We start from the raw sequence: 56673 nt of genomic DNA, 5'->3' as shown, positions 1-56673 counted from the left end.
TTTGGTGACCAACCTGATGGCGTCGATGACCAGTGGCCCCGCCGGGGCGCCGGACCTCCTGGGCGCTGTCACGTCCGGGGAATCGCCACTCCCTTGATCCGGCTCGCCGGCAGTACGGCCGCCAGCACCGCAAGCGCGAAGCAGAGGGCGATCACCCCGGTGACCGGCTGCCAGGGCACGTCGATGTCGGCGGACCCACCCAGTTGCACCAGCGCGGCATATAGCCCGAGTAGCCCGAGCGCGGTGGCGACGGCGGCCAGGACCGCACCCACAGCCACCACCAGCAGCGCCTCGGCCATGACGTATCGCAGGATCTGGGGCGTGGTGGCGCCGAGCAGGCGCAGGGCGCCGCGTTCGGGCGCCCTGTCGGAGGCCGCCATCAGCAGCGTGTTGACCAGCGCGATCACGGTATAGCTGAGCATGATGCCGAGCACGGCCAGCAGGCCGAGGCGGCTGGCGGACGCGCTACGGTCAGTGGCGCCGGCAGCCCAGGCGTCCCTGGTCACCGCGCGCGCGTTGTGCCCCTCAGTGGCCCGTTCCAACGCCTTCTGGACCTCGGTGACGGAGGCGCCGGGGCGCAGCTTCACGTACGCGGCCGAGGGCAGGGCGGAGAAGGCGTGCGCCTGGGTGACGTAGGAGTCCGCGGCGGAGTCGGCGGCGAGGAGCGCGACGACCTTGAAGGTGGCCTGGCTGCCGTCGGCCCGCCAGAGCTTCACTCGCTGTCCAAGGTCGAGCTCCCATGTGGTGGAGACCGCGATTGTGTCATCGCGCAGCTGCGTGAGCGTTCCCGCGGTCACGGGCACCGACAGGGCGGTCGTGAGCGTGGCCGGGTTCACGGCCTCGGCGGGCCGTTCGATGAGTTGGGTGCCCGCGCCTTCGAGCGTGTAGAGGTTGGTCGAGGTCGTGGTGGTGACGTCGGCGGCGGGGATGGAGCGCAGGCGTTCCACGAGTTGTCGGTCCAGCCCTGCGGTGCCGGTGGGCAGCACGAGGTAGTCGGCGCGTACGGGTGTGGTCTGCATCGCGGACTTGGTGGCGTCGGTCATCGCGGTGGCGCCGAGCAGGGTCGCGGCCAGGGCCACGGTGACCAGGACCGGCGCCGCCGTGGCGGCGGTACGCCTGGTTGAGGCGATGGCTCCGGCGGGGACCACGAGGCCGCCCGCGCCGCGCAGCCGTCCGAGCGGGGCGGCGAGCAGGTTCGTGACCGGCCGGACGAAGACGGGGGCGAGCAGCCCGACGCCGGCGATGAGCAGCATGACGATGGGCATGAACGTCTTGTTGTTGGTGGCGCCGACTGGGTCGGTGGCGGCGTTGACCGCCATGCTGATGACCGCGGTGGCGAGCAGGCCGCCTCCGGCGAGCGAGCGCCCGATCGTCATGGCCTTCGGCTCCAGTGCCGCCTCGCGCAGCGCCTCCGCCGGCCGCACCCGGCCCGCCCGCCGGGCGGCGACGACCACGCCGAGTACGGCCACCAGCACTCCCGTGCCGAAAGCCACGTAGGAGGGCGCCGAGGACGTGGAGGGCACCAGCCAGGTGGGCGCCATCCCGAGCGCGCTCAGCCGGCCCAGGATCGGCCGGGTGGCCAGCGGACCGATCAGCGCGCCGAGCGCGGAGGCGGTGATCGCGACCAGGAGCGCCTCGCCGTACACCATGCGGCTGACCTGGCCTGCGGTCGCGCCGATGGTACGGAGCAGGGCGAACTCGCGCTGTCGCTGCCCGACCGCGAAGGCGAACGTGGAGGAGACGACGAAGACGGCGATGAACGCTGCGAACGCGGCGGCGATGCCGGCGATCGTGTTGGCGTTGTTGCGTGCCTGCTCGTCGGCCTCGCGGGACGGGTCGAGCAGCGCCCGGTCCTGGCCGGTCAGCACCTTGACCTTGCTCGAGACCGCGGGGGTTCGTCCGGCGGTCTCGGACGCGGTGGCCGTGCCCAGGGCGGCGCGGACCTCGGCGGCAGGGCGCGCCAGGGCCAGCGCGTCGATCCGCGGCGACAGCTCGGCGGCCCGCGGGTCGGTGAAGAACACGCAGTGCTGCGGCACCGCCGAGGCAAGCCCCACCACCCGGTACGTCTGGGCTCCCGTCGCGGTCACCACCTGGACGCGCTGGCCGACCTGGGCACCGCCGGTGACCACGATCTCGTCGTCGGCAGCGGGTGCCCTTCCCGAGGACAACCGCTGCGGCGCCGTACGGGCGGCGGACCAGGGTCGGCCGACGGCCGGCGGGCCGCCGGCGAGCTGCGCGGGGAAGACCCGGTCCACCACGGCCCCGGGCAGGCGGTCGGCCAGCTCGGGCGCGAGCCCCTGTGGCTCGGCCATCGGAGCGCTGCTCTCCCCCAGCCGGTTCTTCACGCTGAGGCGCTCGTCGGGCGCGACCACGACGGGCGCGGCAGCGTACCGCTGCGGAGCCTGGCCGGGTGAGGAGATGCTGGAGGCCAGCACCTGACCGAGCGCGGCCATCAGGGCCGCGCCGAGCGCCAGGGCGACGAAGGTGCCGGCGAAAGACAGCCATCGGGTGCGCAGCGTGGACCAGGCGATCCTCAGCACGACGCCTCCAACTGCAACATCCGGGTGGCGACCAGCTCGGCGCTGGGGTCGTGCAGTTCCCCGTACACCCGGCCGTCGGCCAGGAAGACCACGCGGTCGGCGTAGGCGGCTGCCACCGGGTCGTGGGTGACCATGATGATCGTCTGCGCCTGCCTGTCGACCAGGTCGCGCATCAGGCGCAGCACGTCGCGGCTGGTGTTCGCGTCCAGGGCACCGGTGGGCTCGTCGGCGAACAGCACGGCCGGTCGGGTGACCAGGGCGCGGGCGATGGCGACGCGCTGTTGCTGGCCGCCGGACATTTCAGCGGGCCGGTGATTCATGCGCTCGGCCAGGCCCACCGCCGCCAGCCCTCGGCGCACCGCCTGGGGGTCGGGCCGGCGGCCGGCCAGGCGCAGCGGCAGGGCGACGTTGTGAGCGGCCGTGAGTGACGGCAGCAGGTTGAAGGACTGGAACACGAACCCGATCCGGTCGCGCCGCAGCAGCGTCAACTTCCTGTCGCTGAGCGTCGCCAGATCCCGGCCGTCCACGAGCACCTGCCCCGAGCTCGGCCGATCGAGCCCGGCGGCGCACTGCAGCATCGTCGACTTGCCCGATCCTGATGGCCCCATCACGGCGGTGAACGTGCCGGCGCCGAAGCCGATCGACACGTCATCGAGCGCCGTGACGCCGTGAACGTAGTGTTTGGTGACCGAGATCAGGTCGACCGCTGGTGTGGGAGTCATGGCAGACGACGCTATGGAGGTCGGCCGCTGGGCGGTATCGGACGAGTGACTAGGATTCGTCGCGTGCTTCGGGGGCGGCAATCTGATCAGCGGGCCGTAGACGTGCTGCTCGACCAGGCGCGGGCAGGACGTTCCGGCGTCCTGGTCGTCAAGGGCGAGCCGGGCATCGGCAAGACGGCGCTCCTCGCCTACGCCGACGAGCGCGCTCCGGACATGGGTGTGCTGCACGGTCTGGGCATCGAGAGCGAGGCCGACATCCCGTTCGCCTCGCTCCATCTGCTCCTGCACCACGTACTCGAGCGCGTCGGCGCTCTCCCCGAGCCGCAGGCCGCGGCGTTGGCGGGCGCTTTGGGCCTGGCTCCCACCAGGACCGACGATCAGTTCCATGTCGGCGTGGCCGTGCTGTCGTTGCTGGCGGAGCTGGCCGCCGACCGGCCGCTGCTGTGCCTGGTCGACGACGCGCACTGGCTGGATCAGGCCTCGGCGCGCGCCTTGCGCTTCGCCGCGCACCGGCTCCACGCGGAAGGCGTCGTGATGCTCTTCGGCGCGCGCGAGGGCTTCGACCCGGCGGCTCTGCCGGAGCTGCGACTGGCCGGTCTGGATGATCAGAGTGCCGCTCAGGTGCTCGCCGACGCCGCCCCCACCCTTACCGGCCCGGTGCGCCTGCGGATCATCAAGGAGAGCGCGGGCAATCCGCTCGCCCTGCTCGAACTGCCCCGCACCGCTGAACTGCCGACCTACGACCAGAGCCCGTTGCCGCTGCCGGAGCGACTGCGGCTGGCCTACGCCGCCCGCATCGGGCGGCTGCCCCAGGACGCTCAGACGGCGCTGATGGTCGCAGCGCTGGTGGATGACGGCGATCTGAACGTGATCACGGCGGCCTGTGCCGAACTCGTTGTCGAACCCGCTGCTCTGGGGGCGGCCGAGCGTTCCGGGCTGGTCAGGATCGCCGGACAGCATCTGAGGTTCGCCCATCCGCTCACGCGCGCGGCGACCTTCCAACTCAGCACGTACGACCTGCGGCTCGCGGTGCACCGGATCCTGGCCGGCCTTCTGACGGACCAGCCCGACCGGCAGGCCTGGCACCTGGCCGCCGCCGCGACGGGCCCGGATGAGACGGCCGCGCGAGCTCTGGAGGATATGGCCGAGCGGGCCAGGAGCCGCGGGGCGAACGTCAGCGCCTGCGCCGCGTTCGAGAGGGCGGCGGAACTGAGCGAGGATCGTGAGCTGAAGGGACGCAGGCTGCTCTCGGCCGCCGTGGAGGCCACCGAGGGCGGAGAGTTGCAACGCGCCCAGCAGCTCATCGACGCCGCCACCGGCCTCGTGCCGGACGAGTCGGCCCGCACGACGTTCCCCACGCTGCGGGCCAGGATCGCCTTCGCTCAAGGCGCCCCGCACATAGCCCACGACCTGTTACTCAAGGGGGCGGCGGACGTGGTGGGCGACGACCGCGCCGCCGCCGGTCTGATGCTGGTCGAAGCGGCACGCAATGCCAGTGGTCTCGGAAACGCCGGAGGGCTCATCGAGGCTGCGACCCGCCTGCGCGCGCTGGACCTGCGCCCGGAGGACGATGTCGACCTTGCCAGGCAGGCCGCCTTGGGAACGGCGCTGCTGCTGATCGAAGGCCCCGCGGCCGCTCTGCCGATCATGCGCGAGCTGGTGACCAGGGGCAGCCAGATCACCTCAGAAATGCACTCACGCCGGATCAACGCCTCCTACTTCGCCCTCCAGACCGGCGACTTCCAGGCCGCGTGGGAGATCGCGCGCGCCGCCGCCGACGAATGCCGGGCAGAGGGCGAGATCAGCAAGCTCGCGGTACTCCACATCACGCTCGCCACCAGCGAGATCTTCCTCGGCAGGTTCACGGACGCCACGGCCACTGCGAGTGAGGGTCTGCAGCTGACCGCCGAGACCGGCAGGCCGAGCCGGGCCGGTTGCATGCAGGGCATGCTCGCCTGGATCGCCGCCGTCCGAGGCGACGGGGATCGGTGCGCTGAGTTGGCCGCGGCCTCACATGAGCACTACGGCGCCAATGGGATCGTCAACGGTCTGGCCTGGGCGCAGTGGGCCCAGGCGCTGCTCGATCTGGGCCAGGGCCGTTTCGCCGAGGCGCTGGACCGGCTGGAGTCCGCCATGGCGGGGCCGGCGCGCCACCAGTTCCAGGCTGTTCACTTCGCTCCCGACCTGATCGAAGCAGCGGCCCGGCTGGGCCGGCCCGCGGACGGGCCGCTACGCCGCTACGAGGCGTGGTCCGCGGCTGCCGGGCTGGGCTGGGCCGAAGCCGTCACATACCGCTGCCGGGCCCTTCTCGAACCCGATGGAGATCGCGCACACGAGTATTTCCGCACGGCCGTACGGCTGCACGCGAGCAGCGAGCGCCCGTGGGAGGCGGCGCGCACTGCGCTGATCTACGGTGTGCGCCTGCGCAGGGAACGGCAGAAGAGCGCCGCCCGCGTCCACTTGCGTGCTGCGCTCGAAACCTTCCAGCGCCTGGATGCCCGGCCGTGGGCGGAACGCGCCAGGAACGAACTGCGGGCGGCCGGCGACGCCGATCTGCCCGCGGCCGGGGCCGATGCCTTTTCCACTCTCTCCCCGCAGGAGCTGCAGATTGTTCGCCTGGCCGCGGCCGGTCGCACCAACAAGGAGATCGGCGCCCAGCTCTTCCTCAGCGCCAAGACCGTCAGCTACCACCTCTACCGCGCCTTCCCCAAGCTCAACGTGACCAGTCGAGCCCAGCTCGCCGGGCTCGACTGGCTTCGAGGATGACGCGGCCGCCTCCTGCTTGGGGCTGAATCAGGGTTGTCGCACCCAGCGATGATCGCCGCGGGTCCACGTCGGCCCTTCACATGGAACCGGTCTCACCTACATGGTGCTTTTCCCTCACTGAGCAGGGCCGGGTGACCGGCGGCTGTCAACCGTGTCAGGCGCTATAGGTCTCTTGACCTGCTCTTTGCCTGGCTGATACTAATCGCCAACCTTGTCCTCGCCCTCGTGATCCGAACGGCGGGGAAGCCATGCGGACTTTCTGTGTCCGCCAGTACCAGGAGGTTCTCCGTGAGGAGTTCGCTCAATCACCCCCCACTCCTCAGACGACTTGCCGTAGCCGGTGGCTTGGCGGTGGCGCTGGCCTTCGGGACCGTGTCCGCCGCCGTCGGCGGAGCCCAGGCGCAAGGGTCGCCCAGCGCGGATCTGCCGGCCGACGTGGCCACTGCGACGATCGCACCGTTGAAGGACTATGACCGCGAGATCGTCGACCAGTTCGACTCGGCCAACTCCGTCAACCACATCCGGCACCTCGCCGTGGACATCGGCCCCCGGCTGAACGGCACCCCGCAGGAGAGGGAGGGCGCCGAGTACATCGGCGGCATCCTGAAGTCCTACGGCTTCGATGTGACCATCCAGTCATGGGGCCCGGTCTCGACCAAGAACGTCGCGAAGGTCACGTCCCCCAACGCCGACCTGCCGGGGGGACCGAACTGGCAGATGGCCGCCTCCACCAGCGCGAAGTTCACCGGCAACGACGCTGTCGTCGAGGGCCAGGTCGTCTACGCCAAGACCGGCCAGTCCACCGCGGACTTCCCCGACGACGTCGCGGGCAAGATCGTGCTGATGGACTACAACGCCACCGCCTCGGTCCGCAACACCGCCGTGGTCAACGCGGTGAGCCGGGGTGCGGTCGCGGTCATCCTGGCCTACCCGACCGGGAACTCCGCGCCGCCGTCGTTCACCCTCACCACGGCCCAGCCGAATATCCCGGTGATGGGCGGCGGCAGCGCGCACTACACCTGGATCATGGATCTTCTGGCCAAGGGCCCGCTAACGCTGCGGATCACGACCAACCAGTACGTGAGCCCGATGGGCACCAACGTCATCGGCATCCGGCACGCGGTCGGGGACCCGACCGGCACCACCGCGCCGATCGTCATGGTCGGGGCGCACATCGACTCGGTGCTGGGCGCGCCCGGCGCCCACGACGACGCCTCGGGCAACGGCGTCTCGCTGGAGATCGCCCGGGTCCTCAGCCAGTACCCGCTGGACAAGGAGCTGCGGATCGGCGGCTTCGGTGGTGAGGAGGGCGGCCTCCTCGGCGCGAAGGCGTACGTCAACACGCTGACCGCGGCGGAGAAGGCTCGGTTCGTCGGCGAGTGGCAGATGGACATGGTCGGCACGCCGTACGAGCCGGCCCGGCTGTGGGCGCTGACCCCGAACGGCCAGTCGAACTTCGTGGTCCAGGAGGCGTACAACGCGGCCGCACGCGTCGGGTTCGACGGACTGCGCAACTGCAGGCTCGGGCAGAGCGACCACCAGGCGTTCTACGACGTGGGCATCCCGTCCTCGCTGTTCATCTGGCTCGACTACCGGCCGCCGACCCCTCCGGCTGTCTGTGGGCCGACCGGCGGGACGTACGTCACGGAACCGCAGTACCACAGGCCGACGGACACGATGGACAACATCAGCCCCGAGCGGCTGCAGATCACCCTTGATGTCGTGGGCGGTGCGGTGGTGCACAACGCGCTGAACGCGGTGACGGTATCCGCGGTCTCGGACGCCGGTCAGCCGCTGGCCGGGACGCCGGTGCGGGCCGACTGCGGCAACGGCCTGCGCGACCTGGGCATGACCGGGGCTGATGGCGGGCTGCAGGTGGTGCTCCCGCACGCCACCTGCGACTTCACCACCACCGTCGAGGGTCGGGTGGCGACCGAGCGCGGCGTGTCGATCGCCGGTGACCGAGCGGTGAAGATGACGGTCGATTTCACCAAGCCGACGATCTCTCTCACCACGCCGACCGATGGCGCGGTCTTCACGCTCGGGACGGCCGCGACGGCGGCGTACCGGTGCGATGACAACCTGTCCGGGGTGGTGACCTGCACCGGCACCGTGCCCGATGGCAGCCCGCTCGACACCTCCACCGTCGGCTTCCACGAGTTCACGGTGAAGGCCGCCGACAATGCCGGCAACGCCGCCGACCAGAAGGCGACCTACCAGGTCGTCTACCCCTGGCAGGCCTCCTTCCCCGAGATGATGGACGGCAAGGCCGGCAGCGCCGTACCGATCAAGTTCAGCCTCGGCGGTGACCACGGCACCGGTGTGATCGCTTCTGGCTACCCGGTCTCCCAGCCGGTGACCTGCGACAGCGGGAAGCCGACCGGCTCGGCCGAGTCGACCAGCGGCCCCGGGAAGTCGAAGCTCGGCTACGAAGACGGCCAGTACAACTACGTGTGGAAGACCGACCGCGGCTGGTCGAACACCTGCCGCCAGTTCGAGCTGAAACTCGATGACGGCAGCAGCCATTTCACGACCATCAGGTTGAAGTAACGCGATACCCCAGGTGGGGGGCGGAGTGATCGACACTCCGTTCCCCCACCGGGCGGCCTTGATCCTTCGCGTGAGCTTGTCTGACCCTCGAGAAGCGACCCCGTTCCCTTCGCCGCCGGCGCACTTCCAGATCAGCCCGACATTCTTGTGATGTGCTGTGGTGGGCCATCGCCGTTCGGACAACGGAGCTGGACATTACTGTGATCAAGTCGCGGTTCGATGTGGGCGAGACAGTGGTGCGCCGTGATGTCTTCCGGGAGAAGGTCTGGACGGCCTCGCCTCATCGGGTGCTGGCGGATGACGGCGATCGGATCACCCTTGCGTACTGGCCGGGGATCGTGAGCCTGGCGCCATGCGCGTGGATCGCCTCGCTGGAGACCGGGAACCCCGCCGAGCGGGACCGGATGACCGTTGACCTGGCATCTGGCCAGTGGCGTCTCGGCAGGTGGACCTGGCGCGACACGCTCTGGGTGAGCGGCCAGCGGGTCGGCGACTACTGCCCCTATCGGCGTACCGAGTGGGGAATCGACACCTTCGATCTGCTGCTGGATCTCATCGTGGAATCGGATCTGTCCGGCTACCGGTGGAAAGACGAGGACGAATACCGGCAGGGGCGCCGTCTGGGCGTCATCAGCGACATGGAGCATCGCGCGGTTCAGGAGGCCCGCGATCAGGTGATCGCGCTGATCGAGCAGCGGCGGGGGCCGTTCGCGGAGTCCTGGACGATCAATCTGACATGGCCGCTGCCGATGTTGCCGCTTGATCTGCCGGGAGCCTAGATGTCCGCCGAACCGATCATTTGCTCTCAGGGGCCGGTGGCGTCGGCCGATCGAGATGACCGTGTGTCACAGCTCGCTGATGCGTTGGAGCAGGGTCTGCTTGGCCGCGCTGAACTCCTCGTCCGTGAGGACGCCTGCCCGGTGCAGTTCGCCCAGCTCGCTCAGGCGGCGGATGAGCACGTCGGGGCCGGGCGGCGCCGATGCGGACGGCGAAGCGGGCGCGGGAGGCAAGGCGGGCGCGGGCGTCTCTTTCGTGCGCCCGGACAGCCGGGCGTGCACGGCGGCCGCGACGAGCGCGGTCGTTCCGCCGTAGCGCTGGATGCCCCAGGCCAGGCAGCGCGGATCCTCTTCCGAGGATCGGGTGGGACCCTCGCCGCGGACCCGGAATCGGAGGCTTCCGTACCCCACGCCCGACTGGGGTTTCCACTCCACGCCCGTGATCGCGGAGAGCGGGAACTCCTGCGGGCCCGCCGCCTGTTTCGCTGACTTCGCGAACAGCGTCCACTCGATGTGGACACGCGCACCGTCGAAGCTCACCGTGCCGTCCCCGGCCGTCGCCGTCACCGGAAGGTCGGGGCCGGGAAGCAGGAAACCGTCGAGGGGGCCACTCGGTGGTGAGATCGCCAGCAGGTCGCGAATCTCGGCGGCGATGTACTCGGCCACCCCGGTGCGGTCCTTGGGGATCACCAGCCGGTACGGGTCGGCGGGCGCGCCGAGCGCCCCGGCGGCGATGTCGGTCAGCGGGTCCGCACCCGATCGCAGCCGAAGCCGCAGACAGCCGCCCTTGCGAGCGGGCTCGAACGCCGCGCCGGCTATCGCGTGGATCGGCACCTCCAGCGCTCCGAGGGTCTTGCGGAGCTCGTGGACGTCCCGTCCGCTGCCCGGGATGATCCGTACGGTGTCCGTGTCCACCGCCCACGACCCGTCGTCGACGAAGATGTCGGCCATGCGATCAGCCTAGGTCATCGCGCGGTAAAGCCGGCGGCGCCGGCTTCCGAACGTCAGGACACGTGCGCCGTTCAGTAGGGAAGGAAGATCTGGCGCTCGGTCGCGCTGTCGTCGAAGGCCTCCAGCTGGGCCTGACCTTCGGTGCCGAGGGTGTCCAGCATGGTGTGCAGCAGCGCGGTGCACAGAACCGTGGGGCCGGCGTGGGAGTCGAACGCGAAATCGGAGCTCACCGGCGCGAGCAGGACCTCGTCCGCGAGCTCGATGAGCCGGCCCACCGGTTGGTCGGTGATGAGAGCGATCTTCAGCCCGGCACTCCGCGCCCAGACGAGGCCGTCGGCCAGTTCGCGCGGGTACCGCGGCAGCCCGATGGCGAGCACCCATTCGGCTCCGGCTTCGGCCGCTCGGCTCAGCCGGTCCTCCAAGGTCGAGCCCGCGGTGTCCAGTACGCGGACGTCCGGGAGGACCTTCTGCGCGAGGTAGCCGAACAAGTGCGCCAGAGAGGCGGAGATCCGCAGCCCCATGACCAGGAGCGGACGCGATCTGGCCAGCTGACCGGCCACCGCTCGGAGTTGCGTCAGATCCTGGAGACCGTCCCGTAATCGTTCGAGGTCGCGGATCTCGGAGCCGACCAGTTCCTGGATCTCGTTGAGGTCCGCCGCGGGCAGCGCCCGCTGCGGGCCTCCGAACACCGATGAGCGGAGCGCGTCCCGGAACTCGGGGAACCCTCTGAACCCGAGCGCGGCGGCGAAGCGGGTGACCGACGGCTGGCTGACCCCGACGCGTTCGGCGATGTCGGCACTGGTGAAGAAGACGGCCTCCTGCGCGTGTTCGAGCAGGTAGCGCGCGATCCGGCGTTGCGAAGGCGAAAGCCGGTGGTCACCGAGGAGCCCGCGCAGGTTCGCGGCGATTCGTGCCGCGTCCGGTACGGCGAGTGGCTGTCCGGTGTCTCTGGCGTGCCCCATCTCGAACACTTCCCTTCCCCGTGGAGTGACAGATCCGGTGACGACTCGCACCGGCCGGCGGCCGGGCCATCGGCCTGGCCGTCCGTGCTTCGGGAGCCGCGTAGTTCCTGTGGGCTCAACGCGGCGCCGGGCGGCCTTTCAGAAGGCCACCCGGCTGGTTGGGGCGTGACGACGCAGGCTCAGTGGTTCGGGCCGTTGCCGTTGAAGCGTGTCTTGCACTCCTGCAGTCTGACATCGACCTGTTCGCCTCTGTCGACGGTTACGTGCACCGTCTCGAGAATCTCGCCGGTCGGACGGGCACAGGTGAGCGTCCAGCTCTCCCGGAGGAAGTTGCCCGGGCCGGTGGCGACGACGCCGGTCCCGGTGTACGCCGGAACCGGCCGTACCGACGGATTGACGTGCCAGGTGAACTTGCCGTTGGTGGGTGCGACCAGGCTGGACTGCAGGTGGGTGGGGATGGCCCGGGGCGGATCGATGACGCCGCCCGCCTGCAGGATCGGCGCGGTCCACAGATCGAAGTCCTTCGTGATCGTCAGGACCGCGCCCTTCGGCGCTTTGCCCGTGATCACGGAGTGCCCCGCCGGGTTCGCCGCGTACTCCAGCGCCACGAGGAACGCCTCGCGGTTCGACTTGCCCGCGTATCGACCGGTGCCGAGGTAGTCCTCGATCACCTCGGGGTAGGTGTTGTTGGTCGACTGGGTCTTCATGATCTCGAACGTGAAGCCGAGGCCGCGGGTCGCGTAGTACGACCAGTCCGGGGTCTCGCCGGTCGTCTCGTAGTCGAAGCCCGACTTCATGCCCGTGTAGCCGTTCTTGGCCGACATCGCGTCGGTCAGCGCGGCGTAGACGGCCTCGTCCGGGGTGTCACCCGCGCGCTTCTCCAACGGAGGACGCAGGAGGGTGTGGCCGGAGGTGTGGTTCGTGATCAGGACGGTGACCTGGTTGGCCGTGGTCAGGTCCATGATGTTCTGCACCTCGGGCTCGGAGCCCGGCCCGGGGCCGCGATTCGTCGCGTTGGACCCCGCGTTGCTCCCCCAGCCGAAGGGGTAGTTGCGGTTGATGTCGACCCCGGCGCTGCTGGCGCACGTCGGGGAGACGCCGCAGCCGGTGCGCCGGTTGAGGATGAACCCGTCCACGTTGACCACCGGGACGAAGATGACCCGCGCCTGGTCGAGCAGGCGCGTGATCTGCGGGTCCTTCCCGGCGTTGTTGATCAGGTCGTAGGCGAACTCCAGCGTGTGCTCACCTGAGGGCCATTCGTTCCCGTGGTGCATGCCCATCATGAACAGGACGGGCTTGCCCTCGGAGGAGGTGACGTCGCGGCTCACTTCGATGCCGTACACCTCACGGCCCTGGCGGGTCTTGTGCGGCAGCGTGATGTGCTTGACGAGATCGGGATGTTGATCGCTCAGCGCGAGCATCTCGTTGTTGTAGTCCGTGATCGTCCGGTAGGTGGTTCGACCGCTGGGCAGACCGGCCGTCTGCTCCGCCGCCAACTGGGCGGTCGCTGCGATGTCACCCGACTCGGCGAAGCTGGTCGAGGCGGTCGAAATGCTGAGACTTCCCAGCAACCCGACGCTCAACGCAAGCGTCATTACGCGTTTTCCGGCACTAATTGCTGTGGGGGGTTGCGAACCGCGTGAAGACATGCTGGAACCCTTTCTTGCTGCAGTCGAACCGCATCCGGAAGGACGCCCTTTTCTGGGGGCTTCTATTTCGGGGATCTGGTGGTGGGCGCCTGCTGATCGCGCGTTGACTGCAAAGTTTCACGTAGTCTGTGGTATGAATGCGCGCCTGTCAACCCGCTTCGGCCCGGGTCTTTCCCGCACATTCGCGGAATGCCGGAGTGATTGATCATTTACAGCCTGAAGTCCCTCGACGGAACAAGAAGGAAACAAGTGCAGGCCAGCGGGTCGATGGCCCGCGAGGAGGCCGGTGTCGCTCTTCCCAGCCGGGAGAGAAGGGGATATCGTCGTCTGTTCCGTGCCGCATCGCAGGCTGGCCGCGCGGACCGGGCGTCGAGGACGGGGACGGCGGCGCGCCGTCCGCCCCGCCGTCCGCCCCGCCGTCCCGGGCGATGATCGACGACGGCCGCCCGAGCAACCGATCCGCACATGAGCCGAATGACAGCTTCCAGGCGAGATGATTTTCGGTGACCTTGCGCTCCGGGAATCGTCCCGACGGCGGTGATCTTGTTTCGGTCGCGGCCTGCTCGCGGGATATTCCATTCAGGCGGCAGGCGCCTTTGTTTCCGAAAACCCGCTCAAGTCAGGGCCATTGCGTTCCCGTGGTCTGAACAATGGCCGTGCTGACTGTTGAAGGCGTAGGAAATGATTCCCATAAAGGCCGTCTGATGCGCTTTCGGGTATCTCTGCTTTCTCCGTTCGGTGACCGCTCAGACCCCGTTCTACGGGGTCGGACGGTGAAGGTCGCGGGGGAACAGGGTGGCGCGGCGGACGTCGTCGGCCCCGGTCAGTCGGGTGGTCCACCGTTCCAGGCCGAGGGCGAAGCCGCCGTGCGGGGGCATACCGTGCCGGAAGGCGGAGAGATAGCCGTGTCCTGGCCGAGCCCGACGCTCGGGCCGCCATCGCGCTCGTCGAGACGTTCCTCCCGCTCCCAACCAAAGATCTTGTATGTAACTATTTACATATTATCGATGCCTTGCCTACCATCGATCTACGCCATCGTGCAGCGCGAAAGGAAGGTCGGTGGCAGATGAGATACGTCACCGAGGGCTTCCTCTCCACGCGGATCGCCACTCCGATGCGACCAGGTGATGCGTGCACGTGAGGGCAACTCGCAACCCCGGAAGCAGGGGTATCCCAAGGGCGGGATGACGGTCATCCGCTCAGTCCGCAGGTTATGAGACGAGCCTTCGACGCGAGCCCAGCGCCTTATGTAAATACTTACATGTATGTATGAACAGCAGGCGCCGCGTACCCGGCGACGCCGCTTCGACGACGAACCTGAGATCAGGAGTAGGACACGGTGATCCAGAACAAGAGGCCGGCCCCAGCGCCGGTAGCGATCGTCTTCGGAGGGTCGTCCGGCATCGGCGCGGAGACCGCCCGCCGCTTCGCTGAGGCGGGCCACCGGGTGGCCGTCGTGGGCTCGCGTCCGCGGTCCGAGGTCGAGGGCCTGATGAAGGAGGTCGTGGGCGGCTTGTACCTCCAGACCGATCTCTCCCAGGCCGGGGCGCCCGGTTCGGTGGTGGAGGCGGTGCTGGAGGCTTGGGGGCGCCTCGACGCGGTCGTCTACTCCGCGGGGGCGACTGTGCGCATCCCGCACCCGGATCTCCCCTCCGTGACCGATGAGGTGTGGGAGCGCATCCTCCTCATGAACCTGCGCGTCCCCTGGCGGGTCGTCCAGGCGGTCGAGCCCGCTCTGCGCCGGAGCGGCGATGGATCCATCACCATCGTCGGTGCCCTGGCCGGCGTCGACGTGGGCGGTAGCAGCATCCCGTACGCCGTCAGCAAGGCGGCGGTCCATCACATGTGCAAGCTGCTGGGCGGTGTTCTGGGTCCTGAGATCCGCATCAACGCCGTCGCACCGGGCCTGATCGACACCCCGTGGACCGATGGCTGGGACGCGCTCCGCTCCACCGTGGTGAAGACCGCCCCGCTGGCCCGGACCGGCACACCCGGTGACGTGGCCGACGCCGTGTTCGGGCTCGTCTCGTCGCGTTATGTCACGGGTCAGGTCGTCGTCGTGGACGGCGGCCTATCCCTCGTCCCGTAGATCCACCTCCCACCCCCCCAGAGGAGAACCTGATGCACGACAACATCACCCTGGACTCGTCCGGCGTCGCTCCGGCGGAGTCCGTCCGGCGGTTCCGCCGGCTCGTCACCGGTATCGGCCAGGACGGCCGCTCGGTCTTCGTCGAGGACGGCCAAGCCGCTCACCTGCAGGTCGTGGCGAACACCCCGACCTTCGTGGTCACCAATCTCTGGAGCCATGACACGGTCCCGGTCGACAACTCCGGTCCTGTGGACGACGGCCTGTCCGGCGACGTCCCGCTGTCGCCGCCGCTGGGCGGATCGGTGTTCCGCATCGTGGAGTTCCCCCCGGATTCCCACTGGCAGGAACGAGAGGACGCGCCTGCCGACCAGATCCACGCGACTCCATCCCTGGACTACGCGCTCGTTCTCAGCGGTGAGATCTGGGCCGTCCTCGACGACAGTGAGCGGTTGATGAAGTCCGGTGACGTCCTCATCCAGCGCGGGACCCGGCACGCCTGGTCCAACCGCGGCGGCGAGCCCAGCCTCGTCGCGTTCGTTCTCATCGGCGGCACCGCTCAGTAGAGGCAGGAAGCTCTCATGGCCAGCGTCATCGGCTGCATCAACCTTTCGCACTCTCCTTTCTGGAACATCGCGCCGCCTCTGGCCCCGGGCGCGCCCGGCGGTCGCTTCACCGCGGCGGTGGACGGACTGCGCCGCCTCGCGGCGGAGCTCAGCCCGGATGCCGTCGTCATCTTCGGTCCTGATCACGCACGTGGCATCTTCTACGACCTGATGCCCCCCTTCACGATCGGTGTGGAGCGCGTGCAGGGCGTCGGCGACTACGACACACCGAGCGGTGACCTGCCGGTCGCCGACAGCCTCGCACGCCAGGTGTTCGAGGGCGTCACCAACCGCGGTTTCGATCCGGCGATCTCCCTCGATCTGCGCGTCGACCACGGCGTCACCCAGGTGTACGGCAAGCTCTTCCCCGGCCTCGACGTCCCTCTCCTCCCCATCGTCGTCAACTCCGGATGCCCTCCGCTCCCGGCTTTCTCCCGCGCCTGGGACTTCGGAGCGGCCGTTGGCGCCGCGATCCGGGACTTCGCCGCCGACGCCCGGGTCCTGGTGGTCGGATCAGGCGGTCTCTCCCACTGGCCCAACTCCACCTCGGCGCTCGATCCCGCGATCACCGACGAATGGCGTGACTTCCTCATCCGCGGCCGGGACCGGGTCACCGAGCTCGAACCGGCCCGTCGCGAGAAGCTCAAGCAGATCGCGGCGAGCGATGCGACGGGCGACGTGAACGCCGACTGGGATCTGGACCTGCTCGCCCGTATGAAGGCGGACGCGAAGATCTTGAGCAGGCTCGACGCGGAGGACGTGGAGGGTCTCGGCGGCCCGGGGGCTCACGAGATCAGGACGTGGGCGGCGGCCACCGCGGCCTGGGGCGGACCGCTGGAGTACACCTCCTACGAGGCCGTACCCGAATGGATCACCGGCATGGGCGTCTCGGCCGGCCATGACCCCGCTTCCGGCTCCGCGGAAGCGACGGCCTGTGCCCTCGACGCACGACGTCCCCGATGACGGATCGCGGACACGCACAGGAGTAGTCATGGTCAACCAAGATCCTGGTGTGCCCCCCGCACCGGAGACCGGCGCACGGCAGGGCGGAACGGGGCTCTGTGCGCGCGGCATCACCAAGAGCTACGGCGGTACCCAGGTTCTGAAAGAGGTCGACTTCGACGTCGCGCCCGGCGAGGTCGTCGCCTTGCTGGGAGGCAACGGGGCCGGAAAGAGCACGCTGGTGAAGGTACTCACCGGCGCGGTGCGCCCTGACGGCGGCGCGATCCGCATCGACGGTGTCGAGACGGCCTTCACCGCGCCGAAGCACGCCCGGGACGCGGGCGTCGCCGTGGTCCACCAGCACACCCAGCTCTTCGCTGATCAGTCGATCGCCTGGAACGTCTATGCGGGACATCTGCCGCGACGCCGTGGGCTCCTCGACGTCCGTGCCCTGCACGACCGGGCGGAGGCCCTCGGCCGCCGGTTCGGCACCGATCTCGACATGCGACGGCCCGCCTCCTCACTCGACGCGCCGGGCCGCAAGATCGTCGAAATCCTCCGCGCTCTGACCACGGAGCCGCGGTACCTGCTGCTCGACGAGCCCACCGCCGCCCTGGAGCCGCGCGAGAGCAGGCGTCTTTTCGACCTCGTGGAGAACCTCGTCGGCTCGGGAACCGGAATCGTGCTCATCTCCCATCGGCTGGCCGAGGTGCTCGAGACGGCCGACCGGGTCGTCGGGCTTCGCGACGGCGCCAACGTCGGCACGCTGGACCGTACGGAGATGACCGGACCCGCGCTGATCCGTCTCGTCGCCGGTACCGACGTGGCCGAGCTGGACGGGCCGGACGAGGAGCCCGCGGAGCGGGTACGGCTCGCGGTCAAGAGCGGCCGGCTCCGGCACGGCGCCGCCCCGTTCGAACTCTCACTCCGCTCGGGCGAGATCGTCTCGTGCGTGGGTTTGACCGGTTCGGGCATCGAGCGGCTCGTCGGAGCGATCGCGGGCTGCGGCTCCCTCGCCGAGGGAACGATCGTGCTCGACGGGCGACCGGTCCGGCTCTCCAGCCCGCGCGTCGCCCAGCGTCTCGGTATCGGATACGTGCCGGGTGACCGCGCCGAAGCGGTGCAGCCGGAAAGGTCCGTCGCGGAGAATCTGGTCCTTCCTGCCCTGGACCGGTTCAGCACCTGCGGCTGGATGCGCCGCAGGCGGATCGCCGAAGCCGCCGAGGCCGCGCGTTCGGCGTATGACATCAAGTGCGCCTCCCTGGACGCGCCGATCTCGACGCTCTCGGGCGGAAACCAGCAGAAGGTCGTCATCGCCCGTTGGCTGATGGGAGGCACCAAGGTGCTCGTCCTCAACGAGCCGACCCAGGGAGTGGACGTCTCCGCGCGGGCGCAGATCCACGAGAACCTGCACGCCTTCGCCGGTGAAGGCGGCGCGGTGCTGATGGCCACCACCGACCTTCCCGAGGCCCGAGCCCTCAGTCACAGGATCCTCGCCGTCCACAACGGCGAAGTGTCGCACGAGTTCGACCGCAGCGACGGAACCCCCTCCATCGACGACCTGACGGCGGCCATGACCGGGGTCACCGGTGCGAAGAGCCCCGAAACGACCTCGATGATCGGAGACCGAAGATGAACACCCCCGTATCCTCCCTGGCCGGGGCGCCGACTCCCGCCTCCTCCCCGGAATCGCGCGGCAGCGCGGGAACGCACGGATCGTTGGCGGCCTGGCGCGAGCGGCTCTCCGCCCAAACCCTGGTTCTTCCACTCGTGCTGGTCGTGCTGGTGGTGGGCCTCAGCCTGGCGTCCGACGTCTTCTTCAGCGGCCGCAACATTCAGCAATTGCTTGTCCAGGGCTCGGTGCTCGCGATCATCGCCGTCGGGCTGACCTTCGTCATCATCGGCGGTGATCTCGACCTCTCGATCGGCTCCAACGTGGCGCTGTCCGGTGTGGTCGCCAGCTACGCGATGACCACGGTGTCCGGCAGCGTGCTGTTCGGGATCTTCCTGGGGATCGGGACCGGTGTCGCGATCGGCGCGCTCAACGGATTGCTCACCGCCTACGCGAAGGTGCCGGCCTTCATCTCCACCATGGGCACCGGGGTCGTGGCGACCGGCCTCGCGCTGTGGATGACCAAGGGCCTCGCCGTCAGCGGCCTGCCGGCGAGCTTCCAGTCCCTCACCACCACGCGCATCCTCGGGCTGCCCTCCCTCGTCTGGTGGGCCGTCGCGGTGACCGCGGTCGGTGCCCTGGCACTGCACCGAACCTCGTTCGGCGCCCGGGTGTTCGCCACCGGCGGCAACCGCACCGCCGCTTACAACGTGGGCATCTACCCCGACCGCGTCCGGTTCTGGTGCCTGACGATCGCCGGACTGTGCGGCGGCCTGGGCGGGGTGCTCATGACCTCGCGCGTCCTGGCCAGCCAGCCCGGCGCGGGCACCACCATGACCCTCTTCGCGACGGCGGCGGTCATCATCGGAGGCACCAAGATCTCCGGCGGTGTCGGCACGATGGGACTCACCGTCTTCGGCGTCCTGCTCATCGCCATCGTCCAGAACGGCCTGTCCATCCTCGGCGTCGAGTACGCCCTCCAGCAGGTCGCCGTCGGCGTCGTCTTCGTCCTGGCCGCCGCCTTCGCCGTCTTCCGACGCACCTGAACCACGCCATCGAACCTCCCGTCTGACCGGCGATCCGCGCCACCCACCCCACCTTCGGAGCGACCATGCCTCTTCACCGATCCCTGAAGCTGCTGGCAGTCGGCTGCACCGCGATCCTGGCACTCAGCGCCTGCAACGGATCCAGCGCCGACGACAAGATCACCATTGGCGTCAGCTTCTACAACGAGACCCTGCCCGTCTATGTCGGTATCCGCGAAGGCATGGAGGCCAAGGCGAAGGAGAAGAACGTCAAGCTCCTGTTCTCCGACGCGGAGAACAACGCCGCCACCCAGACCGACCAGATCAACAACCTCATCACGCGCGGGGTGGACGCGATCATCGCCTCGCCCGCGGACACCGCGGCACTGGTCCCGGCATACCGCGAGGCCCAGACGGCGGGCATCCCTGTCTTCTCGGTGGGCAACCGCGTCAACGAGCAGCAGGTCGAAGCGGCCTACATCGGACCGGACCTCCAACTTGAAGCCGAGCAGACCATGAGCAAGCTCATCGAGTCCATCGGCGGTAAGGGCGACATCCTCCTTCTGACCGGCCCGCCCCAGTCCGCTTTCGTCCAGCTCCAGAAGGCGGGTTGGAAGACCGCGCTCGACAAGGCCCCAGGGGTCAAGGTCGTCGACGAGCAGGTCATCGCGGACCTCTCCAAGGCGTCGACGGTCGACATCGCCTCGGCCGCACTGGTGAGCAACAAGGAGATCGACGCCGTCCTGGCCTCCAACGACCAGGTCGGCCTGGGCGCCGTGCAGGCGATGGAGTCGCTGGGAATCGGACCCGACAAGATGTTCGTGGCCTGCTGGAACACCCCCGCCGAGGTGCTCGGCGCCCTGAAGACCGGTGCCATCGACCTGACGCTCACCCAGCGCCCGCAGACATGGGGCAAGACCGCACTGGACACGGCCCTCGCGTGGATCGAAGGCACCAAGCCGAGCGAGCACCACGTCAAGACACCTGACCTGTTCGTGACCACGAAGACCGTGACGGACCTCGGCGACACAGACCTGCAGTGACACCGTACGGCTGACCGGCCGTGACACGGGGTCCGGCCGACGAGCCGGCCGTACCCCGTGGATCAGCCAACAGGAGGAACCATGATGTCCATCGAAATCCCCGCCTACAGCACCGATGCTTTCTTCGGCCTCGGAGACAGGTGGCTGCACACCGCCGACGGGGAACTCACGCACTACCACGAGCTCGGCTCGGGAACACCCGTCCTCTTCCTCCACGGTTCCGGCACCGGAGTGACCGCTGCCGCCAACTGGTGGCTGAACCTGCCCGAATTCTCCAGACGAGCGCGCTGCATCGCGATCGACTCGATCGGCTACGGCCAGACGGTCGTCGCGCCCGGGACCAAGTACGGCATCCGGGAATGGGTAGAGCACACCCTACGCGTACTCGACGCGCTCGGCATCGAGAAGACCTGGCTCGTCGGCAACTCCATCGGCGGATGGGTCGCCTTCCAATTCGCGATAGACCACCCCGAGCGGCTGCTCGGCGTGGTCTCCATGGGCACCGGCGGAGCAAAGCTCACCCAGGCCCTCAGCGGCCATGCCAGGCCCGAGCTGTCCGAGGCCGGCATCCGCCGCACCCTGGAACAGTTCGTCGTCGACAAGAACCTCATCACCGACGAACTGGTGATCCTGCGTTACCGTGCCGCGCTCAACGACTCCGCCTCCGACCGCCTGCGCGAGGTCATCACGGCACGCGACCGGGACCGTGACGCGCTCCCCCTGGACTTCGACGCACTCTCCCGCCTGGAGATCCCCGTCCTCCTGATCCACGGCATGCAGGACGTGGTCATCCCGGTCTCCAGGACATACGAACTACTGGACACCATCCCGACCGCGGACGCGCACCTGTTCAACCGCTGCGGCCACTGGTCCCAGGTCGAGCGCGCGGCCGACTTCAACACAGTGGTAAGCCAGTACCTGGAAGCTCACGGCGTGCTATCTGAGAGATGACAACGCAGGCTGGTGCTTGTCCAGAGATCTTTCTGGCCAGCCTCACACGACCACGCCAAAATGGCGCATCGGCTCACTGAGAAAGGTTCTCCTCATTCCATGTCGCTGGAACACGCCATTCTCGGCTGGCTGGCCACCGGTCCCGGGACCGGCTATGACATCGCCCGCCAGCTCGACCAGGGACTCGGATGGTTCTGGACCGCCCCCCACAGCCAGATCTACCCGCGGCTGAAAGACATGGAGGCACGCGGTCTGATCAGCTCGACCAGCGAGCGGGTGGGGGCCAAATCCGAGAAGCACACTTATGAGATCACTCCCGCCGGGCGGGAGGCCATCCGGGAGTGGACCGAGGCACCTCCGACCTATCCGCCCAACAGGGATGGGGAACGCCTACGGCTCGTCTTCGGAGACCACGGCAATCTCACCGCCCTGCGCACGCACTTCGAGACTCATCGGCAGCATTACCGGGAACGCCGCGACAGCCTGTCGCGTTTCCTCCACGAAGTCTCCAGCCGCCGGCACCCGAGAATAGAGCGACGGGCCGCCAACGCTCCGGACAAGGCCCACCAGGAACTCGTGATCGCCTTGCGTGAGATGGCTTACCGGGGCGACCTCCGCCGAGCCGAGAACGAGATCGCGTGGGCCGAGGACTGTCTGCGATGGCTCGACGCGTTCGAGGTGCGCCACGGGCTGTCTCCTTTCCCGTCCGGAGTCGGGGAATAGACACCGGTCCGAGGCCCGGCCGGTGTCCTCACCGACGTGCGACGTCTGATCCACGGCCTGCGCCCGCCCGCCCTCGGCCAGTACTTGGTGGTCGGCGTACTGCGCGCGATAACGTCGGTCGCGAGTGGAGGGCCATCGCCCGCGCCCGGGAGGCCAGCTTGGGCTGATCGTCGATCTTGGTCGGCAGGGACCTCGACGAGGTCGGGCGCGGGGAGACGTGGGGAGAGACGGCACCGGGGATCAGGTCAGCGGGGAGTCTCCAGCTGTCGCATCACCTGGCGAGCCTGGACGAAGAGCATCCCGACGTTCACCTGGCGCGAGCAGATCACGACCGCCACGATGTCGGGGTTGGTCTTGCTCCGCATGAAGAGGTGGACCAGGTTCTCGCTGTTGACCAGGATCTCGTTGAAGTAGTGGCGGTTGTCGGACGTGCCGCGGTTCTGCTTCCACAGTTCCTCGACCTGCACCACGGTCCGGCCCTGGAACAGGTCGGTGGTGGCCGCCGCGACGACGTCGAGGATCTCGCGGGGGTGGTTGTCGACGGTGTCCACCGCCAGCAGCATTCCTGTCGAGATGTCGACGATGCCGGAGCCGATGTAGTCGGGGACGTCGTGACGGAACGCCTTCAAGGCATTGTTAACGATTTGCGTGAGATTCATCAGGAGCTTTCTGCGCTGAGCGTGCCCACCCGGTCGGGACGGCACATGGGGAATGCCCGAGGCATATATGCGACGAGTCTTCCCTGATCGGTATCAGTCAGGCAAATTTGACTCTGCACGCAAAAAAGTGCGTTATGGGACAAAACGGACACTGATTCGTTCTGAATCCCTGTGTCGTAAACCCCACTGGCGGCCATTACCGCAACGACGCTACGCTGCACTATAGCCGAATGGTGTGGATTGGGTGGCCGAAAGCCACGGTGGCTCGATTCTGAACGGGAGCTGATAGTCACATGTTCCCGGAGGAAGACGGAGCCGGGCTCACGAACGCGGACGGGGACGGCGAAGCGCGGATCACTGACGAGCTCTACGCCCTGACGCGCACCGGCGCCTCGGGAGCCCTGAAGATCGACGGAGATCCCGGCGGCACCATCTACCTGGACGGGGGATACGTCACCTTCGCCGAAGCGGCCGGGGTTCCGGACCTCGCCGCCAGGCTGATCGGATCCCGCCGGGTGTCGACCGAGCAATGGAACACGCTGCGCGCCGAGGGGCGGCGGGCGGGCGGGTTCGACGCACTTCTCGTCGAACAGGGCCTGATCGACGAAGGCGACATGCTGGCGGTTCTGCGCTCGGTCGTCCTGGACGCGATCACGGCGATGACGGCCCCGGTGGCGGATGGACCGTCCGTCACCGGCGTCCTGTTCGTACCTCTGGAGCGTTCCTGGGCCGGGGCGATGCTCAGGCTCGAAGCGGAGTTCGTGCGGTCGGAGGTCGCGCGCCGGGTCACGCTGCTGGCCGCGCACGACGTCTCGTTCGACGGTCGTCCGAAGGTGTCCGACCTGCGCCGCCCTCTGGGGATCGTCAAACGCGAGCAGTGGACGATCGCCTGCCGGATCGACGGCGTCGTCACCCTCCGGGAACTGGCCTGGCGAAACGGCTTCGCCCTGTACGACACCGTCGAGAGTGTGGACGGGCTGATCAGGGCGGGCCTGTGCACGTTGCCGGCGCCGGAGGAGGTGGACCGCCCGCAGCGCGACGACGTCCGGGTGGCGCGCGGTTCCGGCGGCGGTGTCACCTGGCTGGGCCCCGAATGGGCGGTCGACGAGACGGAGACGGAGGACGACACGGCGGAGCTGCCCAGGGTCCCCGAGCCCGCGGGCGACGCGGTACGGCTGATGCCGCGCCGCAGTCCGGGAGCGACGACGTGGGATCGGGCGCACGTCAGCGCCGGTTCTGTCGGCATCCCACGCGGGCTGGCGGAAGCCGGGAGGACACCGTTCGCGCCGCCGCGCCCCGACATCCTGGAGCGCGTGCTGGAAGGACTCAGGCGGCTGGAGTAGCACGATCGGATACCGTCCCGCCCGACCTTCGCCGTGGGGCGCGACCCGCCGGGTGACGACGCGTACGTCCCCTAGAATCTGCTTTCGCTGTTGGTGGAAAGGACCCCTTTATGCCCGAGTCTCCTTTCGAAGCTCTGCTCTCTCAGGTGAGACAGATCGACGGCTTCGTCCTCGGGTGTTTGATCGACGCCTCGACCGGAATGGTCCTCGGCCACGTCCAGGACCGGGAGGATCTGAGCCCGCAGGTGGCGGCGGCGGGCGCCGCCGACGTGGCCAACGTGATCTCCCTCATGGCCGGAGAGCTGGCGGCGAACGGCGGACTCGAAGACGCGATCATCACGTTGAGCGGTCACTACCACCTGATCCGGCAGTTCAGCCCGGCCCCGAGGCTGCAGTTCCTGCTGCTCGTGGTTCTGGACCGCGCGGAAGCGAACCTGGCGATGGCACACCGGGAGCTTCGCGACTTCGACATGAGTTTCGTCGGCCGCCCCGATTCGGGTCTGCCGGATCGCCTGCAGCGGGCATGACCACTGAGCCAGGACGGGAACCGCCGTGTACTTCAACAGGGATCCGCTGATCGTTCGGCTGGGCAAGCTCGCCGAGTCCGGGCAGACCGGTGTACTGCGCGTGTCGGGCGCGGTGGGCGGGGCCTTCTACCTCAGCGAGGGCGACGTCCTCTACGCGGAGTCGAAGCGCACGCCCGAACCGTCCAAGTGGCTGGTGCGGCCGGGGGGACACCCGGGCGAGGCCGATGCGGCACGCTCGCTCGCGTGGACCTTCGCGGTCAGGGAGGCGACCGTCGACGCCGCGCTCGAACTGCTGTCGGGCGGCTCCCGGCATTCACCCCGCCACCGGTTCAAGGAGCTCGAAAGCCCGCCGGGTGACAGGTCGAGCGGCATGTCCTTCGCCGCGCTGCACGCCGAGGTGACCCGGCGGCAGGAGATCGTGAAGCAGCTGTCCGGGTCCGTCACCGCCGACACGACCGTCGTGCGAAACCCGCGCATCGAAGCACCCGGCCTGCAGGTGTCCGCGCTCCAGTGGGCCCTGCTCATCCGGATGGGCGGCGGCTCCACGCCGCGCGACCTCGCGTGGGAGCTCGACCACAGCGTCTTCGGCACGACCGTCGAGGTCTTCCGGCTGATCTCCCTGCGGCTCCTGTCGGTGGCCGGTCTTCCGGCCTCCGAGACGCCCCGAGCATCGGACGCGCCGTCCGGCCGGCGGCATGACACCATGTCCTTTCTCCGGGCGGTGACCCAATGAACGGGGGTGCGATGAACCGAGAGATTCGCGAGGGTGGACCGGGATCCGCCGGAGGCGACGGATGACGGCGCCGGGCATCGAAGGGCTGCCCCCCGACCAGCGGGTCCACGCCGAACTCCGTGACCTCAGAACGCAGATGGGCGGCGTGCACGGCAGCATGGTCGCCGCGAGCGACGGGTTCCTGATCAGCTGCGACATTCCCGAGCTGGAGCCGACCAGGATCGCCGCCCTCATCGCGGCGACCCTCGGCCTGGCCCGTCAGGCCACGCAGGCGACGGGCCGCGGGCGGTTCCGCGAGGCGGTGGCCCGCGGCAGCGACGGTTACCTGGCGGTGTTCGCGGTGGGCGACGACGCCGTCCTGGCGGTCATCGGGACCGACGACCTCAACATCGGGATGCTGCACTACCAGATCCGCGACCTGATCAAGCGGATAACGAGCCACCTGGCGCAGTTCGAGTGGGGCTGGCAGGGCAGCATGCGGCCGGACGCCGCGGCCGACGGACTCAGCTCTCCGTGACGCGTCCGGCGGTGACGTGGAGGCGGCGGGTGGTGTGGACCGCCTCCAGCATGCGTCGGTCGTGGGTGACCAGCAGCAGGGTTCCCCCGTACGAGGAGAGCGCCGACTCCAGTTGTTCGATCGCGGGCAGGTCGAGGTGGTTGGTGGGCTCGTCGAGGACGAGCAGGTTGACCCCGCGCGCCTGAAGGAGGGCGAGCGCCGCCCTGGTGCGCTCGCCGGGGGACAGGGTGGCCGCCGACCGCAGCACGTGGTCGGCGCGCAGGCCGAACTTGGCGAGCAGCGTGCGGACGTCGGCCGGTGGCAGGTCGATGAGCGCGCCGAACGCGTCGAGCAGCGTCTCGTCTCCCTCGAACAGGGCGCGGGCCTGGTCGACCTCGCCGACGACCACGCCGGGCCCGAGCGCGGCCGCGCCCTCGTCGAGGGCCAGCCGGCCCAGCAGCACGCCGAGCAGGGTGGTCTTGCCCGAGCCGTTCGCACCGGTGATCGCGACGCGTTCCGCCCAGTCGATCTGCAGGTCGACCGGACCGAGCGTGAATCCGCCGCGCCGCAGCACCGCTCCGCGCAACGTCGCCACCACGGCTCCGGAGCGAGGCGCGGCGGCGATCTCCATCCGCAGTTCCCACTCCTTGCGCGGCTCGTCGACGACCTCCAGCCGCTCGATCAGCTTCTCGGTCTGCCGGGCCTTCGCGGCCTGCTTCTCGGTCGCCTCGGTGCGGAAGTTCCGTCCGACCTTGTCGTTGTCCGAGGCTTTGCGGCGGGCGTTCTTGACGCCCTTCTCCATCCAGGCGCGCTGGGTCCGGGCGCGGGCCTCCAGCGACGCCCTGGTCTCGGCGTACTCGTCGTACTGCTCGCGGGCGTGCCTCCGGGCGACCTCGCGTTCGTCCAGGTAGGCGTCATAGCCGCCGCCGTACGCGCGGACCCGCTGCTGGGCGAGGTCGAGCTCGACGACCCTGTTCACCGTACGGGCGAGGAACTCGCGGTCGTGGCTGACCACGACGGTCCCGGCGCGCAGGCCGGTCACGAAGCGTTCGAGCCGGTCGAGGCCGTCGAGGTCGAGGTCGTTGGTGGGTTCGTCGAGCAGGAAGACGTCGTAGCGGCTGAGCAGCAGCGACGCCAGCCCCGCACGGGCCGCCTGGCCGCCGGACAGGGACGTCATCTCCTGTTTCAGGTCGACCGCGAGCCCGAGGTCGGCGGCCACCTCCGACGCGCGCTCCTCCAGGTCCGCGCCGCCCAGTGCGAGCCACCGCTCCAAGGCGTCGGCGTACGCGTCGCCGGGGTCGCCGCCGACCAGGGCCTCGGTGGCCACGTCGAGGGCGTGCTGCGCGGCGGCGACGCCGGTCCGGCGGGCGAGGAACGCGGCGACCGTCTCGCCGGGTCGCCGTTCGGGTTCCTGCGGCAGGTGCCCGACGTTGGCGGTGGGCGGGCTGAGCCGTACCGAGCCGTGCTCGGGGGCGTCGAGCCCGGCCAGCATGCGCAGCAGGGTCGACTTGCCCGCGCCGTTCACCCCGACCAGTCCGACGACGTCTCCGGGTGCGACAACGAGATCGAGATCCGTGAACAGGACCCGGTCACCGTGTCCGGCGGCGAGTTCCTTCACAACAAGAGTGGCGCTCATCAGGATCCAAGGTTATCGGCCGGGATATCGACCCGGCTCGGTGACAGTCTCGCGAAGTACTCACCGCGACTCGGGTATCCGTACTCAGGCGCGCCGGCCGGACAAGGGCGGACGATCGAAGCATGAAGCCCAAACCCATACAGCCCGCGATGACCGCCGCCTACTTCGCCCAGTGCGTCATCTCGTTCGGGCTCGCTCTCACCAGCGTCGCGGTCGGCATCGCGTACCTGCCGGTCAACTCCTGGGTGCGCGCGTTCCTCGCGGTCGGGGTCATGTACACGGTGACGTCGGCCTTCGGGCTCGCCAAGTGCCTGCGCGACCGGCAGGAGTTCGACAGCATGTCGAACCGCGTCGACCAGGCGCGTCTGGAGAAGCTCCTCTCCGAGCACGACCCGTACAAGGTGGAAGGCGCCTGACGTCCGGACCCGATCGCTCGCCGAGCGGGCGCTATCCCTCGTCGAGTCCGCGCTCGATCGCGTAACGGACCAGCTCGACGCGGTTGTGCAGCCGCAGTTTGCTCAGCGTGTTCTGCACGTGGTTCTGCACGGTGCGGTGGGAGAGCACCAGCCGCTCGGCGATCTGCTTGTACGAGAGCCCCTTGGCGACCAGGCGCAGCACCTCGGTCTCGCGGTCGGTCAGCCGCGGGCCGTCGTCCGGGGGTGCCTGCGCGGAGAGCCGGCGGTACTCGCCGAGCACGAGCCCCGCCAGACCGGGCGTGAAAACGGGATCGCCCTCGGAGGTACGCCGTACGGCGTCGAGGAACTCCTCCCGGCTCGCCGACTTGACGAGGTAGCCCGAGGCGCCCGCCTTCACCGCCTCCAGGACGTCCTCCTGCTCGCCGCTCGCGGACAGCACGAGGACCTGGGGCGGATGCCCGGAGGCGGCCAGCCCGCGCGCCACCTCGACCCCGGGCAGGTCGGGCAGCCGCAGGTCGAGGACCACCACGTCGGGACGGACGGCCGCCGCCACGCGGAGCGCCTGGCGGCCTTCACCCGTGGTCGCCACCACGTCGTATCCCGCCTCGGCGAGATCCCGGGCGATGGCGTCGCGCCACATCGGATGGTCGTCCACCACCATCACCCGGAGAGCGTTCACGACCGTAACTGTAAGGCGGCCCGCCGGGGAGCGGGGAGGGCGCGGGTACGGTCAGCTCGACCTCGGTGCCCTGGCCGGGGACGGAGGTGACGGCGACCGTGCCGCCGAGCCCCGCGACCCGGCCGCGGATCGACCGGGCGACCCCGAGCCTGCCGTCGGCCTCCGCCTCGGCGAGGCGGCCGTCGGGGATGCCGGGGCCGTCGTCGCGGACGGTCACGGTCACGGAGCCGTCGTCCTCCTCCGCGAGCACCCAGGCCCTGGCGCCCTCGCCGCAGTGCCGCCGTACGTTGTCCAGCGCCGCGCCGACCGCCGCCGCCACATCCTCGGCGTGCCCGGCGGGAAGGAGCAGCGGGGTCGCGGGCGTGGACACGGTCACCGCGGCGGAGCCGAACCGGCGCAGCAGCGCCCCCAGGTCGGAGAGCCCCGCGCGTGCGGTGCCGGACGGCTCGGCCCGGATCATCTCGCGCAGCGCCGCCTCCTGCTCCCCGGCGAGCCGTCCCAGTTCGGCGGCCTCCCCGCCGATCTCCAGACCGCGTCGCTGGACCAGGGCGAGCACCTGGAGGACGGAGTCGTGGATGCCGCGGGCGAGCCGTTCCCGCTCCCGTCCCGCCGCCTCCATCTCCGCCGCCCGCTGGAGCCGCTCCTCGGCCCGTTTGGTGAGCCGGGCGACGTGGCCGACCACGGCCCCGGCCAGGATCAGCAGCACGGACCCGTTGAGGGGGACGAGGAGGTCGAATCCGCGCAGGCCGCGTACCCACAGGTCCGCGGCCGACATCACGATCGCGGCCGCGATGCCCGCGCGGCGGCCCCCGTGCACGGCCCAGGCGAGCACCGGGCCGCCGACCCACGTCGCGGTGACCGGCATGACCCCGCCGGGACCCGCCTCAGGCCCCTGCACGTACGGCGAGGCGAGCAGGCATCCCATGGTGACGAGCAGGTCGATCAGCAGCAGGGTCCGGCCGCGGGCGACCGAGTACGCGAACGTCGCGCCCGCGGTCCACAGGGCCATCACCCCGAGGACGAGCCACCCGAGGAGCGGCCGTCGGTAGCCGCCCGCGGTCGCGAGCAGCAGCGCCGCGTACGCCAGCGAGGCGACGCGGTACACCGCGATGGCCCGCCAGAACGACCCCTCTATGCCCATGGATCACCACGATCGTCACCGCGCGGCCAGATCGCCGACTTTATGTCATATGGACTGATTCTTGGAGTATCGCCCCGTGTCTCGGGACCCGTACGCGGAGATCGTAGAAGGAACAGGGCCCCGGGGCCGCCTCGACTGGGGGGAACACGTGGCCGGACACGCGAAGACCCCCAGGGTGGTCGCCGAACTGGTGGCGGAGTTCGCGGGCACGCTGATCCTGATCCTGTTCGGTGTGGGCGTCGTCGCGCAGGTCGTCGCCGCCGGACTCGGGAACCACGACAGCATCTCCTGGGCGTGGGGACTCGGCGTCACCCTGGGCGTCTACACGGCGGCGCGGACCAGCGGCGCGCACATCAATCCCGCCGTCACGCTCGCACTGGCGGTCTTCAAGGGCTTCTCGTGGGGCAAGGTGCTGCCGTACATGCTCGCGCAGACCCTGGGCGCGTTCGTGGCCGCGCTGCTCGTCCGGTGGAACTACGACGAGGTCCTGACCATGGTCGATCCCGGCCACACGTTCAAGACGCAGTTCGTGTTCTCGACCCTGCCGGGCAACGGGTCCCTGCCCATACACCTGTGGGGCGCGTTCCGCGACCAGGTGATCGGTACGGCGATCCTGGTGTTCCTGATCTTCGCGGTGATCGACGAGCTCAACACCGCGCCGCGGGCGAACCTCTCCCCGGTCGTCATCGGGCTGATCGTGGTGGGCATCGGCATGGCGTGGGGCGCGGACGCGGGCTACGCCGTCAATCCCGCGCGTGACTTCGGGCCGCGCCTCGCCTCGTTCCTCACGGGGTACGCGTCGGCCTGGCGGGACCAGCACGGAGATCTCTACTTCTGGGTGCCGATCGTGGCCCCGCTCATCGGCGGCGTGGTGGGCGCCGGTCTCTACCAGGCCATGATCGCCCGCTTTCTGCCGATCGCCGAGCCCGAGATCGGTCGCGTCCCCACCGAGAACGAGGGGGGTTGATCCATGTCCGACTTCGTAGGAGCGGTCGACCAGGGCACCACGAGCACCCGGTTCATGATCTTCGATCACGGCGGTAACGAGATCGCCCGGCACCAGCTGGAGCATCAGCAGATCCTGCCGCGGGCCGGATGGGTCGAGCACAACCCGACCGAGATCTGGGAGCGCACCCGCGCGGTGATCGAGACGGCGATGCGCGACGCGCGGCTGTCCGCCTCCGACCTCGCCGCGCTCGGGATCACCAACCAGCGCGAGACGACCCTGGTCTGGAACCGGCGCAACGGCCGGCCGTACTACAACGCGATCGTGTGGCAGGACACCCGGACCGACCGCATCGCGGCGGCATTGAACCGCGACGGCAGGGGCGACGTCATCCGGCGCCGGGCCGGGCTGCCTCCGGCGACGTACTTCTCCGGCGCCAAGATCCAGTGGATCCTGGACAACGTCGACGGCGTGCGCGAGGACGCCCGGTCCGGTGAGGCGATCTTCGGCAACACCGACACATGGCTGCTGTGGAACCTCACCGGAGGGACCGACGGCGGCGTGCACGTGACCGATCCCACGAACGCCAGCCGGACGATGCTGATGGACCTGGAGACGCTGGACTGGGACGAGGAGCTCCTGTCGTTCTTCGGCGTCCCACGCGAGATGCTGCCGCGCATCCTCCCGTCGTCCAACCCCGACGCGTACGGCATGACCCGGCGCAGGGGGCCGCTCGGGGGAGAGGTGCCCCTCTCCGGCGACCTCGGCGACCAGCAGGCGGCGACCGTGGGCCAGGTCTGCTTCGACCCCGGCGAGGCCAAGAACACCTACGGCACCGGCAACTTCCTGCTGCTCAACACGGGTGGGGAGCCGGTGCGGTCCGAGCACGGCCTGCTCACCACGGTCGGCTACCGGTTCGGCGCCGAGCCGCCGGTGTACGCGCTGGAGGGCTCGATCGCGGTCACCGGCTCCGCCGTCCAGTGGCTGCGCGACCAGCTCGGCATCATCTCGGGCGCGGCGCAGAGCGAGGCGCTGGCCCGTCAGGTGGACGACAACGGGGGCGTCTACTTCGTGCCCGCCTTCTCCGGCCTGTTCGCGCCGTACTGGCGGTCGGACGCGCGCGGCGTGATCGTCGGCCTGTCCCGATACAACACGAACGCGCACATCGCGCGCGCCGCGCTGGAGGCGATCTGCTACCAGACGCGCGACATCGTCGAGGCGATGCAGCGCGACTCGGGGGTGACCCTCGACGTGCTGCGGGTGGACGGGGGAGTGACGGCCAACAACCTGTGCATGCAGCTCCAGGCGGACATCCTCGGCGTGCCCGTGTCCAAGCCGGTCGTGGCCGAGACCACCGCCCTCGGCGCCGCGTACGCCGCGGGGCTGGCCGTGGGCTTCTGGCGCTCGACCGAGGACCTCAGGAAGAACTGGAACGAGGCCCGCCGCTGGCTGCCGACCTGGACGGACGAGCAGCGCGCGGAGGGCTACGCCGGGTGGAGGAAGGCCGTCGAGCGGGCGCTCGGCTGGGTGGAGGTGGAGTGACCCCGCCGACCGCCCCTCATCGGATGCCGACGTAGAACCGGGTCTGGTCGCTGCGGTGGAGCGCGTAGTACGCCTCGAACCGGGTGTTGTCGTCCAGCCACGCGACCGACTCGATGCCGAGCAGCGGCGTCGAGGTGGAGACCTCCAGCAGCGCCGCGTCGTCGGGATCGGGGAAGACGGCCTCGATCCACCGGTCCGCGGCCGCGGGCTCGATGCCGTACCGCCGCCGCAGCACGTCGTACAGGGACTGGTTCTCGAGGACGGCGCGCTCCAGGCCGGGGACCAGCCGCGCGGGCAGCGCGGTGTCGACGAGCAGCCACGGCTGGCCGTCGACGCAGCGGAGCCGGCGCAGCCGGACGACCTGCTCGCCGAGCGGGATCCGGAGGAGGGCCGCCTCCCGCTCGTCCGCCTCGCCCAGGGCCTGGTGGATGGTCTGGGTCGTCACCCGCCGCCCCGACTCCCGCAGGTCGTCGGCGGAGCCGGACATCGATCCGACGAACCGCAGCTCGGTCTTGCGCGGGGCGACGAAGGCGCCGCGTCCTTTGATCTTGTAGATCAGACGCTGCTGGACGAGCTCGCGCAGGGCCTCCCTGACGACGGTGCGGGACACGCTGAACATGTCGCTCAGCTCGGCCTCGGACGGCAGCGGTTGGTCCGGGCCCAGCTCGCCGCTCTCGATCTCCGCGCGTAGGGCCCGCATGAGCTGCATCCACAGCGGTTCCGCCCCGTCTCTGTTGAGGCGCGGATAGGTCATCGTCAGGGTCCCTTCTCGGCGGCTTCTGGAAGCATGCCATGACCGGGCGACCTGTCGTAACAGGTGGACGCCATCTCGTGAAGATTATCCTTCCTCGTCCGATTCGTCCTGTCGCGGAACCTGCTCTTGACAGGCACGTAACGTCGGCTTAGTTTGCTTGTCACTACAGGCCTGTAATGACATCCCGCCTCTTGCGAGTGATGCGTTCCCGCGGCTTCGACTTCCACCGCTCCGGCGGACCTGCTCTCTCTGGAGACACGATGCGTATCCGTCCCACACGCCGGCCCTGGCGCGCGGCCTCCGCGGCGACGATCGCCGCTCTCGCGGTCCTGGCCACGGGGTGTAACTCCTCCGGCGACACCGCGGCCGACGACAAGCCGAGTGCCGCCGCCGGTGGCGGCGACAAGCCGTTCATCGCGCTCAGCAACGGCTTCATCGGCAACGGCTGGCGGCAGACGATGATCGCCAAGTTCGAGGCCGCCGCGACGCAGGCGCAGAAAGACGGCCTGATCAGCAAGTACAAGGTCGTGAACGCGCCCGGCGAGAACTCGGCCACCGAGCAGGTCGCGCAGATCAAGAGCCTGCTGCTGCAGAAGCCGGACGCCCTGCTCATCGACCCGTCCTCGCCGACCGCGCTCAAGCCGGTCATCCAGCAGGCGTGCAACGCCGGCGTCAAGGTCGTCGTGTTCGACTCCGCGATCGACGCCCCGTGCGCGCACGTGCTGCAGAACAGCTTCGTCGACTGGGCCACCTACGCCGCGAAGCCGCTTCTGGAGGGCATCGGCGGCAAGGGCAACGTGATCGTCAGCCGCGGCGTCGTCGGCTCGCAGCCCGAGGCCGAGATGTTCGACACCACCAAGAAGATCCTCGGCGACTACCCCGGCGTGAAGACCGCGGCGACGGTGACCGGCATGTGCGACGGCGCCACCGCGCAGAAGGCCGTGCTCGGCGTGCTGTCCAGCGTGGCGAAGGTCGACGGCGTCATCGGCTGCGGTGACGGTTACGGCGTCGCGCAGGCGTTCACGACCGCCGGCAAGCCGGTGCCCGCGGTGACGTTCGAGACGAACGGCCGCGCGCTGAACTACTGGAAGGACAACAAGATCGACAACGGCTCCGTGGCGGTCATGTCCGACCCGGGCCAGTCGGTCGCCGCTCTGTGGGAGGCCCTGGACCTGCTCGACGGCAAGGACGTGCCCAAGCAGATGACCTTCCCGATCGTCCTCGTGGAGCAGAAGGACCGCGACGCGTGGGCGGGCGCGCTCAAGCCCGACGAGTACGCCGCCTGGCCGTGGACCCGCGAGCTGTTCCGCCAGCAGGTCGAGGCCGTGAAGAGCGGCGGCGAGCCGGTGCGGCCGCCGATCCCGACGGCCGCGGGCTGACCGGAGCCGACGCACAGGAAGGCATGCACGTGGACAACCGGGGACCGCAGGCAGGGCGGCCCGTCGTCATCGCCAAAGGCGTGACCAAGACGTACGGGCGCACCCGGGCGCTCGCGGGCGTGGACCTCGAGGTCCGCGCGGGCGAGGTGCTCGGGCTCGTCGGACACAACGGGGCCGGCAAGAGCACCCTCATGCGCGTGCTCGCCGGGCTGGAAGGCTGCGACGAGGGCGCGGTCCTGGTGCACGGCAAGGAGGTCTCCGGCGAGGCCGGCCCGCGCGCCGCGGACTTCCGCGCCGTGCGGATGGCCTACCAGGAGACCTCGCTCTGCCCCGATCTCACCATCGCGGAGAACATCTGGGTGTCCTCACGGCACTGCCTCCCGAGGGTGCGATGGCGGCGGGCGGCCGGCGACGCCGTACGCCGCAGGCTCGACGAGATGTTCCCCGGCCACGGAGTGTCCCCGCGCGACCGGGTCGAGGACCTGTCGATCGCCCAGCGCCAGATGGTCGAGATCACCAGGGCCAGCCTGGTCGACCGGCTCGACCTGCTGATCCTCGACGAGCCGACCGAGTCCCTCGGCCCGGACGCGGCGCGGTCGCTGTACGACTACGTGCGCCGGCTGACCGCGGACGGCACCGCCGTGCTGCTCATCTCGCACCGCATCCGGGAGGTCCTCTCGGTGGCCGACCGCGTCGCCGTGCTGCGCGACGGCGCGGTCACCGCCGAGCGGGCCTCCGCCGGGCTGGGCGAGCAGGATGTGCTCACCCTGATGGGCGCGCACGTCGCGGTCCCGTCCGACAAGGAGCGGGCCGCCGTCTCCTCCGGCGGTCCCGCCGACGGCGCGGTGGTCGCCGAGCTGCGCGGCGCCACCGCGCCCGGCCTGCGCGACGTCTCCCTGCGGGTCGGCGCGGGCGAGGTCGTGGGCCTGGCCGGGCTGGCCGGTCAGGGCCAGCAGGAGGTGCTCGAACGCCTGTGGCGTCCGGTCCGGCGCGACACCAAGGTGCGGGGCACCCGCGCGTACGTGCCCGGCGACCGGCAGCGCTCCGGCGTCCTGCCGTTGTGGAGCGTGGCGGAGAACCTCATCGTCACCGCTATGCGCGGCCTGGCAAGGCAGGGCCTGCGCAGGCCCGCCCAGGAGCGCGCGGCGGTCGGCGACTGGGTCGAACGTCTCGCGATCCGGGGCGGCGCGGACGCCGGGATCACCGAGCTCAGCGGCGGCAACCAGCAGAAGGTCATCGTCGCCCGCGCGTTCGCCTCCACGGCCGAGCTCGTGCTGCTCGACGACCCCTTCCGCGGCGTGGACGTGCACACCAAGACCGACCTGTACGGCCTCATCCGGCAGGAGGCGGCGCAGGGCCGGAGCGTCGTCTGGTACTCGAGCGAGAACGCCGAGATGGCCCACTGCGATCGCGTCTACGTGTTCCGCGCCGGCCGGGTGGTCGCCGAGCTGGTCGGTGAAGAGATCTCCGAGGAACGGATCATCGCCGTCTCCTTCGCCGAGTCGGATGGAGAGCAGAGCAATGAGTGAGCTCCTCGCGTCGGCCCTGCCGTCCCGGGCGCGGATGCGCCGCACGGCGCCGGCCGTGGTCAGCGCCGTCGCCCTGATCGCGATGATCGGCGTCTGCGCGTCGCTGCAGTCGGACGTGCTCACCGTGGGCGGCCTCACGCTGGTCCTGTCGGCGACCGTGCCCCTCGTCATCGCGGCCCAGGCCCAGATGGCGCTGATGTCCGTCGGCGACATCGACCTCGGCATCGGCAACTTCGTCGGCCTGGTCACCGTGGTCGCGGCGACCCGGCTGGTGTCCTCGCCGCTCGTCGGCGTCCTGATGCTTCTCGGGCTGGTCGCGGCCTACGCCGTGCTCGGCGCACTCATCCATCTCCGCCGGGTGCCGTCGCTGATCGCGACACTCGGCGCGTCGTTCGTCTGGCTGGGGCTGGGCCTGTTCCTCCTGCCGACGCCCGGCGGCTCGACCCCGGAGTGGCTGGCGTCGTTCGGCTCGTGGGCGCCCGCCGGGTTCCCCGCGCCGCTGCTGCCGATCCTCGTCGTCGCCGCGGTCGTATACCTCCTCACGTCGCGCAGCGCGCTCGGCGTGCGGATGCGCGGCCTCGGCAGCAATCCGGTGGCGCTCCAGCGCGCCGGCCTGCGCCCGCTCACGTCCCGTGTCATCGCCTACACGGTGGCGGGCGCGCTCGGCGTCGTGTCCGGGCTCCTCCTGGCCTCCCAGACGGGCGGCGGGGACGTGTCGTCGGCCTCCAGCTACACCCTCATGACGGTGGCCGCGGTGATCCTCGGCGGCGGCTCCTTCTTCGGCGGGAGCGCCGTCCCCTGGGGCGTGGCCATCGGCGGGGTGACGCTCGGTCTGGTCAGCGTGGTCCTCAGCCTGCTCGACGTGCAGTCGAACATGCAGTCCGCCGTGCAAGGCGTGATCGTCCTGGCCGTGCTCGCCGGCCGCGTCGTGGTCGGGAAGGTGCTGCGATGAACATCCGCGCGATCGGTTCGCGCCCGTGGATCTGGGGCTTCGCCGCGGCGGCGCTCGTCTGGCTGGTCATTCTGATCATCTCGGGCCAGGGCGGCGGCCAGACGGTGTCCCTGGCGCTCTCGCTGGCGCCGTACCTCGTCATCGTGGGGCTCGGCCAGATGCTCGTCATCACGGCCGGCCCCGGCAACATCGACGTGTCGGTGGCGCCGATCATCTCGCTCGCCGGGTTCGCCTCGGTCGGGGTGGCCGCCTCGACCGGCTCGGCGACCGTCGGCGTCCTCGCGGGCATCGGCGTCGGCGTCCTCATCGCGGTCATCAGCACCGTGGCCATCCTCGGCCTGTCCGTCCCTCCGATCATCGCCACGCTGGCCGCGGGGCTCGTCGCCTCCTCGCTCACCCTGACGATGGCCAGTGGCTTCACCGCGGTCCCCGACCCCGGCCTGCGGCAGCTCCTCAACGTGCGCCCGGCGGGTGTGCCGATCCTCGCCGTGGCCGTCGCGGTCCTGACCGGCCTGATCATCGCGCTGCTGCGCCGTACGGTCTACGGCCGGTCCCTGATCGCGGTCGGGCAGAACCGCAGGGCCGCCGAGCGGGCCGGCATCCCGGTCGCCCGCGTCATCGCGACGACGTACCTGGTGAGCGGCGCGCTCGCCGGGCTGACCGGGGCGTTGCTCGCGGCCTACATCGCGCCCTCCGCCGACCTCGGCACGCGCTACCTGCTCGACTCCGTCGCCGTCGTCGTCATCGGCGGCACGCTCATCTCCGGCGGCCGGGCCGTACCGGTGGGCGTGTGGGGAGCGGGGCTCTTCTTCATCCTGCTCGACGGCCTCGTCAACCTCGTGGGCTGGAGCACGGCCGCGCAGAACCTGCTCAAGGGCGGCCTGGTGCTCTTCGTCCTCTTCCTCGCCGGCGGGGGTGACCGTGCCGGGGGCACGGCCTCCCGATTCAGAAGACGGCCGCGAACGGCGGCCGCGACCACCACAACAACAGGAGACAACACTCATGGCTGACACCGACGGCCTCATCGACGCCCGCGACTTCGGGACGTCCGGGACCCCGGCGGGCAGCACCGCGGGCGGCTTCCACGTCAAGGGCGCCCACGCGCAGGACTGGGGCCTGCAGAACCGGCTGTCCCGCATCTTCCGGCCGGACACCGGGCGCACGGTCATGCTGGCGTTCGACCACGGCTACTTCGTCGGGCCGATGGCCGGCCTGGAGCGCCTCGACACCAACATCGCCCCGCTCGTGCCCTCCGCCGACGCGATCATGATGACGCGAGGCGCGCTGCGCACCAGCATCCCCTCCACCAGCAGCGCCGGGATCGTCCTGCGCGCCAGCGGCGGCCCGAGCATCCTGCGCGAGCTGTCGGACGAGCACCTCGCCCTCGACATCGAGGACGCCGTACGGCTCAACGCCGCGGCCCTGGCCATCCAGGTGTTCGTCGGCGGCGAGCACGAGTCGCGGTCGGTCGCCAACCTGGCCAAGCTCGTGGACGCGGGCCAGCGGCACGGCGTCGCCGTGCTCGGCGTCACCGCCGTCGGCAAGGACATGGTCCGCGACGCCCGCTACTTCCGGCTGGCCACCCGGATCAGCGCCGAGATGGGCGCGCACATCGTCAAGACGTACTACGTCGACGAGGGCTTCGAGACGGTCACCGCGAGCTGCCCGGTGCCGATCATCGTCGCCGGTGGCAAGAAGCTGCCCGAGCTGGACGCCCTGACGATGGCCTACCGCTCGATCCAGGAGGGTGCCGCCGGCGTCGACATGGGCCGGAACATCTTCCAGAGCGAGCAGCCCGCCGCCATGCTCGCCGCCGTCCGCGCGGTCGTGCACGACGGTCTCACGCCGGAGGAGGCCTACGAGCTCTTCAAGGAGCGGTCGGCCGCCGGTATCGCAGCGTCCTGACCCTTCGTGGGCGCGGGTCCCTGGCGGCATCGGCAGTGCCGCCGGCGGGGACCCGCGCCCGTCATCCCCGGGAGCCTCCCATGCCGCACCACCACGCCGGACGTGACGACGTCGTCGACCTCGCCGTCATCGGAGCCGGTATCAACGGGCTCGCCGTAGCCCGAGACGCCGCCGCCCGCGGCCTGCGCGTCGTCGTCGTCGACCGCGCCGACGTGGGCGCGGGTACGTCGAGCACGTCGAGCCGGTTGATCCATGGCGGCCTGAAGTACCTCGAACGGTACGACTTCACGCTCGTGCACGAGTCCATCCGCGAGCGGCACCTGCTGTTCCGCACCGCACCCCACCTCGTACGGGACTACCCGATGCTCATCCCCTTCTACAAGGGGAACAGCAGGCCCGGCGCGCTGATCCGGCTCGGCCTGGTGGCGTTCGACGCCATGGCGATGACCCGCGGGCGCGGGCTCAGCCGCGGCGTCTCCGTACGCAAGGTGGCCCGCCGGTGGCCCACCCTGTCGAGGAAGGGGCTGCGCGGCGCCGGGCTGTTCCACGACGCGCAGGTGCCGTGGGCCGAGCGGCTCTGCGTGGAACTGCTCCTCGACGCCCAGCGGCTGGGCGCCCGGGTGCTGACCCACACCACCGTCACCGGTCTCATCGTCGAGGGTGACCGGATCTCCGGCCTGCGGGCCGAGGACAACAGGACCGGTGAGCGCACCGAGATCCGGGCCGCCGTCACCGTGAACGCGGCCGGTCCGTGGATCGACAGGATCCTCGACGGCCAGGTGGAGAGCCGGCGCCTCAACGGGGGCACGAAGGGCAGCCACGTCATCGTCGACGCGTTCCCCGGCGCCCCAGACACCTGCATCTTCTTCGAGGCCGCCGCCGACCAGCGGCCGATCTTCGTCTTCCCGTGGCAGGGCCGGTACGTGCTCGGCAGCACCGACATCACCTTCGAGGGCGACCTGGACGAGGTCGTCGCCAGCGACGCCGAGATCGACTACCTGCTCGCCGAGACCAACCGGATCTTCCCGGACGCCGGGCTCACCCCCGCCGACGTGCTGTACAGCGTGGCCGGGGTACGGCCCCTGCCGTACACGGCCGGGGTGTCGGACAACGCCAAGATCAGCCGCGGGCACACGGTGCTCAACCACGAGCCGGCGTACTCGGGTCTGCTCACCGTCATCGGCGGCAAGCTGACCACCCACCGCGCTCTCGCCGAGGACGTCACCGACGAGGTGCTGCGCGTGCTCGGCCGCCGGCCCCGCCGCTGCGTCACCCGCGAGCGGCCGTTCCCCGGCGCGGACACCTCCGACTGGAAGGCGTTCGCCCAGGACTTCATCCGCTCGTCGCCGCTCAGCGGGAAGCAGTCGCGCAGGCTGCTCACCGTCTACGGCGTGCGCGCCCGCCGGGTTCTCGAACTCGCCGCCGCCGACCCCTCGCTGGCCGAGGTCGTCGACCAGGAGTCCGGCGCGCTCGCCGCCGAGGTCGTCATGGCCGTACGCGAGGAGGGGGCCGTGACGCTGGGTGACATCCTGTTGCGACGTATCCTGGTCGGGCTCGGCGCGGACATGGGCCTTTCGGCCGCCCCCACCTGCGCCGACGTCGCCGTACGGCACCTTGGCTGGGACGAGGCGCGGGCGCGCGCCGAAGTCGCCGGTTACGAGGCGGAGCTGCGGCGCTACCGCCCCCGGGCCCTGGCCACGTCAACATCCAGCGGAAGCGACAGGAGGATCTCGTGACGGCCCCCGCCACGTGTTACATCGGCGTCGACGTCGGCCTCACGGCGTCGAAGGCCGCCGCCTTCGACGCGGAGGGCAACGAGATCGGCGTGGTGCACGCCCGCACGCCGCGCACCGCCGTGACCGCGCACCGGCACGACGTCGACATGCTCGGGCTGGCCGACACGGTCGTGTCGCTGCTCGGTGACCTCGCGGGCAAGCTCGCCGCCGACGGGTACGTCCCGGCCGGCATCGGCGTGGCGGCCCACGGCAACGGCCTCTACCCGGTGGACGCGTCCCTGCGGCCGGTCGGCCCCGCCGTCGCGTCGTCGGACAGCCGGGCCCAGCACATCGTGGACGAGATCCCGGAGGAGGACGCGCTCCGCCTGGCGCGGGAGACCGGATCCATCCCGTGGGCGGCCCAGCCCAGCGTGCTGCTGCGCTGGCTGCGCGACGCCGAGCCGGCGGCGTACGCCGCGACCCGGTGGGCGCTGTCCTGCAAGGACTGGGTGACGTCGCAGCTCACCGGGGTCCCGAGCGCGGACTACAGCGACGCGAGCGCGTTCGGCATGGTGGCGCTCGACACCCGCGAGTACAGCGCGACCGCGCTTGAGCTGGTGGGCCTGCCCGCGAGCGACCTCGACCGGTTCCCGCCGCTGCGGGAGTCCGGCGAGATCGTCGCCGGACTGACCGCCCGCGTGGCCGAACTGACCGGGCTCCCCGAGGGGCTGCCCGTGATCGCGGGCTGCATGGACTGCGTGGCGGCGACGCTGGGCGCCGGAGGCCGCGAGCTCGGCGACGTGACGATCATCGTCGGGACCTGGGCCATCAACGGCGTGGTCGTGCCCGCGGGCACCCCGGCGCCCGAGGTCACCCTCAGCGCGCTGATGCCCGACACCGCCACGATGCTGGCCATGGAGGTCGCGCCCACCTCGGCCGCCAACCTCGAATGGCTGGCGTCCGCGTCGGTGCCGCACGGCCAGGTCGGCGGTGTCCCGGCCACCGAGCTCCTGGCGGAGGCGGCAGCGGTGCCGCCGGGCGCGGACGGCCTGCTCTTCCTGCCCTTCGTGAACGGCGCCCCCGAGCATCCCGCGGCGTCCGGGACCTTCCTCGGCATCTCGGGCATGCACCGCCGCGGCCACCTCACCCGCGCGGTCATCGAGGGCGTCGCCCAGTACCACCGGGTCCAGCTCGACCGGGTCCTGGCCAGCGGCGCCGACGTCGGCGACCGCCCGTGGCGGCTGGCAGGCGGCGGCGCCAGGTCCGAGGTCTGGGCGCAGATCTTCGCCGACGCGCTCGGCCGTCCCGTACGCCGCCAGCTCACCAGCGAGCTGGGCGCGCGCGGCGTCGCCTCGCTGCTGCCCGCCGCGCTCGGCCACGACACCGCGCCGTGGTCGGTCAACGACGAGGACGACCTGTGCGTACGCCCCGGTCCCGCCCGTGACGCGTACGTCCGGCACTCCGAGGTGTTCGACCGGTGCCTGGCCGGCATGTGGGCACCCTGGTCGGAGGTCGAGCGGTACCGCACCGCCCCCTGACCCCGGCTTTCGGGGGGCCGGCTCAGCGGGCCGAGTGGAAGCGGCGGTGCAGGTCGCGCACCCGCTCGGCGAGCTCGGGTACCGGCCCCTCCACCACGACCCCGGGGGCGACCTCCCGGATCGGGAGGGGCCGTACCGGCGCGGCGGGAGCGCCCAGCTCGGTCAGCCAGGACACGAGCTGCTCGGTCGAGCTCGCGTACACGATGCGGCCCAGGCCGACCCAGCCGTGCGCGGCCGCGCACATCGGGCAGTGCTCGCCCGAGGTGTAGACCGTCGCCGCCGCCCGCTCCTCGGGGGTCATGTTCGCGGCGGCCCAGCGCGCCAGCTCGAACTCGGGATGCCGGGTGTGGTCGCCCCCGGCCACGCGGTTGTGGTCCTCAGCCAGCGCGGTCCCGTCCGCCGAGACGAGCACGGAGCCGAACGGCTCGTCGCCGTCCTCCAGCGCCTCGGCCGCCAGCTCCACGCAGCGCCGCAGATGCCGCAGATCCGCATCGGTCAGCATAGGTCCCCCTGTAGTGAGATATTCCGCACAATGCTGGATGATGTGTCCATTATGTGGGCGAAGATGCTCTTTCTGTGATGTCTGGCCGCACGTGCGCGCACGCCTCCTCGCGAATCACGAGGTCGTGATGCGCAAAGTGCAAGGATCGGCCGCTGTTTGTCCATGGAGCGGACCCTGCCCCCGGAGTGAAGGTTGCGGCTGACCGGATCACCGTGGGCTAGGGAGGACGAAGGCGTCATGGGCGTCACACAGCAGGCGAGGCGAAGCGCCGGAGTGGCCGCCGGAGTGGCCACGATCCTCATGGCCGCGGCGTGCGGGAGCGGTGGCGGCGCCGCCACCGGCGGGGACAGACCGGCCACGTCCGCGGGTCCGGTGACCGTCGAGTGGTGGGGCTGGGCGCCCGGCTACGACAAGGCGGCCGAGGCCTGGAACGCCTCCCACCCGGACATCCAGGTGAAGTACACCCAGATCGAGCCGGGCGCCAAGGGCGGCTACCAGAAGATGCTCGGCGCGGTGAAGGCGGGGAACGCCCCGTGCCTGGCCCAGGTCGGCGGCGAGACCCTGGCCAGCTTCCTCGTCGAGGGGGCACTCGAGGACATCACCGACTACGCCAAGGAGTCGAACGCCAAGTTCCAGCAGTGGGCGGTCAACTCGGTCACCTTCGGCGGCCGGCAGGTGGCCGTGCCGGTGGACTCCGGGCCGATGGGCATGTTCTACCGCAAGGACCTCTTCGCCAAGCACAAGATCGAGGTGCCGAAGACCTGGGACGAGTTCGCCGCCGCGGCCGAGAAGCTGCACGCCGCCGACCCCAAGGTCTTTCTCACCTCGTTCAACCCGGACGACATGTACGGCTTCAGCGGCTACGCCTGGCAGGCCGGGGCGAACTGGTTCTCCACCTCCGGTGACGCGTGGAAGGTGAGTATCACCGACGAGCCCACGCTCAAGGTCGCGAACTACTGGCAGGGCCTGCTCGACAAGAAGCTCGTCGACGTCAAGGCCGCCTGGTCGGACGCCTGGTTCAAGGACTTCACCGACGGCAAGATCGCCTCGCTGGTCGGCGCGGTGTGGATGACCAAGGTGCTGGAGGACTCGATCCCGAAGACCTCGGGCACGTGGGCCGTCGCGCCGATGCCGTCCTGGGGGAGCGGCACCACCGTCACCGGCAACGTCGGCGGCTCGCCCAACGCCGTGCTGAAGGGATGCGCGAACCCCAAGGAGGCGGTCGAGTTCGCCACCTGGCTGGCCACCGACCAGGCCGCGTTCGACGACCTGGTCGTCAACGGAGGGCTCTTCCCGACCTCCGCCGACGGCACCTCCCTGCCCGCGATGAAGTCGCCGCGGCCGTTCTACGGCGACCAGCCGGTCTTCGAGGTCTTCTCCGAGGCCGCCAAGACGGTGGCGCCGTCCTTCGGCTGGGGCCCGACGACCCCGGCCGTGAACGACGCGTTCAACTCGGCGGTGGGTGAGGCGGTGGCCAAGGGGGGCAGCCTGGCCGACGCGCTGAAGACCGTCCAGGAGAAGGCCGTGGCCTCCATCAAGGACAAGGGCCTGAGCGTCACCGAGGGCTAGGTCGTTTCCCCTCCAGAAAGCGAAAACATGGCAGTCCAGCAACATGAGACGGCCCGTCGGAGTGGCAGGGCGGTGACCAACCGGGCGGCGTTGATCTTCCTCCTGCCGTTCGGGGCGCTGTTCGTCGTCTTCTTCGTGCTCCCCATCGGGTACGCGATCAACGAGAGCCTGTACAAGCTGAAGCGGTCGGGTCTCGGGTTCGGCACGCCGGAGCGGGTCTTCTCCGGCCTGGCGAACTACGCGGCGGTCTTCGGGAACGGCACTTTCCTGGCCGGGGTGCGGCGGCTGCTGCTGTTCGGGATCGTGCAGGTCCCGATCATGCTCGGCCTGGCGCTGGTGCTCGCGCTGGTCCTGGACGGCCACGCCGCCCGGTTCAAGCGCTTCTTCCGGCTCGTCTACTTCCTGCCGTACGCGGTGCCGGGCGTCATCGCGGCGATCGTGTGGTCGTTCCTCTACACGCCCGAGATCTCCCCGTTCGGGCTGGACCTGCTCGGCGGCGGCGTGGTGTTGTGGTCGATCGGGAACATCGTCACGTGGACCTGGACCGGCTTCAACATGCTGGTGATCTACGCGGCGTTGCAGGCCATCCCCAAGGAGCTCTGCGAGGCCGCGTCGATGGACGGGGCCGGTGCCTGGCGGATCGCCTGGTCGATCAAGATCCCGATGGTCCGCTCGTCGCTCATCCTGACCGGGGTCTTCTCGATCATCGGGACGCTGCAGCTCTTCAACGAGCCGACCGTGCTGAACGGCGTCACGACCGCCGTCTCGAAGAGCTACACGCCGCTGATGTGGTCGCTCCAGGTGGCCCTGGACAACAACGACTACACGCTGGGGTCGGCGATCGCCATCGTGCTCGCCCTGCTGGCGGGCGCGCTGTCCTTCCTCTTCCTGCGGCTGTCCGCCTGGCTCACCCGACGTGGAGTGATGTGACCGATGCGAACGTCCATGCGAGCCCAGGTGCTCACCACCGCGTTCCTGTTCGTGGTCGCCGTCTACATCCTGCTGCCGGTGTGGTGGCTGGTCGTGTCCGCCACCAAGTCGGGCGGCGACCTGTTCGACACGCCCGGCCTCTGGTTCGGCGACCTGAACCTGGCCGGCAACGTCGAGCGGGTGATGTCGCAGGACGGCGGCCTGTACCCCCGGTGGCTGCTGAACACCCTGATCTACTCCGGAGGGGGCGCGCTCGGCGCCACGCTGCTCGCCGCCATGGCGGGGTACGCACTGGCGAAGTACCCCTTCCGCGGTCGCGGCGCCGTGTTCGCGGTCATCATGGGGGCGGTCCTCGTCCCCGCCCCGCTGATCACGCTTCCGCTGTACCTCCTGGAGAGCCGGCTCGGGCTGCTGAACACCATGTGGGGCGTGCTGCTGCCCTGCATGGTCAGCCCGTTCGGCGTCTACCTCGCCCGCGCGTACGCCGAGGCGGCCGTTCCGGACACGCTGCTTGAGGCCGGCCGCATCGACGGGGCGGGGGAACTGCGGATCTTCTTCACCGTGGGGATCCGGCTGATGGCGCCCGCGTTGGTGACGTTGTTCCTGTTCCAGTTCGTAGCGATCTGGAACAACTTCTTCCTGCCCATGATGGTGCTCAACGACCAGGCCCTGTGGCCCATCACCCTGGGCCTGGTCAAGTGGCACGGCATCCGTACCGGCTTCCTGCGCGACGCCGTGGTCACGGGAGCCCTCATCTCGATCATCCCCGTCATCCTGGCCTTCGTGTCACTGCAGCGTTTCTGGAAGGCCGACCTCGCCGCGGGAAGCGTCAAGCTGTGATGCCCCGGCCTCACCCGAGGTCGGGCTCCGGGCGCAGCTCGATGACCGGATCCCCGGCCGCGTCCAGTTCCAGGATCACGATCTCGTTGTCCCCGGTCCGCAGCAGCGGGCCGGGGACGTAGAGCGTGCGCTGCGGCCCGACCGACCAGTAGCGGCCCAGGCAGAATCCGTTGACCCAGACGTAGCCGTGCCCCCATCCCGGCAGCGCGAGGAACGTGTCGGCGGGCTCGTCCACCGTCACCTCGCCGCGGAAGAAGGCGGGCACGGCGGCCGCCGTACCCGGCGTGAACGGGACCCCGGGCGGCAGGTCGCCGAGCGGCACGGCCTGCGCGGTCACGCCGTGGAGGTACTGCCGCTCGTGCCTGATCCCGCCGGTGACGCCCTTGCGCTCGCCCATCCTGGGGCCGTAGTTGACCCGCCCGAGCGACTCGACCAGCAACTCGACCGTGGCCGGGCCGGGCACCTCCACCGCCTGGTGCTCCGTCTCGTTCACGGAGTCGAGCACGGCGACCCGTACGCCGTCCACGTAGACATGGGCCCGGTCGCGAAGGCCGTCCACGACCAGCGGGTACGACCCGCGCGGCCCGGGGACCTCGACCCGGTAGTGGACCAGGCCGTGGTCGAGCCCGAGGTCCTCGAACGCCGGGGGAGTGGGGGAGACGACCGGCGGGCCCGCCGGCACGGGCAGAGCGGGCAGCAGCGGAGCCGACTCCGTCAGCCGAACGGTGGCGGGCGGCAGCACAGGCGGCGCGGGAGGCGGCTCCGGCGCGGGGTTGTAACGCGTCAGCACGTCGCGGAACAGCCGGAACTTCTCGGTGGGAGCGCCGTGCTCGCTGATGGGGGCGTCGTAGTCGTACGACGTGACGGTCGGCAGGTAGGCGCCGGTCTCCAGGTCGCGGTTCGCCCCGGCTCCCGTGCCGAAATTCGTTCCCCCGTGCGCCATGTAGATGTTGACCGAGGCGCCCGCCTCCAGCAACTGCTCCAGCACGGAGGCGGCCTCGGCCGCGTCGCGGGTGACGCGCGGGCGGCCCCAGTGGTCGAACCAGCCGATCCACAGCTCCATGCACGCGACCGGGTCGCCCGGCCGGTGCCGCCTCAGGACCTCGATCGCCCGCAGGGGATCGGAGCCGAAGGTGGCGGTGGCGAGCACGCCCGGCAGGGAGCCGCCGGTCAGCATGTGGTCCTCCGGCCCGTCCGCGGTGAACAGCGGGACGTCGATCCCCGACGCGCGCATGGCGTCGGCGAGGTGCCTCAGGTAGGCGGTGTCCGTGCCGTACGAGCCGTACTCGTTCTCCACCTGCACCATGAGCACGTTGCCGCCGCGGGTGATCTGGTGCGCGGCGACGCGGGGGAGTAGCCGGGCGAACCACCGGTCGACGTGGGCGAGGAACTCCGGGTCACTCGTCCTGAGCCGGCCGGTGACCCACGACGGCAGGCCGCCGTTGTCCCATTCCGCGCAGATGTACGGCCCGGGCCGCACGATCGCGTGCAGGTCCGCGCGGGCCGCGGCCTCAAGGAAGCGGTCCAACTCGTCCAGGCGCCGGTACGTTCCGGGACGCGGCTCGTGCAGGTTCCAGGGCACATAGGTCTCCACCGTGTTGAGGCCCATGGCGCGCATCATCGCCAGCCGGTGCGACCACTGGTCCGGATGCACCCGAAAATAATGCATAGCGCCAGAAAGTAGGCGAAACTCCTCGCCGTCCAGCCGAAAGCCGCCGTCCTCGATCGTGAAGTTCCTCACGGACGATCCCCCTTGATTCGTGACGGGATCGTCATCCAGCCTCATTACGATCCCCGGGCACGAGCTTGCCGAGGGCGGGGTGGGGGCGACCATGGACAATTCGCGGCGTCCTGTTGGACCCATCGCGTGGGTGGAGGGGCAGGAGCCCTGGGACCACTGGTGGCACTACCTCACCCCGAGCCCGGTCCACCGGCGGCTCGGGCTCGCCTGCCTCGCGGTCGGCACCCAGCGGGGACGGCTGCCCGCCGTCGGTCCCCGCGTGCTCGACCACCACGTCGCCGTGATCGTCCTGTCCGGGCAGGGCTGGTTCTCCTGGGGAGGCCGGCCGCCGGTCGACGTGGCCGGGCCCGTGCTGCTGTGGCTGTTCCCCGGCGTGGAGCACCACTACGGCCCGTACGAGCCGGGCTGGTCGGAGTGTTTCGCCGACTTCACCGGCCCGGCCATCGCCGCCTACGGCGAGCTCGGGTTCCTCGACCCCGAGGAGGCGGTCGTCCCGTTGTCGTCGGCGGAGCCCGCCCAGCTGGTCGTCAGGAAGATGGCCGCCGCCTGCCGCCGGGGCGGCCCCCATATGGAGGTGGAGACCTCCGCCGCCGTGCACGAGTTGCTGGTGACACTGCGGCGCAGCCGCGCCGACCACGACCCCAACGGCAACCCGCTGCTGGAGAGCCTGGCCAGGAACGCCTGCCTGCCGCTGTCCGTGCCCGAGCACGCCCGGCGGCTGTCCATGCGGGTCGCCGAACTCCGCGACGCCGTACGGCGCAGCGCCGGATGCAGCCCCAAGGACTACATCCTGACGATCCGGCTCAACCAGGCCAAGGAGCTGCTGGCCGGCACCGATCTCGGGGTGGCCGCGGTCGCCCGCCGGGTGGGGTACGACGACCCGGGATACTTCACCCGCCTGTTCACCCGGCGGGTGGGGGTCGCCCCGAGCGTGTTCAGGGAGCAGCGGTCCCGAGGCCCCGCCGGTTCCTGATGTCGGGCCACGGCCTCATTCGTGGAAAGGTGGTGGTCCGCAAATGTGTGGACACCGCTTGAGAGGACGAACGGGATGATGGCCGGAGACCGACGAAGCCTGCGGCTGCTCGTCACCGGGGGCGGAACCGGCGGGCACACCTACCCGGCGCTGACCACCATCGGGGCGGTACGGGAACGGGCGGCCGCCGCCGGTGTCGACCTCGACGTCTTGTGGGTGGGCACGGCCGACGGCCTGGAGGCCCGCGTCAGCGCCGAGAACGGCATCCCGTTCCGGGCGATCAAGGCCGGGAAGCTGCGCCGTAGGCCCAACCTTCGCGAGCTGGCCTCGAACATCGCCGACATGTTCCGGATCCCGGTCGGCCTGATCCAGGCCGCGAGCATCGCGGCCCGATACCGCCCGGACGTCGTGTTGTCCACCGGCGGGTACGTCTGCGTGCCGCTCGGGCTCGCGTCCCGGGTCTTCGGCCGCCCGCTCGTGATGCACGAGCAGATCACCGCGCTCGGCCTGGCCAACCGGATCCTGGCGCGGTTCGCCACGCGGATCGCGCTCACCCACCCGTCCTCGATCGACCATCTGCCCGGCTCGGCCCGGGACCGGGCCGTCGTCACGGGCAACCCGATCCGGCCGCACCTCGTGCACGGGGACGCCACGTCCGTGTGGGCGCACTTCGGGCTCACGCCGGGCCTGCCGCTCATCTATGTCACCGGGGGCGCGCAGGGCAGCCGCCAGATCAACACCATGATCGAGGAGATCCTGCCCTCGCTGCTCACCCGGTCGCAGGTGCTGCATCAGTGCGGCGCCGGCTGGATCGGCCAGCTCGCGCAGAGCGCCGACCGCCTTCCGGAGGAGCTGCGGCGGCGCTACCACCCGGTGCCGTACATCGGAGGCGAGCTGGCCGACGTGTTCGCCGCGGCCGACATCGTGGTCTCCCGCAGCGGCGCGGGCACGATCGCCGAGCTGACCGCCGTGGGCAAACCGTCGGTCCTCATCCCCCTCGTGCCGTCCGCCGGGGACGAGCAGCGCCAGAACGCGCGCTACCTGGCCGAGTCCGGCGCCGCCCGGGCGATCCTGGAGGACAAGCCCGGCGCGGACCGGCTCCTCGCCGAGCTGAACGCCCTGCTGGGCAACCCCGGCGACCGCGCCGCCATGGCGTGGGCGGCCAAGTCGCTCGGCCGCCTCGACGCCGCCGACGCGCTCGCCCGGGTGATCCTCGATGAGTCCGGCGTCGTGGGTTTCCTCGACGCCGGCGACGGCGGGCACCGTACGGTGTGACGGCACCCGCCGTGGAGGGTCGGCCGGCAGCGGATCAGAAGACCGGCACGCCCTCGCGGACGAGCTTCCAGTTGGCCTCGGCGAAGGTGGCGGGGTCGATCGTCCCGGAGGCGGTGGCGTACTCGATCAGTGCCTGCCGGATCTCCACCTGGGCGTTGTAGACCACCGGAGCGGTCTTGACGTGCGGGAAGCCGCCGCCGCCCGACTGCCGGTAGTTGTTGATCGCGACCACGAACCGCTGGTCGGCGGCGATCGGCTGCCCCTGGTAGGCGAGGCCGACGATGCGCTGCCCGACCGGCTTGGAGATGTCGATGTCGTACGTGACGCCCGACAGCTGGTCGTAGTTGTAGTCGGGGGTGCCGCCGGCGTTGGTGAGGGTGGCGACGTCGACCGGTGCGCCCGGAGCCACCTGGGTGAAGTACTTCGCGGAATACTCCAGGTAGTCCTTGATCTGGGTGCCGGTCAGCGTGATGCCGAGCAGCGTGTTGTCGTAGACGTACAGGCCGGCCATGTCACGGACGCTCACCGGGCCCGCGGGGAAGACGGCGGTGCGGCTGAACGGCGCGGCGATCGACAACACCGGCAGCGACGCCTCGGGCGTGCCCGCGATCGCCTTGCTCACCAGGTCGGTCTGCACCTTCTGGATGTAGTCGAGGATCGCGGTGTCCTTGTACGGCGACTCCGCCGCGGACAGCTGCTCCTTGGACTGCGCGATCACCTGGTTGACGTAGCCCACCGTCTTGTCGTGCTGTGACTTCATCAGCGCGACGATCTTGGGGTCCTCGGCCACGGTGTTCGCGTTCAGCGTGGTGGACGACTTGGTCGTGACGGACCACTGGCCGCGCTGCTTGGTCAGGGTGAAGTCGACCACCGACAGCCGCTGGCCCCACTTGCTCGGCTCGGTCAGCAGCACCTGCTCGCCGGTGACCTTGTTGGTGACGAACCGCTGCGGCACCTCGTTGTGGGCGTGGCCGAAGAGGACGGCGTCGACCCCCGGCACCTCCTCGGCGACCATGGCGGCCGCGTTCTCCACCGGGAGGTCCGTGCCGTAGGAGGACAGCCCGTTGTCACCCGCGTGCGCGGTGACGAGGACCACGTCGGCGCCCAGGCCGCGGATCACCGGCACCCACTTCTTCGCGGTGGCGACCAGATCGAGGAACTTCAGCTTGCCGTCGACGTTGTCCTTGTCCCAGATGGCGACACCCGGGTTGGTCAGCCCGAGCACGCCCACCTTGACCGGCTTGTCGCCCTTGACCTTCATCGTCTTGATGACGAACGGCTCGTAGGCGGGACGGCCGGTCGTGGCGGACACCGCGTTGGCGCCCAGCACCGGGGCGTCCATCTGCTTGATCCACCTGGCCAGCAGCGGCAGGCCGTAGTTGAACTCGTGGTTGCCCAGCGTCACCGCGTCGTACCCGATGGCGTTCATGGCCTTGGCCATCGGGTGGAGCTCGCGGGACTCGGTGATCGGCTCGACCTTGGCGTAGTAGTAGTCGAGCGGCGTGCCCTGGATGGTGTCACCCGAGTCGAAGAGCAGCGTGTGGTCCGCTCCCCGGTCCGCCCGGATCTGCTTGACCAGCGTGGACACCTTCGCCAGGCCGACGTCGTTGTGCGCGCTGTCGTCGTACTCGGTGTTCTTGAAGTAGTCCCAATTGAGTGCGTTGCCGTGGATGTCGGAGCTGGCCATCACGGTGATCTTCACCGTGTGGTCGGGGCTCGCGGCGGCGAGTGCCGCGGGGGTGACGAGGCCGAGGGCCACCATGGCGGTGGCGCCGGTCGTGAGCGCCCGCCGGACGTTTGATGACATGCCAGGGAGAGTAGTTACGGGATATTACTCAGTGGTCACAGCTTCCTTAATGGGACATAGTGACCGGATGTGATCTCCGAAACGCCACCGCCGGTCGCCGAGCTGGCCCGCAGCCTCGGCCTGACGGCTGGCACTACGTCCTGATGGAGCGGTTGACCGGCGTCAGCCTCGCCGCCGCCTGGCCGGACATCGAGCCGCTCGACCGGCGGCGGCTCGCCTCCGTCCTGGGGGAGACGCTGGCCGTCCTGCACGCGACCTCCGCGCCCGAGCTCGACGTACTCGGCCCGGACGACTGGGACGGGTTCATCGCCGGGCAGCGCGCGAACTGCGTCGCCCACCACCGCGCCGACGGCCTCGACGAGGCATGGTCGGCGCGGATCCCGGAGTTCCTCGACCGGGTCACCCTCCCGCCCGCGGCGCCGGTGCCGCTGCACACGGAGATCATGCGCGAGCACCGCGCCCACGCTCGACGCGCTGGCCCGGAGCTGGTGGGCCACCCGCTGAGCCGGTCCGCCGTCACCAGCGCATGTGGACCTGTTCCGCCCAGCCGAGCAGGCCGTCCACCTGGATCGGTGTGCCGCCGTCCGGCCGGACCACCCCGCTGTAGTGGCCGAAGCACTGGTGGCCCTCGGTGGAGATCAGCCCGGCGTTGGTCCGGTCGGCCCGCTCATGGAACGGTGTGAACGTCAGGTCCACCTGGTCGGAGCCGGGCGTCCGCAGCGTCCACGGGGCGAGGTAGTCCGAGGTGGAGTACGTCCACTCCAGCTCCTCACCGATCTTGGTGAGCCTGCCGTCCACGCACAGGGCGTTCTCGGTCATGCCGGTGCCCGCCGTCCACTTGCCGCCGAACTGGAGGCCCACCACGTGCCCGTCGGTCTCCCCGGAGGCCGTGCCCCAGTTCCACAACGTGTCATACGGCCAGCGGCCCCTGCCGTGGTCGAGCACGCCCCACCCGGCGAAGTCGATCGCCGTTCCGCCGATGCGTACGGTGCCCTCCGCGCGCCGGGCGGTGTGCTTGGACGTGTACTGGAACCGGCGCTCGCTCCACGGGATGACCACGCTGAGCGTCTCGTGCCCGGGAGGCAGGGCGACCAGCAGGTCGGCCTCCAGTGGCCCGTCCGGCGTGACGCAGCGGGCGCGCAGGCGGGTGCCGCCCTCCTCGTGGACGATCTCGGCGGTCACGGCGCCGCGTACGGCCACGTCCCCGTCGAGCAGGCTCGCCGGCAGCCGTACCCCCCGAGCGAAGGGGATCATGCTGGTCTTGCTGAACTCGCGCCCGCCGTACTCCAGGAAGTAGACGCTGTTCAGCCCCATGTAGTCAATGTCGCTGACGGTGATGGCGATCAGGTGCGTCGGCGTCGCGACGCACCAGTACTCCCACCGTTTGGTCCGGCCCCAGCCACGCAGGTTGCAGCGGTGCAGCGGCGTTCGCGACCAGCCGACGGCGGCGGGGTTGAGCCGCCCGTCGGGGGTACAGAGATCGATCGGTGCGGTGATCTCCGGCTCGTGGGTGGACGTCTCATGAGGGGACATGGGCCGCAGCCTAGCCAGATCAGTTGTTCCAGAGGAAGATTCGGTCCGCCGACGGCCTGGTGACGGCATGTAATTCACCGTCTGGGACCAATGACACACCAACAGGTCACCCGAAACTGGTTGTCCGGATTGATACGGTTGAACCGCGGACAGGCACGGAATTAAGGAGACCGGTGGAGGTCGAACAGACAGCGCTGCCCGGCATAGGGCTGCGTCACGAGTTCGTCACGCAGGCAGGAAGGCGCATCGGTGTCGTGTCACACCGTACGGGGCGCCGGGACCTGATCGTGTACGACCGCCTCGATCCCGATCGGGCGTGCGAGGCAATCAAGCTGAACGACGAGGAGTCGGACGCCCTGGCCGAGTTGCTGGGCGCGCCGCGGATCGTGCAGCGCCTCAACGCCCTTCATCGAGAGGTCGAGGGGCTCGTCAGTGAACAGTTGCCGATCGCGCCGGGCACGCCGTACGCGGGCCGGCCGATGGGAGACGCGCGGGTTCGCACCCGCACCGGGACGTCGATCGTCGCGGTGGTGCGCGCCGGGCAGGTGATCGCGAGCCCGGGCCCGGAATTCGTGCTCGCCGCGGGGGATGTGGTGGTCGTGGTAGGAAGCTCAGAGGGCACCGAGGCCGTCGCCGAGATCATGGCGAACGGGTAGGGCAGCGGGTGCACACAGCAATACTCTTCGTCGAACTCGGTGGTGTCATCCTCGCGCTGGGCGTGCTCGGAGCGTTCGCCCTGCGCGTCGGTATCTCTCCCATTCCCCTCTATCTGATCGCCGGTCTCGCCTTCGGCACCGGCGGCATCCTCCCCCTGGCGACCAGCGAGGACTTCATCTCGGTCGGCGCCGAACTGGGCGTCATCCTCCTGTTGCTCACCCTCGGGCTGGAGTACAACGCGGACGAACTGGTCACCAGCCTGCGCGGTAACTTCCGCGGCGGACTGGTCGACCTCGTCCTGAACGCCGCCCCCGGCGCGGTGGCGGCCCTCCTGCTCGGCTGGGGACCCGTCGCGGCGATCGCGATGGCCGGCGTCACCTACGCCACGTCCTCCGGAATCACGGCCAAGGTGCTGTCCGACCTGGGCTGGATCGGTAACCGGGAAACCCCGGTGGTGCTGTCGCTGCTGGTCTTCGAAGACCTCACGATGGCGGTGTACCTGCCGATCCTCACCGCCGTGCTCGCCGGGGTGAGCTTCTTCGGCGGTGCCGTCACCGTCGCCATCGCGCTCGCCACGGTCAGCGTCGTCCTGCTGGTCGCCCTGCGGTACGGACGCGTCATCGAGGCGTTCGTGTCCAGCCCCAACTCCGAGGTCCTGCTTCTGAAGGTGGTCGGCCTGGCCCTGCTGGTCGCCGGCCTCGCCCAGAAGCTGCAGGTCTCGGCCGCGGTCGGCGCCTTCCTGGTCGGCATCGCGCTGTCCGGCGAACTCGCCGAGGATGCCCGAGCGTTGCTCTCCCCGATCCGTGACCTGTTCGCGGCGGTGTTCTTCGTCTTCTTCGGCCTGCAGACCGACCCGGCCGCGATCTGGCCGGTCGCCGGTCTGGCCGCGCTGCTCGCCCTGGTCAGCATGATCACCAAGCTGGCCACCGGCGCGTACGCGGCTCGCAGAGCGGGGATCGCCCGAGAGGGCCGGGTACGAGCGGGCATCGCGCTCATCCCGCGTGGTGAGTTCAACATCGTGATCGCCGGCCTCGCGGTCGCCGCCGGGGCCCATCCGGACCTCGGACCACTGGCAGCCGCGTACGTCCTGATCCTGGCGGCGTTCGGTCCCCTGGCAGCCCGCCTGGTCCAGCCGCTCATCGCCGCGGTCGCACGCCGCGCCTGACCCGGAGGGCCGTCCATGGGAGTCGAGCTCGTCTACGAGACGCACTCGATCACCACGGACAACGAGACAGGCGTCGCGACCGGCTGGCTCCCCGGCGAAACTGTCGCAGCAAGGCCGGGCTCTCGCCGCGGAGCTCGGCCTGCGCCGCCGCGACGACGGCTTGGCCGTGGTCTTCACGTCCGACCTGCGGCGCGCCGTCGAGACCGCCGAGATCGCGTTCCGGGACGGTGGCATCCCCATCGTCCCGGACCCGCGGCTCCGCGAGTGCGACTACGGCGTGCTCAACGGGGGACCGGTCGCCGAAGTCGCCGCGCGGAGGTCACAACACCTCCGCACCCCCTGGCCCGGCGGGCAGAGCTACCAGGACGTCGTGGAGCGGACCAGGGAGTTCCTCCGCGACCTCGTCGTCCGCTGGGACGGCACGCGGGTCCTGCTCGTCGCGCACTCCGCCAACCGGTGGTCGCTGGAGCACCTTCTGAATGGAGTTCCGCTGGAGGAACTCGTCGACGCGCCGTTCGAGTGGCGGCCCGGCTGGACCTTCCACGTCCCCACCTCGTTCCGGTGACCGGGAGCCGGAGACGTGGATCATGTCGGCCGGATGCCCGCCTCCCGCCAGCGGGGCACCGCTCCGCTAGCCGCCTTCCGGCTGAGTGGCGCCGCGCCCGGCCGCTCCCCTGCGATCGTCGGGGACGTGGGGCGCCGGTCCCTCGGTATCGATTCCGGCCGGAGCGTCGGCCCCGCCGGCGTCTTCCCGGTCGTCGGGCAGATGAGCCGGAGGCTGGCCCGAGGTGTTCTCCGGGTCGGTCTCAGTCATGGAACACTCCTGCCTTCGGGGATCATCTCCTTTCGGCGCGTACGCGGCATGGCCCGGCGCCCGAAGGGACGATCCATGCATAAAGGGACCAACTATCCGCAGGGGTGACGAGTCACAGCCCGCGGAGGTAAAAGTCTCCGAAAAGTGAAAACCCGTCCAGCTGGGTCCATGGCTCTCGGGCCGTGAGCCGTCGTCAGGTGGCAGTTGACCGCTGGTTCTCGCACGGGCGATGGCGTCCCGGCTCTCCCCGGCATGGCAGCGCTGCGCTTCTACGGGCTGCGCTTCTACGCGTTGCGCATTTAGAAGGGTGGGACGTCGTCGGCCGGGTCCGGTGGCGGACCGGCCGCAGCGGCAGGTCCTTTTCGTTCTGCCGGGAGCGGTTCAGGATCGGGTTCTTCCCACCAGGCGGGTTCGTTGTTCCAGGTCGGCAGGTACGGGAGTTCGTTGTTGATCGGGTCGGTGATGCTGCCCGCGCCGTACCCGCTGACCGCAAGCCCGTGTCCGCCGCTCCCGCCTCCGAACCCGCTCACGATCTCCCTGCGGCCTCCGCCGCCGACGTGGCCGCCGCCCACCTCGCTGCCGCCTCCCCTGCCGACCTGGCCGCCGCTCCCGTGGCCGCCGTCTCCGCCGCCGATCTCCCTGCCGACCTGGCGGCCGCCTTCACTGTCCCCGTCATGGCCAACGGTTGAGAGGCATGGCGTGCCGACCACCTGTCCCCCCACACTGCTGCCGCTCGTCGTGGACACAGCCGCCTGTGACCCACCCGCCGTGGGCCCATCTGCCTCGGGTCCTCTTGTCTCGGGCTCGCTCACTGTGAACGAGCCGGGCTCGGCCCCGCTCGCTGTGAAGGAACCGGGCTTGGGCCTACTCGCTGGGGACGCGCTTGCCTCGGGTGCTCTTGTCTCGGGACCGTCCGTCTCGGGACCGTCCGTCTCGGGACCGTCCGTCTCGGGACCGTCCGTCTCGGGACCGTCCGTCTCGGGACCGTCCGCCTCGGAACCGCATGCCTCGGAACCGCATGTCTCGGCCCCGCTTGCCGTGGCACGCACCTCGCAACCGCTCGCCTCGGGCCCG

At 70.1% G+C, this 56673-nt stretch carries 50 protein-coding genes and 1 pseudogene; 35 read left to right on the top strand and 16 right to left on the bottom strand.

Annotation, left to right across the window (positions count from 1 at the left end; translation table 11 throughout):
• Window positions 1–68 precede the first annotated feature (68 nt).
• Complete coding sequence (locus IMZ11_RS03310) at window positions 69–2540, bottom strand: ABC transporter permease (RefSeq protein ID WP_228637420.1); 2472 nt, start codon at window positions 2538–2540, stop codon at window positions 69–71.
• Window positions 2534–3262 (bottom strand): ABC transporter ATP-binding protein, encoded by a 729-nt coding sequence (locus IMZ11_RS03305; RefSeq protein ID WP_228637419.1) that lies wholly within the window; start codon window positions 3260–3262, stop codon window positions 2534–2536. Before IMZ11_RS03305 ends, IMZ11_RS03310 begins: the two co-directional genes overlap by 7 nt.
• A gap of 63 nt (window positions 3263–3325) precedes the next feature.
• Here IMZ11_RS03305 and IMZ11_RS03300 point away from each other — a divergent pair, with 63 nt between their 5' ends.
• The 3 genes from IMZ11_RS03300 (at window position 3326) to IMZ11_RS03290 (ending at window position 9357) form a co-directional block, all read left to right on the top strand.
• Complete coding sequence (locus IMZ11_RS03300) at window positions 3326–6028, top strand: helix-turn-helix transcriptional regulator (protein ID WP_228637418.1); 2703 nt, start codon at window positions 3326–3328, stop codon at window positions 6026–6028.
• Window positions 6029–6379: 351 nt separating this feature from the next.
• Window positions 6380–8578, top strand: coding sequence for a PxKF domain-containing protein (locus IMZ11_RS03295; RefSeq protein WP_228637417.1), 2199 nt, complete (start codon window positions 6380–6382; stop codon window positions 8576–8578).
• A gap of 200 nt (window positions 8579–8778) precedes the next feature.
• The gene (locus tag IMZ11_RS03290) at window positions 8779–9357 is read left to right on the top strand and encodes a YgaC family protein (RefSeq protein WP_228637416.1); all 579 of its coding nucleotides are present in this window, start codon (window positions 8779–8781) and stop codon (window positions 9355–9357) included.
• 66 nt (window positions 9358–9423) lie between these two features.
• On the opposite strand, the gene IMZ11_RS03285 is transcribed toward IMZ11_RS03290, so the two are convergent.
• The 4 genes from IMZ11_RS03285 to IMZ11_RS03270 all read right to left on the bottom strand — a co-directional run bounded on the left by IMZ11_RS03285 (window position 9424) and on the right by IMZ11_RS03270 (window position 13887).
• On the bottom strand, window positions 9424–10305 hold the full coding sequence (locus tag IMZ11_RS03285) for a DUF4429 domain-containing protein (RefSeq protein ID WP_228637415.1): 882 nt from the start codon (window positions 10303–10305) through the stop codon (window positions 9424–9426).
• A 71-nt stretch (window positions 10306–10376) separates the two neighbouring features.
• On the bottom strand, window positions 10377–11267 hold the full coding sequence (locus IMZ11_RS03280; protein ID WP_228637414.1) for a MurR/RpiR family transcriptional regulator: 891 nt from the start codon (window positions 11265–11267) through the stop codon (window positions 10377–10379).
• Between the two features lie 179 nt (window positions 11268–11446).
• The gene (locus IMZ11_RS03275; protein ID WP_228637413.1) at window positions 11447–12862 is read right to left on the bottom strand and encodes a M14 family zinc carboxypeptidase; all 1416 of its coding nucleotides are present in this window, start codon (window positions 12860–12862) and stop codon (window positions 11447–11449) included.
• 812 nt (window positions 12863–13674) lie between these two features.
• A complete protein-coding gene (locus IMZ11_RS03270) occupies window positions 13675–13887 on the bottom strand; it encodes an amino acid--tRNA ligase-related protein (RefSeq protein ID WP_228637412.1) in 213 nt (70 codons plus the stop codon).
• 368 nt (window positions 13888–14255) lie between these two features.
• Here IMZ11_RS03270 and IMZ11_RS03265 point away from each other — a divergent pair, with 368 nt between their 5' ends.
• The 8 genes from IMZ11_RS03265 to IMZ11_RS03230 all read left to right on the top strand — a co-directional run bounded on the left by IMZ11_RS03265 (window position 14256) and on the right by IMZ11_RS03230 (window position 21903).
• On the top strand, window positions 14256–15005 hold the full coding sequence (locus tag IMZ11_RS03265; protein WP_228637411.1) for an SDR family NAD(P)-dependent oxidoreductase: 750 nt from the start codon (window positions 14256–14258) through the stop codon (window positions 15003–15005).
• Window positions 15006–15037: 32 nt separating this feature from the next.
• Entirely contained in the window at window positions 15038–15568 is a 531-nt protein-coding gene (locus IMZ11_RS03260) for a cupin domain-containing protein (protein WP_228637410.1), read from the top strand.
• 15 nt (window positions 15569–15583) lie between these two features.
• Window positions 15584–16570, top strand: coding sequence for a hypothetical protein (locus tag IMZ11_RS03255; RefSeq protein ID WP_228637409.1), 987 nt, complete (start codon window positions 15584–15586; stop codon window positions 16568–16570).
• Window positions 16571–16598: 28 nt separating this feature from the next.
• The gene (locus tag IMZ11_RS03250) at window positions 16599–18185 is read left to right on the top strand and encodes a sugar ABC transporter ATP-binding protein (RefSeq protein ID WP_228637408.1); all 1587 of its coding nucleotides are present in this window, start codon (window positions 16599–16601) and stop codon (window positions 18183–18185) included.
• Window positions 18182–19207, top strand: a complete 1026-nt coding sequence (locus IMZ11_RS03245) for an ABC transporter permease (RefSeq protein WP_228637407.1) — start codon at window positions 18182–18184, stop codon at window positions 19205–19207. The genes IMZ11_RS03250 and IMZ11_RS03245 overlap by 4 nt, the downstream gene beginning before the upstream one ends.
• A 65-nt stretch (window positions 19208–19272) precedes the next feature.
• Window positions 19273–20229 (top strand): sugar ABC transporter substrate-binding protein, encoded by a 957-nt coding sequence (locus IMZ11_RS03240; protein WP_228637406.1) that lies wholly within the window; start codon window positions 19273–19275, stop codon window positions 20227–20229.
• A gap of 81 nt (window positions 20230–20310) precedes the next feature.
• On the top strand, window positions 20311–21180 hold the full coding sequence (locus IMZ11_RS03235) for an alpha/beta fold hydrolase (RefSeq protein WP_228637405.1): 870 nt from the start codon (window positions 20311–20313) through the stop codon (window positions 21178–21180).
• 99 nt (window positions 21181–21279) lie between these two features.
• Window positions 21280–21903: a PadR family transcriptional regulator gene (locus IMZ11_RS03230; RefSeq protein WP_228637404.1), complete on the top strand. Its 624-nt coding sequence runs from the start codon at window positions 21280–21282 to the stop codon at window positions 21901–21903.
• A gap of 245 nt (window positions 21904–22148) precedes the next feature.
• On the opposite strand, the gene IMZ11_RS03225 is transcribed toward IMZ11_RS03230, so the two are convergent.
• Window positions 22149–22562, bottom strand: coding sequence for a hypothetical protein (locus IMZ11_RS03225; RefSeq protein WP_061253602.1), 414 nt, complete (start codon window positions 22560–22562; stop codon window positions 22149–22151).
• A 293-nt stretch (window positions 22563–22855) separates the two neighbouring features.
• Here IMZ11_RS03225 and IMZ11_RS03220 point away from each other — a divergent pair, with 293 nt between their 5' ends.
• From IMZ11_RS03220 to IMZ11_RS03205, 4 genes are all read left to right on the top strand, one after another.
• On the top strand, window positions 22856–23905 hold the full coding sequence (locus IMZ11_RS03220; protein ID WP_228637403.1) for a hypothetical protein: 1050 nt from the start codon (window positions 22856–22858) through the stop codon (window positions 23903–23905).
• Between the two features lie 146 nt (window positions 23906–24051).
• The gene (locus IMZ11_RS03215) at window positions 24052–24432 is read left to right on the top strand and encodes a hypothetical protein (protein WP_228637402.1); all 381 of its coding nucleotides are present in this window, start codon (window positions 24052–24054) and stop codon (window positions 24430–24432) included.
• A 25-nt stretch (window positions 24433–24457) separates the two neighbouring features.
• Window positions 24458–25165: a hypothetical protein gene (locus IMZ11_RS03210; RefSeq protein WP_228637401.1), complete on the top strand. Its 708-nt coding sequence runs from the start codon at window positions 24458–24460 to the stop codon at window positions 25163–25165.
• A 61-nt stretch (window positions 25166–25226) separates the two neighbouring features.
• Window positions 25227–25682 carry a roadblock/LC7 domain-containing protein gene (locus IMZ11_RS03205; protein WP_228637400.1) on the top strand — a complete coding sequence of 152 codons (456 nt, stop codon included), beginning with the start codon at window positions 25227–25229 and terminating at the stop codon, window positions 25680–25682.
• Here IMZ11_RS03205 and IMZ11_RS03200 read toward each other — a convergent pair.
• Window positions 25669–27297, bottom strand: a complete 1629-nt coding sequence (locus tag IMZ11_RS03200) for an ABC-F family ATP-binding cassette domain-containing protein (protein WP_228637399.1) — start codon at window positions 27295–27297, stop codon at window positions 25669–25671. The genes IMZ11_RS03205 and IMZ11_RS03200 overlap by 14 nt on opposite strands.
• Window positions 27298–27419: 122 nt before the next feature.
• On the opposite strand from IMZ11_RS03200, the gene IMZ11_RS03195 reads away from it, so the two are divergent.
• On the top strand, window positions 27420–27713 hold the full coding sequence (locus tag IMZ11_RS03195; RefSeq protein ID WP_228637398.1) for a YiaA/YiaB family inner membrane protein: 294 nt from the start codon (window positions 27420–27422) through the stop codon (window positions 27711–27713).
• A 31-nt stretch (window positions 27714–27744) separates the two neighbouring features.
• On the opposite strand, the gene IMZ11_RS03190 is transcribed toward IMZ11_RS03195, so the two are convergent.
• Both IMZ11_RS03190 and macS read right to left on the bottom strand, forming a co-directional pair.
• Window positions 27745–28374, bottom strand: a complete 630-nt coding sequence (locus IMZ11_RS03190; protein WP_061253609.1) for a response regulator transcription factor — start codon at window positions 28372–28374, stop codon at window positions 27745–27747.
• Window positions 28286–29533, bottom strand: a complete 1248-nt coding sequence (gene macS, locus IMZ11_RS03185) for a MacS family sensor histidine kinase (RefSeq protein WP_228637397.1) — start codon at window positions 29531–29533, stop codon at window positions 28286–28288. Before macS ends, IMZ11_RS03190 begins: the two co-directional genes overlap by 89 nt.
• Window positions 29534–29681: 148 nt before the next feature.
• On the opposite strand from macS, the gene IMZ11_RS03180 reads away from it, so the two are divergent.
• Window positions 29682–30500, top strand: coding sequence for an MIP/aquaporin family protein (locus IMZ11_RS03180; RefSeq protein WP_228637396.1), 819 nt, complete (start codon window positions 29682–29684; stop codon window positions 30498–30500).
• Between the two features lie 3 nt (window positions 30501–30503).
• Window positions 30504–32021 (top strand): glycerol kinase GlpK, encoded by a 1518-nt coding sequence (gene glpK, locus IMZ11_RS03175; protein ID WP_228637395.1) that lies wholly within the window; start codon window positions 30504–30506, stop codon window positions 32019–32021.
• Window positions 32022–32037: 16 nt separating this feature from the next.
• On the opposite strand, the gene IMZ11_RS03170 is transcribed toward glpK, so the two are convergent.
• The gene (locus tag IMZ11_RS03170) at window positions 32038–32775 is read right to left on the bottom strand and encodes a GntR family transcriptional regulator (RefSeq protein ID WP_061253612.1); all 738 of its coding nucleotides are present in this window, start codon (window positions 32773–32775) and stop codon (window positions 32038–32040) included.
• 260 nt (window positions 32776–33035) lie between these two features.
• Here IMZ11_RS03170 and IMZ11_RS03165 point away from each other — a divergent pair, with 260 nt between their 5' ends.
• From IMZ11_RS03165 to IMZ11_RS03135, 7 genes are all read left to right on the top strand, one after another.
• Complete coding sequence (locus IMZ11_RS03165; protein WP_228637394.1) at window positions 33036–34154, top strand: ABC transporter substrate-binding protein; 1119 nt, start codon at window positions 33036–33038, stop codon at window positions 34152–34154.
• A 23-nt stretch (window positions 34155–34177) separates the two neighbouring features.
• The gene (locus tag IMZ11_RS03160) at window positions 34178–35683 is read left to right on the top strand and encodes a sugar ABC transporter ATP-binding protein (protein WP_255705947.1); all 1506 of its coding nucleotides are present in this window, start codon (window positions 34178–34180) and stop codon (window positions 35681–35683) included.
• On the top strand, window positions 35676–36635 hold the full coding sequence (locus IMZ11_RS03155; protein WP_228637392.1) for an ABC transporter permease: 960 nt from the start codon (window positions 35676–35678) through the stop codon (window positions 36633–36635). Before IMZ11_RS03160 ends, IMZ11_RS03155 begins: the two co-directional genes overlap by 8 nt.
• Window positions 36632–37645, top strand: coding sequence for an ABC transporter permease (locus IMZ11_RS03150; protein ID WP_228637391.1), 1014 nt, complete (start codon window positions 36632–36634; stop codon window positions 37643–37645). The genes IMZ11_RS03155 and IMZ11_RS03150 overlap by 4 nt, the downstream gene beginning before the upstream one ends.
• Window positions 37638–38540 carry a 3-hydroxy-5-phosphonooxypentane-2,4-dione thiolase gene (gene lsrF / locus IMZ11_RS03145; RefSeq protein WP_228637390.1) on the top strand — a complete coding sequence of 301 codons (903 nt, stop codon included), beginning with the start codon at window positions 37638–37640 and terminating at the stop codon, window positions 38538–38540. The genes IMZ11_RS03150 and lsrF overlap by 8 nt, the downstream gene beginning before the upstream one ends.
• Window positions 38541–38620: 80 nt before the next feature.
• Window positions 38621–40276, top strand: a complete 1656-nt coding sequence (locus tag IMZ11_RS03140) for a glycerol-3-phosphate dehydrogenase/oxidase (RefSeq protein ID WP_228637389.1) — start codon at window positions 38621–38623, stop codon at window positions 40274–40276.
• Window positions 40273–41793, top strand: coding sequence for an FGGY-family carbohydrate kinase (locus IMZ11_RS03135; RefSeq protein ID WP_228637388.1), 1521 nt, complete (start codon window positions 40273–40275; stop codon window positions 41791–41793). The genes IMZ11_RS03140 and IMZ11_RS03135 overlap by 4 nt, the downstream gene beginning before the upstream one ends.
• Window positions 41794–41815: 22 nt before the next feature.
• Here IMZ11_RS03135 and IMZ11_RS03130 read toward each other — a convergent pair whose 3' ends face one another.
• Window positions 41816–42295 (bottom strand): nucleoside deaminase, encoded by a 480-nt coding sequence (locus IMZ11_RS03130; protein WP_228637387.1) that lies wholly within the window; start codon window positions 42293–42295, stop codon window positions 41816–41818.
• A gap of 237 nt (window positions 42296–42532) precedes the next feature.
• Here IMZ11_RS03130 and IMZ11_RS03125 point away from each other — a divergent pair, with 237 nt between their 5' ends.
• From IMZ11_RS03125 to IMZ11_RS03115, 3 genes are all read left to right on the top strand, one after another.
• The gene (locus IMZ11_RS03125) at window positions 42533–43864 is read left to right on the top strand and encodes a sugar ABC transporter substrate-binding protein (protein WP_228637386.1); all 1332 of its coding nucleotides are present in this window, start codon (window positions 42533–42535) and stop codon (window positions 43862–43864) included.
• 72 nt (window positions 43865–43936) lie between these two features.
• Window positions 43937–44794: a carbohydrate ABC transporter permease gene (locus IMZ11_RS03120; protein WP_228637385.1), complete on the top strand. Its 858-nt coding sequence runs from the start codon at window positions 43937–43939 to the stop codon at window positions 44792–44794.
• Between the two features lie 3 nt (window positions 44795–44797).
• On the top strand, window positions 44798–45634 hold the full coding sequence (locus IMZ11_RS03115) for a carbohydrate ABC transporter permease (protein ID WP_228637384.1): 837 nt from the start codon (window positions 44798–44800) through the stop codon (window positions 45632–45634).
• Between the two features lie 10 nt (window positions 45635–45644).
• On the opposite strand, the gene IMZ11_RS03110 is transcribed toward IMZ11_RS03115, so the two are convergent.
• Window positions 45645–47420: a beta-galactosidase family protein gene (locus IMZ11_RS03110; protein WP_228637383.1), complete on the bottom strand. Its 1776-nt coding sequence runs from the start codon at window positions 47418–47420 to the stop codon at window positions 45645–45647.
• A 46-nt stretch (window positions 47421–47466) separates the two neighbouring features.
• Between IMZ11_RS03110 and IMZ11_RS03105 the strand changes: the two genes are divergently transcribed.
• Together IMZ11_RS03105 and IMZ11_RS03100 are read left to right on the top strand one after the other, a co-directional pair.
• On the top strand, window positions 47467–48348 hold the full coding sequence (locus IMZ11_RS03105; protein ID WP_228637382.1) for an AraC family transcriptional regulator: 882 nt from the start codon (window positions 47467–47469) through the stop codon (window positions 48346–48348).
• Window positions 48349–48423: 75 nt separating this feature from the next.
• Entirely contained in the window at window positions 48424–49623 is a 1200-nt protein-coding gene (locus IMZ11_RS03100) for a glycosyltransferase (protein ID WP_228637381.1), read from the top strand.
• A gap of 34 nt (window positions 49624–49657) precedes the next feature.
• Here IMZ11_RS03100 and IMZ11_RS03095 read toward each other — a convergent pair whose 3' ends face one another.
• Window positions 49658–51430, bottom strand: a complete 1773-nt coding sequence (locus IMZ11_RS03095) for a bifunctional UDP-sugar hydrolase/5'-nucleotidase (RefSeq protein WP_228637380.1) — start codon at window positions 51428–51430, stop codon at window positions 49658–49660.
• 143 nt (window positions 51431–51573) lie between these two features.
• On the opposite strand from IMZ11_RS03095, the pseudogene IMZ11_RS46615 reads away from it, so the two are divergent.
• Window positions 51574–51822, top strand: a pseudogene (locus IMZ11_RS46615) (aminoglycoside phosphotransferase family protein); the annotation flags it as partial.
• A gap of 124 nt (window positions 51823–51946) precedes the next feature.
• Here IMZ11_RS46615 and IMZ11_RS03085 read toward each other — a convergent pair.
• Complete coding sequence (locus tag IMZ11_RS03085) at window positions 51947–52963, bottom strand: DUF2804 domain-containing protein (RefSeq protein WP_228637378.1); 1017 nt, start codon at window positions 52961–52963, stop codon at window positions 51947–51949.
• A gap of 173 nt (window positions 52964–53136) precedes the next feature.
• Here IMZ11_RS03085 and IMZ11_RS03080 point away from each other — a divergent pair, with 173 nt between their 5' ends.
• From IMZ11_RS03080 to IMZ11_RS03070, 3 genes are all read left to right on the top strand, one after another.
• The gene (locus tag IMZ11_RS03080; protein WP_061253630.1) at window positions 53137–53619 is read left to right on the top strand and encodes a cation:proton antiporter regulatory subunit; all 483 of its coding nucleotides are present in this window, start codon (window positions 53137–53139) and stop codon (window positions 53617–53619) included.
• Between the two features lie 8 nt (window positions 53620–53627).
• A complete protein-coding gene (locus tag IMZ11_RS03075; protein ID WP_061253631.1) occupies window positions 53628–54785 on the top strand; it encodes a cation:proton antiporter in 1158 nt (385 codons plus the stop codon).
• A 100-nt stretch (window positions 54786–54885) separates the two neighbouring features.
• Window positions 54886–55350: a histidine phosphatase family protein gene (locus IMZ11_RS03070; RefSeq protein WP_228637523.1), complete on the top strand. Its 465-nt coding sequence runs from the start codon at window positions 54886–54888 to the stop codon at window positions 55348–55350.
• A gap of 66 nt (window positions 55351–55416) precedes the next feature.
• Here IMZ11_RS03070 and IMZ11_RS03065 read toward each other — a convergent pair whose 3' ends face one another.
• Complete coding sequence (locus IMZ11_RS03065) at window positions 55417–55599, bottom strand: hypothetical protein (protein ID WP_228637377.1); 183 nt, start codon at window positions 55597–55599, stop codon at window positions 55417–55419.
• A gap of 497 nt (window positions 55600–56096) precedes the next feature.
• Here IMZ11_RS03065 and IMZ11_RS03060 point away from each other — a divergent pair, with 497 nt between their 5' ends.
• Entirely contained in the window at window positions 56097–56288 is a 192-nt protein-coding gene (locus tag IMZ11_RS03060; RefSeq protein WP_228637376.1) for a hypothetical protein, read from the top strand.
• The last annotated feature ends 385 nt before the right edge of the window (window positions 56289–56673 follow it).

Source organism: Microtetraspora sp. AC03309, assembly GCF_020826795.1.
Taxonomy (GTDB): domain Bacteria; phylum Actinomycetota; class Actinomycetes; order Streptosporangiales; family Streptosporangiaceae; genus Microtetraspora; species Microtetraspora glauca.
Note: the sequence above shows the minus strand (reverse complement) of the source record. Positions and strands in the feature narration are given on the sequence as shown.

Coding starts and splice junctions, on each gene's coding strand:
- IMZ11_RS03305 (WP_228637419.1), bottom strand. CDS start 3,262: ATGACTCCCACACCAGCGGTCGACCTGATCTCGGTCACCAAACACTAC.
- IMZ11_RS03285 (WP_228637415.1), bottom strand. CDS start 10,305: ATGGCCGACATCTTCGTCGACGACGGGTCGTGGGCGGTGGACACGGAC.
- IMZ11_RS03280 (WP_228637414.1), bottom strand. CDS start 11,267: ATGGGGCACGCCAGAGACACCGGACAGCCACTCGCCGTACCGGACGCG.
- IMZ11_RS03275 (WP_228637413.1), bottom strand. CDS start 12,862: ATGACGCTTGCGTTGAGCGTCGGGTTGCTGGGAAGTCTCAGCATTTCG.
- IMZ11_RS03260 (WP_228637410.1), top strand. CDS start 15,038: ATGCACGACAACATCACCCTGGACTCGTCCGGCGTCGCTCCGGCGGAG.
- IMZ11_RS03255 (WP_228637409.1), top strand. CDS start 15,584: ATGGCCAGCGTCATCGGCTGCATCAACCTTTCGCACTCTCCTTTCTGG.
- IMZ11_RS03250 (WP_228637408.1), top strand. CDS start 16,599: ATGGTCAACCAAGATCCTGGTGTGCCCCCCGCACCGGAGACCGGCGCA.
- IMZ11_RS03245 (WP_228637407.1), top strand. CDS start 18,182: ATGAACACCCCCGTATCCTCCCTGGCCGGGGCGCCGACTCCCGCCTCC.
- IMZ11_RS03240 (WP_228637406.1), top strand. CDS start 19,273: ATGCCTCTTCACCGATCCCTGAAGCTGCTGGCAGTCGGCTGCACCGCG.
- IMZ11_RS03235 (WP_228637405.1), top strand. CDS start 20,311: ATGATGTCCATCGAAATCCCCGCCTACAGCACCGATGCTTTCTTCGGC.
- IMZ11_RS03230 (WP_228637404.1), top strand. CDS start 21,280: ATGTCGCTGGAACACGCCATTCTCGGCTGGCTGGCCACCGGTCCCGGG.
- IMZ11_RS03225 (WP_061253602.1), bottom strand. CDS start 22,562: ATGAATCTCACGCAAATCGTTAACAATGCCTTGAAGGCGTTCCGTCAC.
- IMZ11_RS03220 (WP_228637403.1), top strand. CDS start 22,856: ATGTTCCCGGAGGAAGACGGAGCCGGGCTCACGAACGCGGACGGGGAC.
- IMZ11_RS03205 (WP_228637400.1), top strand. CDS start 25,227: ATGACGGCGCCGGGCATCGAAGGGCTGCCCCCCGACCAGCGGGTCCAC.
- IMZ11_RS03200 (WP_228637399.1), bottom strand. CDS start 27,297: ATGAGCGCCACTCTTGTTGTGAAGGAACTCGCCGCCGGACACGGTGAC.
- IMZ11_RS03195 (WP_228637398.1), top strand. CDS start 27,420: ATGAAGCCCAAACCCATACAGCCCGCGATGACCGCCGCCTACTTCGCC.
- IMZ11_RS03190 (WP_061253609.1), bottom strand. CDS start 28,374: ATGGTGGTGGACGACCATCCGATGTGGCGCGACGCCATCGCCCGGGAT.
- macS (WP_228637397.1), bottom strand. CDS start 29,533: ATGGGCATAGAGGGGTCGTTCTGGCGGGCCATCGCGGTGTACCGCGTC.
- glpK (WP_228637395.1), top strand. CDS start 30,504: ATGTCCGACTTCGTAGGAGCGGTCGACCAGGGCACCACGAGCACCCGG.
- IMZ11_RS03170 (WP_061253612.1), bottom strand. CDS start 32,775: ATGACCTATCCGCGCCTCAACAGAGACGGGGCGGAACCGCTGTGGATG.
- IMZ11_RS03165 (WP_228637394.1), top strand. CDS start 33,036: ATGCGTATCCGTCCCACACGCCGGCCCTGGCGCGCGGCCTCCGCGGCG.
- IMZ11_RS03160 (WP_255705947.1), top strand. CDS start 34,178: ATGCACGTGGACAACCGGGGACCGCAGGCAGGGCGGCCCGTCGTCATC.
- IMZ11_RS03155 (WP_228637392.1), top strand. CDS start 35,676: ATGAGTGAGCTCCTCGCGTCGGCCCTGCCGTCCCGGGCGCGGATGCGC.
- IMZ11_RS03150 (WP_228637391.1), top strand. CDS start 36,632: ATGAACATCCGCGCGATCGGTTCGCGCCCGTGGATCTGGGGCTTCGCC.
- lsrF (WP_228637390.1), top strand. CDS start 37,638: ATGGCTGACACCGACGGCCTCATCGACGCCCGCGACTTCGGGACGTCC.
- IMZ11_RS03140 (WP_228637389.1), top strand. CDS start 38,621: ATGCCGCACCACCACGCCGGACGTGACGACGTCGTCGACCTCGCCGTC.
- IMZ11_RS03130 (WP_228637387.1), bottom strand. CDS start 42,295: ATGCTGACCGATGCGGATCTGCGGCATCTGCGGCGCTGCGTGGAGCTG.
- IMZ11_RS03125 (WP_228637386.1), top strand. CDS start 42,533: ATGGGCGTCACACAGCAGGCGAGGCGAAGCGCCGGAGTGGCCGCCGGA.
- IMZ11_RS03115 (WP_228637384.1), top strand. CDS start 44,798: ATGCGAACGTCCATGCGAGCCCAGGTGCTCACCACCGCGTTCCTGTTC.
- IMZ11_RS03110 (WP_228637383.1), bottom strand. CDS start 47,420: ATGAGGCTGGATGACGATCCCGTCACGAATCAAGGGGGATCGTCCGTG.
- IMZ11_RS03105 (WP_228637382.1), top strand. CDS start 47,467: ATGGACAATTCGCGGCGTCCTGTTGGACCCATCGCGTGGGTGGAGGGG.
- IMZ11_RS03100 (WP_228637381.1), top strand. CDS start 48,424: ATGATGGCCGGAGACCGACGAAGCCTGCGGCTGCTCGTCACCGGGGGC.
- IMZ11_RS03095 (WP_228637380.1), bottom strand. CDS start 51,430: ATGTCATCAAACGTCCGGCGGGCGCTCACGACCGGCGCCACCGCCATG.
- IMZ11_RS03085 (WP_228637378.1), bottom strand. CDS start 52,963: ATGTCCCCTCATGAGACGTCCACCCACGAGCCGGAGATCACCGCACCG.
- IMZ11_RS03065 (WP_228637377.1), bottom strand. CDS start 55,599: ATGACTGAGACCGACCCGGAGAACACCTCGGGCCAGCCTCCGGCTCAT.